Annotated in this window: 49 protein-coding genes and 1 riboswitch (2 of these 50 running past the window's edge); of the genes, 35 read left to right on the forward strand and 14 right to left on the reverse strand. The window is 52.4% G+C overall.

Annotation, left to right across the window (positions count from 1 at the left end):
• Together CF651_RS06070 and CF651_RS06075 are read left to right on the forward strand one after the other, a co-directional pair.
• Positions 1-93, forward strand: the 3' portion of a protein-coding gene (locus CF651_RS06070; protein WP_094013957.1) for a potassium channel family protein. It extends 570 nt beyond the left edge of the window; the window shows 93 of its 663 coding nt (coding positions 571-663); the start codon falls outside the window, past its left edge; it ends in the stop codon at positions 91-93.
• 62 nt (positions 94-155) lie between these two features.
• The gene (locus CF651_RS06075) at positions 156-1,400 is read left to right on the forward strand and encodes a cation:proton antiporter (protein WP_094013958.1); all 1,245 of its coding nucleotides are present in this window, start codon (positions 156-158) and stop codon (positions 1,398-1,400) included.
• Here the strand turns inward: CF651_RS06075 and CF651_RS06080 are convergent.
• Complete coding sequence (locus CF651_RS06080; protein ID WP_094014112.1) at positions 1,397-2,296, reverse strand: LysR family transcriptional regulator; 900 nt, start codon at positions 2,294-2,296, stop codon at positions 1,397-1,399. The genes CF651_RS06075 and CF651_RS06080 overlap by 4 nt on opposite strands.
• A gap of 273 nt (positions 2,297-2,569) precedes the next feature.
• Between CF651_RS06080 and CF651_RS06085 the strand changes: the two genes are divergently transcribed.
• From CF651_RS06085 to CF651_RS06105, 5 genes are all read left to right on the forward strand, one after another.
• On the forward strand, positions 2,570-3,220 hold the full coding sequence (locus CF651_RS06085; RefSeq protein WP_094013959.1) for a succinate dehydrogenase cytochrome b558 subunit: 651 nt from the start codon (positions 2,570-2,572) through the stop codon (positions 3,218-3,220).
• Between the two features lie 16 nt (positions 3,221-3,236).
• The gene (gene sdhA / locus CF651_RS06090; RefSeq protein ID WP_094013960.1) at positions 3,237-4,994 is read left to right on the forward strand and encodes a succinate dehydrogenase flavoprotein subunit; all 1,758 of its coding nucleotides are present in this window, start codon (positions 3,237-3,239) and stop codon (positions 4,992-4,994) included.
• 2 nt (positions 4,995-4,996) lie between these two features.
• Positions 4,997-5,761, forward strand: coding sequence for a succinate dehydrogenase iron-sulfur subunit (gene sdhB, locus CF651_RS06095; RefSeq protein ID WP_094013961.1), 765 nt, complete (start codon positions 4,997-4,999; stop codon positions 5,759-5,761).
• A gap of 159 nt (positions 5,762-5,920) precedes the next feature.
• Positions 5,921-6,979 (forward strand): LacI family DNA-binding transcriptional regulator, encoded by a 1,059-nt coding sequence (locus CF651_RS06100; RefSeq protein WP_094013962.1) that lies wholly within the window; start codon positions 5,921-5,923, stop codon positions 6,977-6,979.
• Positions 6,980-7,033: 54 nt separating this feature from the next.
• A complete protein-coding gene (locus CF651_RS06105) occupies positions 7,034-8,158 on the forward strand; it encodes a glycoside hydrolase family 88 protein (protein WP_094013963.1) in 1,125 nt (374 codons plus the stop codon).
• Positions 8,159-8,249: 91 nt separating this feature from the next.
• Here the strand turns inward: CF651_RS06105 and CF651_RS06110 are convergent, their stop codons facing one another.
• Positions 8,250-9,218: a cation diffusion facilitator family transporter gene (locus CF651_RS06110; protein WP_094013964.1), complete on the reverse strand. Its 969-nt coding sequence runs from the start codon at positions 9,216-9,218 to the stop codon at positions 8,250-8,252.
• A 569-nt stretch (positions 9,219-9,787) separates the two neighbouring features.
• On the opposite strand from CF651_RS06110, the gene CF651_RS06115 reads away from it, so the two are divergent.
• Both CF651_RS06115 and CF651_RS06120 read left to right on the forward strand, forming a co-directional pair.
• Entirely contained in the window at positions 9,788-11,539 is a 1,752-nt protein-coding gene (locus CF651_RS06115) for an S-layer homology domain-containing protein (RefSeq protein WP_094013965.1), read from the forward strand.
• Between the two features lie 116 nt (positions 11,540-11,655).
• Positions 11,656-15,627, forward strand: a complete 3,972-nt coding sequence (locus tag CF651_RS06120; protein ID WP_144029023.1) for a family 43 glycosylhydrolase — start codon at positions 11,656-11,658, stop codon at positions 15,625-15,627.
• 95 nt (positions 15,628-15,722) lie between these two features.
• On the opposite strand, the gene CF651_RS06125 is transcribed toward CF651_RS06120, so the two are convergent.
• Genes CF651_RS06125 through CF651_RS06135 form a run of 3 tightly spaced genes read right to left on the reverse strand, consistent with a single transcriptional unit; the run spans position 15,723 to position 20,124 of the window.
• Positions 15,723-16,670, reverse strand: coding sequence for a sugar ABC transporter substrate-binding protein (locus tag CF651_RS06125; RefSeq protein ID WP_094013967.1), 948 nt, complete (start codon positions 16,668-16,670; stop codon positions 15,723-15,725).
• Positions 16,667-18,313 carry a response regulator gene (locus CF651_RS06130; RefSeq protein WP_094013968.1) on the reverse strand — a complete coding sequence of 549 codons (1,647 nt, stop codon included), beginning with the start codon at positions 18,311-18,313 and terminating at the stop codon, positions 16,667-16,669. The genes CF651_RS06125 and CF651_RS06130 overlap by 4 nt, the downstream gene beginning before the upstream one ends.
• Positions 18,310-20,124: a sensor histidine kinase gene (locus CF651_RS06135; RefSeq protein WP_094013969.1), complete on the reverse strand. Its 1,815-nt coding sequence runs from the start codon at positions 20,122-20,124 to the stop codon at positions 18,310-18,312. Before CF651_RS06135 ends, CF651_RS06130 begins: the two co-directional genes overlap by 4 nt.
• A gap of 272 nt (positions 20,125-20,396) precedes the next feature.
• Here CF651_RS06135 and CF651_RS06140 point away from each other — a divergent pair, with 272 nt between their 5' ends.
• The 6 genes from CF651_RS06140 to CF651_RS06165 all read left to right on the forward strand — a co-directional run bounded on the left by CF651_RS06140 (position 20,397) and on the right by CF651_RS06165 (position 29,963).
• Positions 20,397-21,443 carry an ABC transporter substrate-binding protein gene (locus CF651_RS06140; RefSeq protein ID WP_094013970.1) on the forward strand — a complete coding sequence of 349 codons (1,047 nt, stop codon included), beginning with the start codon at positions 20,397-20,399 and terminating at the stop codon, positions 21,441-21,443.
• Between the two features lie 97 nt (positions 21,444-21,540).
• Positions 21,541-23,061, forward strand: coding sequence for a sugar ABC transporter ATP-binding protein (locus CF651_RS06145; protein ID WP_094013971.1), 1,521 nt, complete (start codon positions 21,541-21,543; stop codon positions 23,059-23,061).
• A 5-nt stretch (positions 23,062-23,066) separates the two neighbouring features.
• Positions 23,067-24,095 (forward strand): ABC transporter permease, encoded by a 1,029-nt coding sequence (locus CF651_RS06150; protein ID WP_094013972.1) that lies wholly within the window; start codon positions 23,067-23,069, stop codon positions 24,093-24,095.
• Positions 24,088-25,050, forward strand: a complete 963-nt coding sequence (gene yjfF, locus CF651_RS06155) for a galactofuranose ABC transporter, permease protein YjfF (protein ID WP_094013973.1) — start codon at positions 24,088-24,090, stop codon at positions 25,048-25,050. Before CF651_RS06150 ends, yjfF begins: the two co-directional genes overlap by 8 nt.
• 147 nt (positions 25,051-25,197) lie before the next feature.
• Complete coding sequence (locus CF651_RS06160; RefSeq protein ID WP_094013974.1) at positions 25,198-26,265, forward strand: ABC transporter substrate-binding protein; 1,068 nt, start codon at positions 25,198-25,200, stop codon at positions 26,263-26,265.
• A gap of 302 nt (positions 26,266-26,567) precedes the next feature.
• Entirely contained in the window at positions 26,568-29,963 is a 3,396-nt protein-coding gene (locus CF651_RS06165; RefSeq protein WP_179232703.1) for an immunoglobulin-like domain-containing protein, read from the forward strand.
• Between the two features lie 73 nt (positions 29,964-30,036).
• Here CF651_RS06165 and CF651_RS06170 read toward each other — a convergent pair whose 3' ends face one another.
• Genes CF651_RS06170 through CF651_RS06180 form a run of 3 tightly spaced genes read right to left on the reverse strand, consistent with a single transcriptional unit; the run spans position 30,037 to position 33,763 of the window.
• Positions 30,037-31,161 carry a Ger(x)C family spore germination protein gene (locus CF651_RS06170; RefSeq protein WP_094013976.1) on the reverse strand — a complete coding sequence of 375 codons (1,125 nt, stop codon included), beginning with the start codon at positions 31,159-31,161 and terminating at the stop codon, positions 30,037-30,039.
• A complete protein-coding gene (locus CF651_RS06175; protein ID WP_094013977.1) occupies positions 31,161-32,261 on the reverse strand; it encodes a GerAB/ArcD/ProY family transporter in 1,101 nt (366 codons plus the stop codon). The genes CF651_RS06170 and CF651_RS06175 overlap by 1 nt, the downstream gene beginning before the upstream one ends.
• A complete protein-coding gene (locus tag CF651_RS06180) occupies positions 32,258-33,763 on the reverse strand; it encodes a spore germination protein (protein WP_094013978.1) in 1,506 nt (501 codons plus the stop codon). The genes CF651_RS06175 and CF651_RS06180 overlap by 4 nt, the downstream gene beginning before the upstream one ends.
• A 207-nt stretch (positions 33,764-33,970) precedes the next feature.
• On the opposite strand from CF651_RS06180, the gene CF651_RS06185 reads away from it, so the two are divergent.
• Positions 33,971-34,753, forward strand: coding sequence for a nucleotidyltransferase domain-containing protein (locus tag CF651_RS06185; protein ID WP_094013979.1), 783 nt, complete (start codon positions 33,971-33,973; stop codon positions 34,751-34,753).
• A 1,028-nt stretch (positions 34,754-35,781) separates the two neighbouring features.
• On the opposite strand, the gene CF651_RS06195 is transcribed toward CF651_RS06185, so the two are convergent.
• On the reverse strand, positions 35,782-36,588 hold the full coding sequence (locus CF651_RS06195; protein ID WP_094013981.1) for a Ppx/GppA phosphatase family protein: 807 nt from the start codon (positions 36,586-36,588) through the stop codon (positions 35,782-35,784).
• Positions 36,570-37,010 (reverse strand): hypothetical protein, encoded by a 441-nt coding sequence (locus CF651_RS06200; protein WP_094013982.1) that lies wholly within the window; start codon positions 37,008-37,010, stop codon positions 36,570-36,572. Before CF651_RS06200 ends, CF651_RS06195 begins: the two co-directional genes overlap by 19 nt.
• A gap of 188 nt (positions 37,011-37,198) precedes the next feature.
• Here CF651_RS06200 and CF651_RS06205 point away from each other — a divergent pair, with 188 nt between their 5' ends.
• Positions 37,199-37,681, forward strand: a complete 483-nt coding sequence (locus CF651_RS06205) for a PCYCGC motif-containing (lipo)protein (protein WP_094014113.1) — start codon at positions 37,199-37,201, stop codon at positions 37,679-37,681.
• A gap of 45 nt (positions 37,682-37,726) precedes the next feature.
• On the opposite strand, the gene cdaS is transcribed toward CF651_RS06205, so the two are convergent.
• Entirely contained in the window at positions 37,727-38,335 is a 609-nt protein-coding gene (gene cdaS / locus CF651_RS06210; protein WP_094013983.1) for a sporulation-specific diadenylate cyclase CdaS, read from the reverse strand.
• A 121-nt stretch (positions 38,336-38,456) separates the two neighbouring features.
• On the opposite strand from cdaS, the gene CF651_RS06215 reads away from it, so the two are divergent.
• Both CF651_RS06215 and CF651_RS06220 read left to right on the forward strand, forming a co-directional pair.
• Positions 38,457-38,918 (forward strand): DUF6884 domain-containing protein, encoded by a 462-nt coding sequence (locus CF651_RS06215; protein ID WP_094013984.1) that lies wholly within the window; start codon positions 38,457-38,459, stop codon positions 38,916-38,918.
• A 221-nt stretch (positions 38,919-39,139) separates the two neighbouring features.
• A complete protein-coding gene (locus tag CF651_RS06220; protein WP_094013985.1) occupies positions 39,140-40,054 on the forward strand; it encodes a nucleoside hydrolase in 915 nt (304 codons plus the stop codon).
• Between the two features lie 77 nt (positions 40,055-40,131).
• On the opposite strand, the gene CF651_RS06225 is transcribed toward CF651_RS06220, so the two are convergent.
• Positions 40,132-40,626, reverse strand: coding sequence for a hypothetical protein (locus tag CF651_RS06225; protein WP_094013986.1), 495 nt, complete (start codon positions 40,624-40,626; stop codon positions 40,132-40,134).
• Between the two features lie 136 nt (positions 40,627-40,762).
• Between CF651_RS06225 and CF651_RS06230 the strand changes: the two genes are divergently transcribed.
• The 7 genes from CF651_RS06230 (at position 40,763) to CF651_RS06260 (ending at position 46,906) form a co-directional block, all read left to right on the forward strand.
• Positions 40,763-41,176: a BlaI/MecI/CopY family transcriptional regulator gene (locus CF651_RS06230; RefSeq protein ID WP_094013987.1), complete on the forward strand. Its 414-nt coding sequence runs from the start codon at positions 40,763-40,765 to the stop codon at positions 41,174-41,176.
• 3 nt (positions 41,177-41,179) lie between these two features.
• Entirely contained in the window at positions 41,180-42,028 is an 849-nt protein-coding gene (locus tag CF651_RS06235) for a M56 family metallopeptidase (RefSeq protein WP_094013988.1), read from the forward strand.
• A gap of 75 nt (positions 42,029-42,103) precedes the next feature.
• On the forward strand, positions 42,104-42,808 hold the full coding sequence (locus CF651_RS06240) for a DsbA family protein (RefSeq protein ID WP_094013989.1): 705 nt from the start codon (positions 42,104-42,106) through the stop codon (positions 42,806-42,808).
• A gap of 6 nt (positions 42,809-42,814) precedes the next feature.
• Complete coding sequence (locus tag CF651_RS06245; protein WP_094013990.1) at positions 42,815-43,267, forward strand: disulfide oxidoreductase; 453 nt, start codon at positions 42,815-42,817, stop codon at positions 43,265-43,267.
• Positions 43,268-43,403: 136 nt separating this feature from the next.
• On the forward strand, positions 43,404-43,805 hold the full coding sequence (locus tag CF651_RS32195) for a hypothetical protein (RefSeq protein ID WP_179232704.1): 402 nt from the start codon (positions 43,404-43,406) through the stop codon (positions 43,803-43,805).
• A gap of 112 nt (positions 43,806-43,917) precedes the next feature.
• Positions 43,918-46,161: a heavy metal translocating P-type ATPase gene (locus tag CF651_RS06255; protein WP_094013991.1), complete on the forward strand. Its 2,244-nt coding sequence runs from the start codon at positions 43,918-43,920 to the stop codon at positions 46,159-46,161.
• A gap of 64 nt (positions 46,162-46,225) precedes the next feature.
• The gene (locus tag CF651_RS06260) at positions 46,226-46,906 is read left to right on the forward strand and encodes a sulfite exporter TauE/SafE family protein (RefSeq protein WP_094013992.1); all 681 of its coding nucleotides are present in this window, start codon (positions 46,226-46,228) and stop codon (positions 46,904-46,906) included.
• Between the two features lie 34 nt (positions 46,907-46,940).
• Here CF651_RS06260 and CF651_RS06265 read toward each other — a convergent pair whose 3' ends face one another.
• A complete protein-coding gene (locus tag CF651_RS06265; RefSeq protein WP_179232705.1) occupies positions 46,941-47,366 on the reverse strand; it encodes a FixH family protein in 426 nt (141 codons plus the stop codon).
• Between the two features lie 241 nt (positions 47,367-47,607).
• On the opposite strand from CF651_RS06265, the gene CF651_RS06270 reads away from it, so the two are divergent.
• The 5 genes from CF651_RS06270 to pfkB all read left to right on the forward strand — a co-directional run bounded on the left by CF651_RS06270 (position 47,608) and on the right by pfkB (position 52,686).
• Positions 47,608-47,850 carry a DUF1294 domain-containing protein gene (locus CF651_RS06270; protein ID WP_179232706.1) on the forward strand — a complete coding sequence of 81 codons (243 nt, stop codon included), beginning with the start codon at positions 47,608-47,610 and terminating at the stop codon, positions 47,848-47,850.
• Positions 47,851-48,016: 166 nt separating this feature from the next.
• A riboswitch (purine riboswitch) is annotated at positions 48,017-48,115 on the forward strand.
• A gap of 172 nt (positions 48,116-48,287) precedes the next feature.
• Positions 48,288-49,613 carry a 5'-deoxyadenosine deaminase gene (locus CF651_RS06275; RefSeq protein ID WP_094013994.1) on the forward strand — a complete coding sequence of 442 codons (1,326 nt, stop codon included), beginning with the start codon at positions 48,288-48,290 and terminating at the stop codon, positions 49,611-49,613.
• A 159-nt stretch (positions 49,614-49,772) separates the two neighbouring features.
• Positions 49,773-50,828, forward strand: coding sequence for an SIS domain-containing protein (locus CF651_RS06280; protein ID WP_094013995.1), 1,056 nt, complete (start codon positions 49,773-49,775; stop codon positions 50,826-50,828).
• Positions 50,829-50,877: 49 nt separating this feature from the next.
• Positions 50,878-51,744 (forward strand): class II fructose-1,6-bisphosphate aldolase, encoded by an 867-nt coding sequence (gene fba, locus CF651_RS06285; protein ID WP_094013996.1) that lies wholly within the window; start codon positions 50,878-50,880, stop codon positions 51,742-51,744.
• 9 nt (positions 51,745-51,753) lie between these two features.
• Positions 51,754-52,686 (forward strand): 1-phosphofructokinase, encoded by a 933-nt coding sequence (gene pfkB / locus CF651_RS06290; RefSeq protein WP_094013997.1) that lies wholly within the window; start codon positions 51,754-51,756, stop codon positions 52,684-52,686.
• 80 nt (positions 52,687-52,766) lie between these two features.
• Here pfkB and CF651_RS06295 read toward each other — a convergent pair whose 3' ends face one another.
• Positions 52,767-53,780, reverse strand: a complete 1,014-nt coding sequence (locus CF651_RS06295) for a LacI family DNA-binding transcriptional regulator (protein ID WP_094014115.1) — start codon at positions 53,778-53,780, stop codon at positions 52,767-52,769.
• Between the two features lie 309 nt (positions 53,781-54,089).
• Here CF651_RS06295 and CF651_RS06300 point away from each other — a divergent pair, with 309 nt between their 5' ends.
• From CF651_RS06300 to argH, 4 genes are all read left to right on the forward strand, one after another.
• Positions 54,090-55,031 (forward strand): aldo/keto reductase, encoded by a 942-nt coding sequence (locus CF651_RS06300; RefSeq protein WP_094013998.1) that lies wholly within the window; start codon positions 54,090-54,092, stop codon positions 55,029-55,031.
• Between the two features lie 75 nt (positions 55,032-55,106).
• Positions 55,107-56,120 (forward strand): zinc-binding alcohol dehydrogenase family protein, encoded by a 1,014-nt coding sequence (locus CF651_RS06305; RefSeq protein WP_094013999.1) that lies wholly within the window; start codon positions 55,107-55,109, stop codon positions 56,118-56,120.
• Positions 56,121-56,254: 134 nt separating this feature from the next.
• Positions 56,255-57,151, forward strand: a complete 897-nt coding sequence (locus CF651_RS06310; RefSeq protein ID WP_245855731.1) for an alpha/beta hydrolase family protein — start codon at positions 56,255-56,257, stop codon at positions 57,149-57,151.
• A 363-nt stretch (positions 57,152-57,514) separates the two neighbouring features.
• Positions 57,515-57,671: the 5' portion of an argininosuccinate lyase gene (gene argH / locus CF651_RS06315; protein WP_094014117.1), read on the forward strand. The gene runs 1,370 nt beyond the window's last position; only the first 157 of its 1,527 coding nucleotides appear in the window; the start codon lies at positions 57,515-57,517; its stop codon lies beyond the right edge, outside the window.

Below are 57,671 nucleotides of genomic sequence, written 5' to 3' on the forward strand. Positions count from 1 at the left end.
ACAGCAACGGATACCGTAGATGAGCAGGACGTGATGGTCATCATCGGGACGAATGATCAGATTGAGTCCTTCGAAAGCGAAGTCATCGGATAATAAATGAACGTGAAACGTGTAATCGGTACGACGATTTGCATGAGGGAACGGAGCTCAATGGCATGAACAATGAAATCAATGAAATGATCCATCATGTTCTTTTCCTGCTTATTCTTATCCTGGCGTTAGGTATGCTGTTCGGCAGGGCAGCCAGCTGGCTGAAGCTTCCCGATGTTGCGCTCTTTCTGGTTGCGGGCATGATCGTTGGACAAGGCCTGCATCTGGTCACGGAAACGAGCAGCTCCTTTACGAACCAGTTCATTCTGACGATCGGTTCGGCACTTATCTTATTCGACGGCGGGCGGAACATCCGATTATCCGGGTTGAAAAAGGTTTGGCTGACGCTGACATTGCTTAGTATCCCCGGTGTGCTGATCACCTGCGCTGTGGTAGCGGCGGCTGCGCATTGGCTTCTCGGTCTGCCTGTCCTTTACGCCATCCTGCTCGGTGCCATCATCTCCTCTACGGATCCGGCTACCCTAATACCGGTGTTCAAGCAGATCAAAATCCGTACGAAGGTCAGAGAAACGGTGGAGAGTGAATCGGCTTTTAATGATGCCACAGGCTCGATTCTGACCTTTACGGTACTGGCCTTGGTAACGGGAGGACAAGCCTTCTCGCTATCGTCCAGCATTATGAGGTTTGTGGAGACTGCGGCAGGGGGGATTGCGGTAGGCGCGGGAATCGGCTTCGTGCTGGCGTATATTTCAGGGCATCTGAAGCTGGGCTGGCTCCGGGATTATGCGACAATCGCGCTTGTGGTTACGGCGTTGGCCGCCTATTGGCTAGGGGAATCGTTGCATGTCAGCGGCTTCATGGCGACCTTTACCGCGGGGCTTATTTGGGGCAATGCGGACTTGTTCAAGCTGGACTTGAATGACAAGCATCAGGAGATGACCCATTTCAGCGAAAATATAACGGTCATTATGCGGATGCTGATTTTCATTCTGCTGGGAAGCCAGGTTAATTTTCAGGTCATTTATGCAAACCTGTGGCCGTCTCTTGCAGTCATCGTTATTTTCATGCTGGTCGCAAGACCTTTGACCGTGTTGGCCTCGACCCTACCTGACCGGAAGGCGGGCTGGACCCGCAACGAAATTGTGTTCATGTTCTGGGTAAGGGAAACCGGGGTTATTCCGGCCGCCTTGTCCGGTATGGTCGCGGGGATGGGAGTAAAATATGCCGATGTGATCGCATCGGTCACATTTCTGGCGGTACTGCTCACGATCCTGCTTCAAGCCGGGACGACGGCCTACGCCGCCCGCAGGCTCGGCATCGAAGAGAAGGACGCGGCAGAGCACGTCTAGCTTTCCATCCGATTGAAATGCTGTCTTGCCTTCTCAATAAACCGCTGCGCGGACGGATGATGAACGGCCTCTTCTGTGAATAACAGGGAGGTCGTTCTTGTTGTTTGCTCCAGCTCGGGGATTAGACGGATGAACAGCTCGTTATCCTTCATTAAACTGCGGCGCAAATATGATTCCGGCAGCAGGGTGGCCGTCTGGCACGTAGACACGAGCCGGATGATCGCTTCGAACGAATCGATCTCCATTTTGACATCGGGGTGGATGTTATACCGGTGAAATAGCTCATCCATCAGGATGCGGTACCATGTTCCCCGCGAGAACAGGATCATCGGGAGCTCCTGGAGATCGTCAATCTGCACCGACGATTTATCTATTAAGGGGTGTCCGAACGGCAGCACAAGGCACAGATGGTCATCGAACAGCGGGACGCATTGAAGCCCGGGATGCTCGATCTTCGAAGCGACCAGTCCAATGTCGACCTTGCGGTCCTTGACCATAGGAACGATCTCGTGCGTTTTGCCTGTAATGGCCTTAATGTCAATCTTCGGATAATCGCGTGTATAAATAGTAATTAAATCGGGAAGGGTGGACTGTAGTGTCGTCAAGCTGGCGCCGATGGTTATGCTTGCCGGCTTGCTGGTCGTTTTGAACTCCTCCAGCTGGCGGAACAGCTTGCGCTCGGTGTGGCGCTGCTCCAGGGCATACTCGTACAATATTTGGCCGGCTCTTGTAATTTCGAGTCGTTTGCCCTTGCGAAGGAACAGGTCAACGCCGAGCTCTTCTTCCAGGCGCATGATTTTGCGGGAAAGGGCGGGCTGTGAGATATTGAGGGATTGGGAAGCTTTATTCAGGCTTTCCAGTTCAACGACGGTGGCGAAAACATCCATATGCTCCAGCAATGGGATCCCTGCTTTCTTATTGTTTATGCAAATAACGAATAAGCGATTATAAAAAAACAGCACTTCCATTATAAGCGATAAAGGGGTAGTATGTATATGTCACCTAGCGTTCACATTTTTAGTCGTTGTCTGCATAAAAATATGTCGATTCATGGAAAATAGGCGTAGCGAATCCTGTTGACGCTTGTTTCCTGCGGGAGTACAATGAAAAATGGTTTTGACCCATGTGTGAACAAAAGCTACATATTGCTGAGGGGGGAAAGGATTTCAATGTTTCGTAATTCGTATTTTTCACGCAAGCTGCATTCATTGCTTGGTGTCATTCCGGTCGGCTTCTTTCTGATCGAGCACCTGCTGACGAACTACTCGGCTACGAAAGGCCCTGAGAAGTTCATGGAACATGTGAATTGGCTGCATGATCTGCCGTTAATGCTGCTATTGGAGATTGTAGGCATCTGGCTGCCACTGCTGTACCACGCCGTTTATGGCTTGTACGTTGCTTATACGGCGCGCAATAACGTATCCAACTATGGATATTTCCGCAACCAAATGTTTTTCTTGCAACGGGTAACCGGCGTCATTACTTTCTTGTTCGTCGCGTTCCACTTTTTCCAAACTAGGCTCCAAATTACGTTTGGCTTGCCGCAAGAGGAAATCGGCATTCAAATGCACAACATTGCTTCAAACGGACTGTTCTTCGTGCTGTACTGTATCGGGATTGTGTCCGCTGTATTCCATTTCAGCAACGGTATGTGGTCTTTCCTCGTGAGCTGGGGAATTACGATCGGTCCGCGGGCACAACGTGTTTCCACAGTTATCTGGATGGCCGTATTTGTAGTCATGTCCATCATGTTTATCATGTCTTTGAGCGCGTTTGTCGATCCGACGTTCCAGAACGTGCCAATGAACGCTAAAGGTTAAGGAGGAGTGAACAACAATGGCGAATTCTAAAGTAATCGTAGTCGGCGGTGGTTTGGCCGGATTAATGGCTACAATCAAAGCCGCAGAAGCCGGGGTTCACGTTAACCTGTTCTCTTTGGTTCCTGTGAAACGTTCCCACTCGGTATGTGCCCAAGGGGGGATTAACGGAGCGGTCAATACAAAAGGTGAAGGCGACTCCACCTGGGAGCACTTTGACGATACCGTGTACGGCGGCGACTTCTTGGCTAACCAACCGCCGGTAAAAGCGATGTGCGATGCGGCACCCGGCATTATCCACTTGATGGACCGGATGGGCGTTATGTTTAACCGTACACCGGAAGGCTTGCTGGACTTCCGTCGTTTCGGCGGAACGCAATATCACCGTACGGCTTTTGCAGGGGCAACGACAGGCCAGCAATTGCTGTATGCATTGGATGAGCAAGTTCGCCGCTGGGAAACAGCCGGCTTGGTCACGAAATATGAGCACTATGAATTTATGGGCGCAGTGATCGACGACGATGGCGTATGCCGTGGTGTCTCTGCACAAGATCTGCGCAGCATGGAGGTTCAAACGTTTGCTGCTGACGCTGTTATTTTGGCGACGGGCGGTCCTGGCATTATCTTCGGTAAAACGACGAACTCCGTTATCAACACAGGGACGGCGGCTTCGGCGGTTTATCAGCAAGGCGTTTATTATGCGAACGGCGAGATGATTCAAATTCACCCGACAGCGATTCCGGGCGATGACAAGCTCCGCTTGATGTCCGAGTCTGCACGCGGTGAAGGCGGTCGGATCTGGACTTATAAAGACGGTAAGCCTTGGTACTTCCTAGAAGAAAAATATCCTGCCTACGGAAACCTGGTTCCGCGTGACATTGCGACTCGTGAAATTTTCTCCGTATGCGTAGACCAGAAGCTGGGGATTAACGGCGAGAACATGGTATACCTCGACCTGTCCCACAAGGATCCGAAGGAATTGGACGTTAAATTGGGCGGGATTATCGAAATCTATGAGAAATTCATGGGCGACGATCCGCGTAAAATTCCAATGAAAATTTTCCCTGCCGTTCACTATTCGATGGGCGGTATGTGGGTTGACTTTAATCAAATGACGAACATCCCGGGCTTGTTTGCCTGTGGAGAGTGCGAATACCAATACCACGGTGCGAACCGTCTGGGAGCCAACTCCTTGCTGTCCGCTATCTACGGCGGTATGGTGACCGGTCCGAAAGCGATCGAGTACATCAAAGGCTTGAACAAGCATGCGGATGACATTTCCTCTACGGTATTCGACCGCGAGAAAAAGAAGCAAACGGACAAATACGAAGGCCTTCTCAAAATGGACGGCAAAGAAAATGCGTACGTGCTTCATAAAGAGCTTGGCGAGTGGATGACCAACAACATGACGGTCGTTCGGTACAACAAGAAGCTCGAAGAGACTTTGGCCAAAATCAATGAGCTGAAGCAGCGTTACCGCAATATCAACATGACGGATACGGCTCGTTGGAACAACCAAGGCGTAGCCTTCACCCGCCAGCTGTGGAACATGCTGGAGCTATCTCATGTGATGACGCTGGGTGCCCTGCAGCGGAATGAAAGCCGCGGCGCGCACTACAAGCCGGAATTCCCTGAACGCGATGATGAGAACTTCCTGAAAACGACCAAAGCCAAATGGACGCCAGACGGTCCTACAATCGAATGGGAAGAAGTAGACACATCGCTGATTACCCCGCGTAAACGCGACTACTCGACGGATAAGAAGGGAGGACATTAATCATGGCTGAAACGACTACTGCTGGCAAAAAAGTGAAGTTTATCGTTACGCGTCAGGATTCGCCCGAAAGCAAACCGTATACGGAGGAGTTCGAAGTTCCGTACCGCCCGAACATGAACGTCATTAGTGCGCTCATGGAAGTACAGCGGAATCCGGTGAATGCTCAAGGTGGGGCAACGACACCGGTATGCTGGGAGTCGAACTGCCTTGAGGAAGTATGCGGAGCCTGTTCGATGGTCATTAACGGCAAGCCGCGCCAGGCTTGCTCGGCGCTTGTCGACAAGCTGGAGCAGCCGGTTCGCATTGCTCCAATGAGCACCTTCCCGGTGGTACGTGACCTCGTCATTAACCGTGAGCGTATGTTCAGCGCCTTGAAGCGTGTGAAAGCCTGGATTCCCATCGATGGAACGTATGACCTGGGTCCAGGACCACGGATGGCCGAGTCCAAGCGTCAATGGGCTTACGAGCTGTCCAAATGTATGACCTGCGGCGTGTGCCTGGAATCGTGCCCGAACGTAAACGACAAAACGACGTTTATTGGACCTGCTGCTTTATCACAAGTACGTTTGTTCAACGCTCACCCTACAGGTGAAATGAATGCGGAAGAGCGTCTGGAAGCTTTGATGGAGGATGGCGGTATCGAAGGCTGCGGCAACTCGCAGAACTGTGTACGCTCTTGTCCGAAAGGAATTCCATTGACGACTTCGATCGCGGCAATGAACAAAGACACGACGAAGCACTTGTTCAAAAAATGGTTGGGCATGTAAGCTGATGTGATAAGAACCTCTTGCGAAGGAAGCTTCGCAGGAGGTTTTTTTGCGAGGTTGCAAAATATAGTTGACGCCGAGACCTATACCTTATAAAATAAACTTAAACGTTTTAATTTAAACGTTTCAATTACTAGAGAATGGAAAGTGATCTCCGCCATGAACAAAAATCGTTCCGTCACCATTGTTGATATTGCCGAAGCTGCCGGGGTTTCGATTGCTACGGTTTCAAACGTACTAAACCGCCGCAAGGTCCCGATGGCAGAGGAAACGATTCGCAAGGTGGAAAAGGCCGCCGAGGAGCTTGGCTACCGCCGCAACGTGATGGCCGCTAGTCTGAGCCGTAGAAAGTCGTATGAGCTCGGTCTGATCGTTCCCTCGTTTACCGGGTACTACGGGCGGTTTGCGGAGGAAATGGAGCGCAAAGCTCATGAGTACGGGTACCACATGTCGGTTTTCTCCGCAGGCGGATATGATCCGGACATGGAGAAGCGGCACTTGGACGTGCTGCTGCAGCGTCGGGTGGAAGGATTGTTCTGCCACGGCTTGGCGATGTCTCCGGACTCGACAAGACAAATTGTTGGTGTAGGCACACCGCTAGTGCTCTTCAATGCGTGGAACTGGCCGGAGGATCTGGCCGTCGGTGCGGTCAACCTGGACGTAGGGACAGCCTGTATCGACGGGCTGAAGCATTTGGCGGCGCAAGGCTGCCGTACGATGTTTTATTTGGGCAGGAGCCAATCCTACGCCACGAATGTGGAAAGGAAGCGGGGGTTCCGTCAGGGATTGTCCGAGCTGTCCGATGAGGTGCTGTATGCTTCGCAGCTGGACGTCGACGTGACGAGCTACGCCGAGTGCGTAGCGATAACACAGGAGCATAAGGCGGATGACGGACCGATCGGGATTATGAGCTTCGACGATATGGTCGCGTTGAAGTTCATGTCTGCCGTCTTGGAGAAGGGATACCGGGTACCGCAGGATTACAAAATTATGGGGATCAACAATGATACGATTTCATCCTCCTGCTACCCTCAAATATCTACCTTCGATATTCCGTACGGCCAGCAGGCACAAATAGCTATCGGTTTGATGCTGCGTGAGCTGGGGGAAGAATCGAAGCTGAACGACGAACAGGAGCCGACTTTACTTCCGGAGCCGGGTGTGCATGAGGTTCGGATTCCGCTGACGATGGTTCCGCGTTTGTCGACGCAGCTGTAAGGAGCAATTCGCTGTAACCAACCAAATCACTGTGAAAATGGGAGAGAAGAACACATGTGGAAACAAGCGATTGAAGATGCAGTTCAGAAAACAAGAGCCAATATCGAGAGATTCGGCAGTCAATTTCCTCACGTAAGCGAGAACGGGCATTATTTGCTTAACGACAACGACGAATGGACAGACGGCTTCTGGTCGGGCATTTTGTGGCTTTGCTACGAGTACACGGGCGATGAGGTATTCAAAGCGGCTGCCGAGAGGACTGTAGACAGCTTCCGTAAGCGCATGGATGCGAAGGTGAAGCTCGATCATCACGATATCGGCTTCCTGTATTCTCTCTCCTCCAAGGCACAGTGGATCATTGAGCGTGACGAGAAGGCGAAAGAACTGACGCTTCAGGCGGCAGATGTGCTGCTGGCCCGCTGGAGACCGAAAGGCCAATATATTCAAGCCTGGGGTCCTGAAGGCGATCCGCAGAATGGCGGACGCATCATTATTGACTGCATGCTCAACCTGCCTCTCTTGTATTGGGCTTATGAGCAAACAGGCGATGCGAAATATAAGGAAGTCGCAATTCTTCATGCGGATAAATCGAGAAGGTTCCTTGTGCGCGGTGATGATTCCTCTTATCATACATTTTATTTTGATCCTGAAACAGGCGGCGCGATCCGCGGCGGCACACATCAAGGCTACCAAGACGGCTCGACATGGACTCGCGGACAAGCATGGGGGATTTACGGCTTCGCCTTGTCCTATCACTACACCAAGAACCCGCTCTATCTTGAAACGTCCAAGCGTCTTGCACGTTTCTTCATCGAACGTCTGCCGGAAGACAATGTAGTCTACTGGGACTTCGATGTTCCCGTGAACGCGGATACGAAGCGCGACAGTTCAGGCTCTGCCATTGCCGCTGCGGGAATCCTTGAGCTGCTTACGCATCTGGAAGCGAACGATCCGGACCGCGCATTCCTCGAGGACGGCCTGCAGCGCTCCATGAAGGGGCTCGTAGAGGGCTACGCAACGATTGGACAACCGGATGCGGAAGGGCTGCTGGAGCACGGCTCTTACAGCGTGCGTGTAGATCTTTCGCCGGATGATTATATGATCTGGGGCGATTACTACTATCTGGAAGCGCTCGTTCGGTTGGAGAAAGGCATTAAAGGCTACTGGTACGAAAGATAGATAAAACCAGGAACGCCCTCGTCATCTGAAGCTGGAACCGTCTGACGGCCTTCACTTTAGATCCGAGGGCGTTTGATTTTGACTCCAAAATCTATTCCAATCGCGCTTTCTCTTCTTCACGGTGCTTCAAAAATTCTTTGCCGTATTCGCCGTGAGGATGAATGTTGGCATGCTCCATCTGGATCGTCGAATGCTCGATACCGTATTTATCCTTCAACGTTTCATTAATCGCCAGAATGATGCAGAAGGGCTGAATTTGCTCATTGATGAATACATGGGCGGTCAGCGAATAATGATCGGAGGAAATGGCCCACAGGTGCATCTCGTGCACATCCTCTACGCCTTCGACCTTCGCAATATCATTACGAATTTCATCGAGATTGAACCGCTCGGGAACGGATTCCATCAGAATCATGAACGATTCCTTAATAATTTTGGATCCCCCGATAAAAATGATGCTCCCGACAACGATACTGATCAAAGGGTCGAACCAGAGCATGCCGGTGAAGTAAATAAGAATCGCCGAGGTAATAACACCGACCGAGCTGAGTAAATCGCCGATGAAATGCCACAAGGCACTCTGTACGTTCAAATTCTCTTCTTCCTTCATACTGCGGCTCAACACGACCGTCAGTACGACATTGACAATCAGCCCGATCGACGAGATAACGAGCATGAGCTTGAAATCGATCGCCTCCGGATGAATGAACCGGCGAATCCCTTCGATAAAGATACCAATGGCAATAATGGCCAAAGCGAGTCCATTCAAGAACGAAGCGATAATCTCGAATCTTAGAAAGCCGAACGTAAACCGGGCATTGGGAGGCCGTGTAGCCATATAGATGGCGACCATGCTTAAGCCGAGAGCCAGCACGTCGGAGATCATATGTGCGGAATCGGATAGAAGTGCTAAGGAATTGGACAGCAGTCCGCCGATAATTTCAACAATGGTAAAAAATAAGGTTAGCAATAAGGTAATCCAAAGTGTTTTCTTCGATTTGGACTGTTCTTTCACATGGTGTAGATGATGAAAATCGTATTCATGTTCATAAGCACTCATGTTGATTCACCTGCCTTTTGACGATAGTAGTTTCTATGTTACGGATTATACGTCAAGGTCTGAATTTTGGCAAATAGTTTAATTGATAGCGTTTATCAGCGTTTTGAGACCATTTATCATTGATTTGATAAGTTTTATCAAGTATTTGATAGCTTTTCTCAATGAGAGGCTGCCGGTTCTTGTTGTATATACTATTCGAATGAAAAAAGAGTGCGACTATTATCCTCATTATAATCCTTCCGTGGATCTCCTGCTATGTGAGCAAAGGGACAAAGCCTCAAAATAACGCTTTCAAATTTGTTACACAATTGAAATAATTCTGTTACGGTTTTAACATGTAAGGGGTGTATTATAGTTAGCAAGACCCCCTTTTTAATATATAAACACTTAAAGACCTGCAGCCCGTTGCTGCGGGTCTCTTTTTTTGTCTAATGAAGAAAAGGATGGAATCTCTTATAAAATCGAACCTTTGGAACCAATTATTCCATTGAGGTTTAAAGGGATCCTTTCTACAATGAATACTGAAAACGGTTACTTTCAGGTAGCTCAGGGAAAGGAATGAACAAACAATGCACCGAAGGTCGTGGTTTCCTGCACTTCTCATGGTTATGGTTTTCGCATTCGTTATTCTACCGGGCGCTTCTCAAGTGAGGGCGGAGGACGCTCCTGCATTCTCGCTAACGGTTTCCAACGCTTCGCCCGTCGCAGGCACGGAGGTTACCGTGGAGGCAAACGTGCGAAACGTAACAGATTTGTACGGATACGAAGTGAATGTGACGTATGATGCAGCGGTTCTTCAATTTCTCAAAGAGGAGCCTGCCGCCAATAAGTTTATGATTGCCCCTATTGTACGCAGCAATACTGTGCAGCTTGCACGCACCTCTATAGGGAAGACGGAAGGCCTGAGCGGCAATGTGAGCTTGACCAGGCTGACCTTCAAAGTACTGAAGCCCGGCTCCACGGAGCTGAAGCTGACGACGGTCAAGCTGGTGGACTCCAATCAGAACGCTTCGGAACTAACCAGCGGAGCGACTGTGCGCCTCCAAGCGGTGGACGGTGCAACGAATCCGGGCCATGGTCATGGAGGAGGCTCCAGGGGAGGGAATTCCGGCCAAGCCTCGCCGATAACGGAAGGGAACGGGCAGAATGGAATCGAGGCAGGTGGAAGGTATGACGATGCCTCCCGGACGGCACATATGGCGATTGATGGGGAAACATGGGCGAAGGCTATACAGCAAGCCCAATCGGTACCAGGGTCCAAGGGGATCTTGAAGGTGATTGTCAAGGAAATGGCTGACGCGGAACTGTACGCTTTAGAGGTGCCTGCCGAAGTATTATCCGGTCAAAAGAGCAGCCTGCACATCGAAATTGCAACACCGTACGGCACCCTGCTCCTACAGGGGGATATGTTGAAGCAAAACAGTTCCATGCTGAAGGATAAGGTGGAATTATACATAGGCAGGGCGGATGTCAGCAAGCTGGATGCGAACGTGAAGAAGCTGATAGGAGATAGGCCCGCCATTACATTACAGCTTCGTTCGGGGGATCAGGTGATAGCTTGGAATCAACCCGATACGCCGGTTACCGTGGGGATTCCCTATGTTCCTACGGCGGAGGAGCTTCAGGCCCCCGAGCATATCGCAATCCGCTACATCGATGGGCTGGGAACCGTACATGCAGTGCCGAACGGAAAGTATGATCCGCTCAAGGGGCAGGTTGTGTTTACGACGACGCATTTCAGCATGTATGCCGTTACTTTCGCCGAAGGAGGTTCGTACAGGGACCTTGCCGGCTACCCTTGGGCACAGAAGCCCATTGAGGTGTTGACGGCCAAAGGCATTATCAGCGGCGTATCCGACAGTGAATACAACCCCGGGGCGAAAGTGACCCGCGCTGATTTTCTCGTGCTGCTGACAAGAACGCTTGAGCTGAAAGGCGAGCTTGGAGAACGGTTCTCGGATGTGCGGGAAGAGGATTATTTCGATGAAGCGCTGCGAATCGCCAGAGGCCTGGGCATTGCGCAGGGGGAGGGAGGCAACAGGTTTCAGCCGAACGCGCCGATTACCCGAGAAGAGATGATGGTACTGACCGAACGCGCATTGAAGACTGTGAAGAAGCAGCTGGTCGAGGGGAACCGTTCCGAGCTAGCTTCGTTCCAGGACGGGGCGCAGGTCGCTGACTACGCAGTGACCAGTGTTGCAGCTCTGCTGAAGGCAGGCTTGGTGCAGGGAGACGATCACGGCATTCATCCTAAGGAGACGACAACTAGAGCGGAGGCTGCTGTACTGATGTATAACGTTTATAACTTTTTATCGCTTTGATCGGGTGAAGCTTTCCATCATGCCGGAGCGTTCTGCCAAGCTTCATTTGTCCAAGTCATATGAGGAAAACAATTGTAAATGGCAGGCTTGTCAAACTGCAATAGGAGGAAACCTCATTGAACAGAAAGGGACTTCTACTCATGACGATCATTGCAATGCTGGCGCAGATGGTTACAGGACTGGGTCAGACGGAACGGAGGGCTGAAGCGGAAAGCAAACAAGCTTATATTGCCGCTTATCATACGACAGGTACGTCAGGAACCGGCATGACTTATATGGACGACAGCCTCCATCTGGCTTACAGCTACGATCGGCTTCATTGGACTGCGCTTCATGACAACAACGGCATTTTGTTCAAGAAGAATCCTGGCTATAGAGCAAGTACCGCTAACGGGTTGCAATACCGAGACCCTTATCTGTTCCGCAAGCAGGACGGCCGATTTGTGCTGTTGGCTACACTGGTTACAAGCACAGGGGCGATGACGAATTCGGCTCTGCTGGCATGGGACAGCGATGATCTGCTTACCTACAGCAACGACCGGCAGCTTCAAATGAACAGCACAAACACTGCGGCGCTCAAGCCTCAGGTGGAATATGATGCAGCCAACGACAACTACGTCATTTATTGGACGGACGGATCGACCGTTTATGCAAATACGACCCAGGATTTTGTTACGGTATCGGCCCCAACGGTTTATTCGGGAACCGGCTATCCTGCTGCCAAGCCGGATTTCTCCAGGCAGGGACCCCCGGGTGCAACGCCAAGCAGCGTCATCGCCGTGTCACAAGCGGAGCTCGATAAGCTTATCGCAAGTCTGGGCACCCCTGTTATCCCGACAGGCACAGAGCCTGTCCAAGTGATGACGGCAATCGGGACGCCGCCGGTGCTGCCGGATACAGGAAAGGTTGTCTACAGCGATGGAAGTGCTGTGCCAAAAGGCGTAACATGGGAGCCAATCGACCCGAGCCGCTATGCGAAGCCGGGGACATTTCAAGTCAAAGGCAAGGTGAACGGCTCCCCGGATTATGTGAACCCGCTGATTAAGAACGGAGCGGACCCGAATATTTATAAAGGGGCCGACGGCTATTATTATTACACAATGTCCTATATGAATTATGCAAATAACGGTGTAGCGGCTTATCAATACGACCGGATTACCCTCCGGCGGGCCTCGACCATTCAAGGCTTGGCTTCCGCGGAGGAAAAGCAAATTTGGACGAAGCATGCCTCAGGGGAGATGTCCTATCATATCTGGGCCCCGGAGATTCATTATGTGAACGGCAAATGGTACATTTACTTCGCCGCAGGCAGGACAAACGCCAATTTTGATCTCCGGGTCTACGTGCTGGAATGCTCTACGCAAGACCCGATGACAGGCGATTGGAAAGAGCTGGGGAAAGTCGCGATGAACGATGAGGCATTCGATTTGGATGCTACGACGTTCGAGCATAACGGCGAGCTTTATATGATTTATGCTTTCGCTAACGGGGGATTGAAGATCAATTCCAGTCTTCGGATTGCCAAAATGACCAGTCCGACAACGCTGGACAGTGTACAGGTGAACATTTCGACACCGGAGTACACGTGGGAGCAGCGTTATGACAATGTCAATGAAGGGTCGGCCGTCATCAAGAAGAACGGCAAAATCTTCGTTGCCTATTCCGCCGGTTCGACCGATACGACGTATGCCGTCGGACTGCTGTCCGCACCGGATTCGCCGGATGCGAACCTGCTGGACCCGGCGAACTGGACGAAGACGCCTTATCCGATCATGGCGACCAGCAGGGCGAACGGCCAATTTGGGCCGGGACACGGCACCTTCACGGTAGCCGAGGATGGGCTGCAGGATGTCTTCTTGTACCATGCGCGCAAGAATGAAGCCTACTCGGCGACCGGCTACGCGCCATTGTACGATGCCACAAGATGGGCGCGTGTGCAAAATGTTTATTGGCATGGGGATGGGACCCCATATTTGGGCGTTCCGGTACCCGACGGACCTTTACCAGGGGCTTCCATTGAGGCAGCTGTAACCGTCGTAGCGCCGGAAGGAGCGGTGTATCCCGATGAGAGCAGCTTTACTCTCGAAGCGGGAGCGGTTCGTCCTATCGAGCTGCGCAAGTCCAACGGAGACGGAACGACCCGGAATGTGACGGCCGCCGCGGTTTTTGATTCTTCGGCACCGTCCGTAGTCAAGGTCAGCCAAAGCGGCGCTGTCAAAGCACTGAGCGAAGGAAGCAGCGTGATCACGGCTCAATATGAGGGCCATAGCTACCCAATTCAGGTTACGGTACCGAAGCCTGTTACGAATGCGGATCTTCAGCTGTGGTACAAATTTGACGAGACGTCCGGCACCAACGCAGCGGACGCGTCGGGAAGGGGGAATGACGGCACCTATGTAAGAACGCCTGCATTCGGCACCGGCGTGAACGGCGGTTCGTTCAAAATGTCCGGAGGGCCATCCTCTTCCACCACGGCTCCTTATGTGCAAATACCGAACGGCATCCTTAAAGGTGTGGACGACATTACGATCTCCACCTATGTTAAATTTACGAGCACAACAACCAGGAATCAGTTTCTGTATGGGTTAGGGCAGGATTCGAACAAGTACATTTTTACGTCGCCTTACAACGGCTCCAGTGTACTTCATTCGGCGATTACGACAGGTACCTACACAGGAGAGCAGAAATGGCCCGCCACATCGGCTTTGCCTGGGAACGTCTGGAAGCAGCTGACGGTCGTGCTGAATGGTGAGGAGCATACAGGGGTAATGTATCTCGACGGGGTGGAGGTGGGGCGAAATACGAACGTAACCATCAAGCCTTCCGATCTGTATGACGCGTCGAGAGCCTATTCGGGCTATATCGGCAAATCGTTTTATGCAGCGGACCCTTATTTCGGGGGTGAAGTCGATGACTTCCGCATTTTCAATAAGGCAATGACGCCGTGGGAGGTTAAGCAATCCTTCGAGTCCGCGAACGTCGCTGCAGTGGCCGGGGATCTTGAAGCTTTGCTGCTGGGGGATACGAGTGCCGTGACCGATGATCGGATGACCCTGCCTTCGACAGGAGCTAACGGTTCGAGCATCATGTGGCAGTCGAGCCGTCCTTCCATTGTGGAGGCGGATGGGACCGTGCACCGGCCGATGGCAAGCGAAGGCAGCCAGCAGGTTACGCTGACGGCCACGATTCGGAAGGGCAGTATCGAGGATACGAAGGATTTTGTCGTGACGGTTGTCCCGTTACTTCCAGCTTCGTCGGCTGTCCTTCATGGGGCGGCAAGCGTGGACAGCGGCGGGTTGCTGGAGCTGACGTACGGGGTGGCGGGCGTCACAAGCGCGGTGTACGCTAACGATTTGACGGTTCATTTTGACCCGTCCAGGCTGCAGTACCAGTCGGTTGAAGCGCTGCGAAGCGGCATTTCTGTTACGGCCTCCACGTATGCCGCAGCTTCAGGGCAGGTGCGCATCGTTTGGGCAAGCAACGGGCCGCAGCATGCGGTATCGGGGACGGCGGAGCTGTTGAAGCTGAGCTTCAAGGCGGGTTCTTTGCCGCAAACGGTTACAAGCTCGGTGTACCTTAGCGACGTCATTGCAGCCGATCAGCTGGGAGTCGAGAGCCGCTTGAGCATCGGAGAGCCCTATCAGGTGCGGATCAACGCGCAGGCGAATAAATCAGCGCTGCGGGCGGCCATCGCGCATGCCCAATCGATTTACACCGGTGCCGTTGAAGGGACGGCTGCCAGCCAGTATCCGGCAGGCTCCAAAGCCGTGCTGAACGGCGCGATCCAGGCGGCCCGGGCGATAGCGGACAACAGCACCGCAGCCCAGCAGGAGATAGATCGCGCGGTGGGGCAGCTGGGAGTGGCGGTTGCGGCGTTCGCCAGCTCGGTTATCACTGCGGCAGCAGGAGATCTGAACGGGGACGGACGATTCAGCATCGGGGATTTGTCGAAGGCGGCCTCTTGTTATGGCCAGACGTCCGCGTCGGCAGAGTGGAGCACGGTGTATGTTCAGGCGGATATGAACCACGATGGCAAAATCGACATTGCCGACCTTTCCGCGATCAGCGAGCTTATTATGAGTGAATAAGTAAAAGGAAGACGTTCCGTGCGCAAGCACAGGGCGTCTTCCTTTCTTTTTCTACCGCTCATAAAATGGGCTGCCAAAGTCCGGGGAATCGATGACTATTTCGTAACCTCTACAACGTCGGTATAGATGGCGGCCGGGATCGTCTCACCATGGGAAGCTCGAAGCAGCTGAGCAATGATTTGCTTTCCCCAAGCCTGTTCGTTCTGGGAAATGGTGGACGTCATCTGGCCGTTATAAAGCGCTTCCTTCACTTCGGGCATCATGCCGAAGGAAATCAGATTGCGGTTGAGTCCCTTGGCTTTCCATACCAGGATGGAAGTTGAGCTGGATATAATATCCAGTGTAATCAGAGCGTCGAAATGCGGATGGTTATCGATCATTTGCTCCATGTTGAATAAGGCGCGTTCCGAGCTTCCTTCGTTATAACGAACCTCCAGGACTTGAATTCGGGTTTCGCGCTTCAAATACTGCAGCATCCCGTCTAACCGCTCCTTATGCGTGCCGGAGCTCTTTAAACCGGATTCAACAAGCACCATTCCCTGGCCCTTTAACAGCCGGTCAACCACCTTACCCATCAGGGCACCGCCTTGAAAATGATTCGGACCGATATAGGCCAACCTGTGGCTTGCCGGGGCATCCGATTCGAAGCAGACGACCGGGATGCCCGCTTGAATCGCTTTATTGATGCTGGGGGTAAGAGCATCCGGATCGATGGGATCGATGGCGATGCCGTCCACCCTTTGTTTGATCATGGTCTCCATCATTTGAATTTGCTGCTCCAGATTGGCCTCCTCCGGGGCTTTGACGATCAACCGGATGCCGTGCGGCTTGGCGGCCTCTTCGGTCAGCTTCGTGATCATCTCATAGAACGGATGAGCCATCGGATAAATAATGCCGAAGCTGTATGCGGGCGGCGCCTCTTTTTCCGGCAGGGGGGAAGCAGGCGGGGACAACGCGAAACCGGAAGAATCGGAGCTTTTACAGCCGCCGGCCGCCAGCAGCACCAGAATCGTGAGGGCAAGCAGGCATCTTCTGGCTATCATGGGTGAGCACCTGACATTTCCTGCCCCGGCAGCGTTTTGCTTATTTGCCCGTTTTTTCGAAATTGCTTGGTCGTCATCCCCGTAACCCGTTTGAACAGATTGGAAAAATAATGCGCATCGTTGTACCCGACGAGGTTCGCAATCTCATACGATTTTGCTTGTGTCGTCAGCAGCAGCTCCATGGCTCTGCGAATGCGGGTTTGCGTCAAATATTCGATAAACGTCTGGCCTGTTTCCTGACTGAATACTTTGCTGAGATGGCCCTGACTCAAATGTACATGCTCTGCGGCATCCTGGAGGGAAATGGTATCCTTATCGTAATTTTTGTGGATATACTGCTTGACCTTGTCCAGCATGTCGCTATATTTATCCGAGGCGCTTGAGCGCCAGGTCCAATATTCTTCAGCCAGCCGGACCAAGTAGGAGCACGCTTCGTCCCAGGAACGGATGGCGCCGATGCCTTCCCTCAAACGATCCAGCGTATGCTCGGCGTTCATCATATTGGGATAGGTCTCCTTGGCCGAACGGAACACCTCGAGTGTCAGATCGGTGAGTATGTAGTACCCGATCAGATTCGAATGCCAATCCGTCGGTTTAAGCGCTTGGGCGAAGGAGGAGACATAGGATTGAGCTTGACCAGGGGAGCCCACCTTCAAAAATTCAACGAACTGAATCCGGTCGAGGAACAGCGAAGGGTCAAGCGTTCCCTGAGTCGTTTCCCATAAAGCGCGCCGGTTTTGCCTAAGCAGCCGCTGCAAATGCATTTCCTCCTCCGCTTCAAGAAAAGAGGTATGGATCCCTTGCAGCCGGTCCTGAATGGAGCCGATGCCGACCGTCACTTCGCTGCCTGGCTCTTCCGGTTGCCCCTGACGGTCCGTTAGCAGCCGGCTGAACGCATCCACCTCCTGCTGCAGCCCTTCGAACGAATCTCCCATGAAGATCCAAACGGTATTCGTCCGGCTTCGTTTAAAAAGAAGGGGATCGGAGGACGACGGTCTGCGTTCTCTATGCCGCAGAAGGACATGTTCCGTATAAGGCCATCCGGCCCCCTCGGCAGAGGCAGGGGCGGCGCTGCTGCGCAGATCCGTAATGGCCACCGCGTAATATTTGGCAATGAGATTCAGGTTCAGCGAAGCGCTCCAATGAATGGCTTCCGAGGTAGTAATAAAACCGCTGCATAAATCGTTCAGCAGCTTGCTCTGCGAGAGCGTCGCCTTCTCCTCCTCGCGCTGCTTCAGTTTGGCGAGCTGCTCCTTCTCCTGCTGCTGCTTCTCGATTTTTTCCCTTACCTTATGAAGGCGGCTGATCAGATCGGTGGAGCTGACAGGCTTCAGACAATATTCATCGACTCCGATCCTGAGCGCGGATTGGGCATATTCGAACTCCCCGTGCCCGCTTAATATGACGATCTTCACATCCGGCATCCGTTTGCGGACGATTGCGCTCAGCTCCAGCCCATCCATAAAGGGCATTTTAATATCCGTAATCAGAATATCCGGCTGAAGCTCCTCGATCATCGGCAGGGCAACCTCGCCGTCGGACGCGTCCCCACAGTAAATAAAGCCCTCTTTTTCCCATGGAATACAATCCCGGATGGTTTCACGTATAAGAATCTCGTCATCGACGAGCATCACTTTGGTCATCCGGCATTCCCCCCTGTTATCGGTATACGAATGGTAACGGTGGTTCCTTCCTTTTCTACGCTGTCGATGTGAACCCCGTAGCCTTCGCCATAAAATAATTTGATTCGCTGCTGCACATTATGAAGGCCGAAGCCCCCCGACACTTCGTTGCCTGTTTCTTCAGGCAGCTGCCGTCTGGATAAAGAGCGCCGGATTTGGCCCAGCTTGTCGGGGGACATGCCGATCCCGTTATCTTCTACCAGAAGAATGATATCGGTTCCATTCTCCATTCGCCCGCTGATGCGGATCAGGCCCTTACCCCGCTTGTTCTTAATCCCATGGTACAGCGCATTCTCGACGATAGGCTGCAGCGTCATTTTGAGAATCGGATACGGGTTGAGAGCAGGATTCAAGTCAATTTCATAACCGAGAATGTCGCGATAGCGCATTTGCTGAATGATCAAGTAGCTGTGCACGTGCTCAAGCTCCCTCTCGATCATGATCAGGTCGCGGCCTTTGCTCAGGCTGATCCGGAACAGCCGGGACAACGATTGGACCAGCTCGATGACTTGACTGTTCTTGCCCGCTTCCGCCATCCACACAATAGAATCCAGCGTATTGTACAAAAAGTGCGGGTTGATCTGCGCCTGCAGTGCGCGCAGCTCCGCCTTCTTGATCTCTTCCTGCTCCCGGATGCTTTGCTCCAGCAGCGCCCGGATTTTTTTGAGCATAATGTTAAAGCTGTTGCCCAGCTCGGCAATCTCATCCCTTCCTTCAGGAATGACCTTGGCCTCCAAGTCACCGGATGCGGCGAGCTGCATCTTGGTTTTCAGAAATTTGACGGGACGCGTCAGCCGGTTGGATACGTAGTAATACAACCCGATTGTGAACACAATGCATAGGACGACACTAATAATAATGAGCTGGCGAATGGCATTCGCTTCTTCGACGATTTCCTGCAAGGGCACATGCCCGACGATGTTCCATCCGGTTTGCTGCGACGGGGCGGTGAAGATGAATTTGGGCTTCCCTTCAGTCGCGTCCGTGTAGCTGGAGCTATGACTGTTCAAGTAAGGTGAAAGCTCCGCCGGTTTCGGTAATTTGACGGCTGACTTGTCTAAGGAGGATGGGGTAAAGATCGGGCTGCCGGATGCATTTACCACGTAGAAGAAGCCGGATTTGCCGATTGCGAAGTTGTCACAAAATTGCTTCACGGAAGCGTCGTCCAAATCAATGACGATAAACCCGATGACTTCATGCGTGATTCGCTGCCTCACGGTTGTCATAATCGAGATGACGCGGGAATGGTCATAAGGAAAGCCATCCAGCCGGTCCAGCGGAGAAGCCTCGGAGGGGGGAATGTTCAGAACGGCCTCCGGATTGTTGAACAGGTAAGCGAAATGAGGGTTGCGAAGCGGGTTTCGATCCAATTGAAACACGCCTTTCCTTTCGCTGATCCCTCTGCCGTACAAGCTGATCATAGAGATATTGAGAACGCTGTCATATTTGTATATTTGCCGGTATGAATCCATCGTTTTCAAGATTTCCTTGGCATCCTCGTAGGAATCGCTCTGGGAGAACAGAAAATGAAGCACCTGAGGATTGTTCCCCAAGTCAAGCAGCTTGCCCGTATCTTTAAACAGGTTATCCAGGTCCCGGGCCAGCTGCACCGCAACAAGCATAGCGGCTGCTTTGCTGTTGCCGAAGACGGTGTCGTAAGATTTTTGGTAGGAAATGAGACCGATAACGATCAATGGAATACAGGTTAACAGGACGAACATCGTCAGAAGTTTGGTCCGCAGGCTGGAGGAAATCCATTGAAACAGATTCATAAGGGATTCTGCTGCCTTTCCATTGGATTCATTAGGTAAGCTGAACTTTGATATTACTATAACAAATAATAACCGGGACGGCTATGGAGGGAGAGCTGCATCACCAAAAAGAGCAATTCAGGAATAAAAAAACGAACTTTTTCAGTTCAGGTACCTGGTTGTATGAAAAATTTACAAGGAATCCGACATGAACCTCCGTATAAAAGCGGTCTGTAAGCGTTTTATAATGAGAGCACACCCGCACAAGCGGTGAACTAAGGGGAGGAATGAACTTGAAAGCGACAAAAAAAATGGGGTTCGTATTGGCAGCATCCTTCATGATGCTATTCTCGGCGGCTTGTGGAAACAGCGGGGGCGGCAGCCCGTCAGGGGGAGGCACGGCAGCGCCGGCAGCCGGCAATACGACAGCTCCCAAAACCCAAGCGACAGCACCGGCCGATAAGAAAATTACACTCGGCTTTGCACAGGTCGGCGCAGAGAGCGGCTGGAGAACAGCGAACACGAAATCGATCCAGGATTCGGCGAAGGAAGCGGGCTTTGACCTGAAATTTTCAGATGCCCAGCAAAAGCAGGAAAATCAAATTAAAGCCATCCGCACGTACATTCAGCAAAAGGTGGATGTCATTTCCTTCTCGCCGGTCGTAGAATCCGGTTGGGATACGGTGCTGAAGGAAGCGAAGGACGCCGGTATTCCGGTCATCCTGACTGACCGCTCGGTCGATTCCAAGGATACTTCGCTGTACGCCACCTTCATAGGCTCAGATTTCGTAGAGGAAGGCAAAAGAGCCGGCAAATGGGTTGCCGACAAGTACAAGGATGCCAAGGAGGATGTGAACATTGTCGAGCTGCAGGGGACAACGGGCTCGGCTCCGGCCAACGATCGCAAAGCGGGCTTCGCGGAAACGATCAAGGGCAATGCGCATCTCAAAATCATCGCCTCCCAAACCGGCGACTTTACCCGGGCTAAGGGCAAAGAGGTTATGCAAGCATTCCTGAAGGCGAACAAAAAAATCGATGTCCTGTATGCGCATAACGACGACATGGCGCTGGGCGCGATTCAAGCGATTGAAGCGGCAGGCTTAAAGCCGGGGAAAGACATTGTTATTGTGTCCGTTGACGGCGTCAAGGACGGCTTCGTGGCTGCCAGCGAAGGCAAAATCAATTTCATCGTCGAGTGTAACCCGCTGCTCGGGCCCCAATTGATGCAGGCGGTTCGCGACGTCGTTGCCGGTAAGCAAATTCCGAAGCGGATTGTAACCGAAGAAGGCGTCTTTACTTCCGAGGATGCGAAGAAGGCGCTGCCTAACCGTCAATACTAGAGCAGAAAAAAGAGAAGGAGAACAGCCACTTCAAGCGTCGTTAAGCTTGCTGCGCCGAAGTGGCTGTTTATTCCATAGCCTGGAGAGGAGCCAGCAGATGAGTGAACCGAGAGAACAACAGCCGATTTTGCAAATGACGGATATTCATAAACGGTTTCCCGGCGTCAAAGCGCTCACAGGGGTCAGCTTCCGCTTATTTCCCGGGGAAGTGCATGCCTTGATGGGCGAGAATGGCGCGGGTAAATCCACCTTGATCAAAGTGTTGACGGGAGTGTATTCCATCGATCAAGGGCAAGTAAAGATGAATCAACAACCCATTACCGTAAGCAGCCCGCAGGATGCACAGCAGGCCGGAATCAGCACGGTGTACCAGGAAGTGAATTTATGTCCGAACCTTTCCGTGGCGGAAAATATTTTTATCGGTCGGGAGCCGAGACGGTTCGGCCGTATTTTATGGAAAGAAATGAGCGCAAGGGCCGAAAGGCTGCTGAAGGAAAGACTGAATTTGTCGATTGACGTGACGCAGCCGCTTCAGACGTATCCGCTTGCCATTCAGCAATTAATAGCGATCGCCAGATCCTTGAACATATCAGCGAAGGTGCTCATCCTCGATGAACCGACCTCCAGTTTGGATCGCAATGAGGTGCAGCAGCTGTTCGCCGTCATCCGTAAATTGAAAGCGGAAGGCTTGGCCATATTGTTCGTCACTCATTTTTTGGATCAAGTCTATGAAGTGTCCGATCGAATAACCATTCTCCGCAACGGAGAGTTTGTAGGGGAGTACATGGCGCAGGAGCTCCCCAGAATAGAGCTGGTTTCCAAGATGATCGGCAAAGAGCTGCACCTGCTCGAAGAGCTGCCGAAATCATCGAATGTCGAATGGCTGAAATCCAAGGAAGTCATGCTGGAGGCCAAAGCGCTGGGCCGCCGGGGAGCGATCGAGCCGTTTGATCTGCACATCCGCAAAGGGGAAATATTGGGGCTCGCCGGGCTTCTGGGTTCGGGTAGAACGGAGCTGGTACGGTTGTTCTTTGGCGCCGACCGTGCAGATCAAGGCAAGCTCCATATAGCCGATAAGGATGGCGTGATTCACTCTCCCCGGCAAGCAATCGATCAGGGCATCGCTTTCTGCTCGGAAAACCGGAAAACGGAAGGGATCATTGACGATCTGACCATTCGTGAAAATATCGTGCTGGCGCTTCAGGCGACACGAGGCTGGTTCCGCACCATCTCGAGAAAGCGGCAGGATGAAATAGCGGATGAATACATTCGTAAGCTGAACATCTATCCTCCGAATCCTGAGCAGTTGATTAAAAACTTGAGCGGAGGCAACCAGCAGAAGGTGCTGCTGGCGCGTTGGCTGCTGACGGAGCCGAGGCTGCTTATCCTGGATGAACCGACACGGGGCATCGATATCGGTGCCAAGGCCGAGATTCAGAAGCTCGTTATGACTTTAGCGCAGCAGGGCATGTCGGTGCTGTTTATTTCCTCGGAGCTGGAAGAGGTGCTGAGGGTCAGCGAGCGCATTGCCGTCCTTCGCGACCGCAAGAAGGTGATGGAGATGTCAGGCGATGACATGAGCCAGCACAATGTAATGAAGGCTATCGCAGGAGGGTGACTTGAATGGTAAAGCATCATTTATTTTGGCCGGTAACCGTGTTGGCGGTGCTGCTGCTGTTTAATCTGATTTATTCGCCGGACTTTTTCTCGATTCACTTACGGGACGGGCATTTGTATGGGAGCCTGATCGATATTTTGAATTTCGGCTCGCCGTTGATTCTGGTTGCAATTGGCATGACGCTGGTGATTGCGACGAAAGGCATTGATTTATCTGTAGGCTCTGTCGTGGCCATTACCGGAGCGTTGACCTGCCTGACGATCAGTGAGGGCAGCGATCAGAATGCAGCGGTCCTCGTTTTCCTGGCAATGGCTATTTCCTTGCTGCTGTCCGTCGTACTCGGACTGTGGAACGGCTTTCTGGTGACAGCCATTGGCATTCAGCCGATCATCGCCACGCTGATCCTGATGGTGGCCGGCCGGGGCATAGCCCAGCTCATTACGAATGGACAAATTATTACGGTGACGAGCAGCAATTATAAATATATCGGTGCGGGCTCTCTGCTCACCCTGCCGTTCTCGATATTTATCGTCGGCGCGGTATTCGCGGTTGCGGCGCTGCTTACACGGAAAACGGCGCTTGGGCTGTTCATCGAATCCGTCGGCTGCAAGCCTACGGCTAGCCGTCTGGCAGGCATCCGTTCGCGTACGGTCATTCTGGCCGTCTATATGTTCTGTGGCGTATGCGCAGGTATCGCCGGTTTGATTCTCAGCTCGAACGTATCCAGTGCCGACGGGAACAATGCAGGGCTCTGGTATGAGCTCGACGCGATTCTGGCTGTAGTAATCGGCGGAACGTCGCTGAACGGGGGACGGTTTTATTTGACGGGGACGCTAATCGGCGCGCTGATTATTCAGACGCTGACGACGACGATTTATATGATCGGCGTGCCGCCGGAAATTACCTTAGTCGTCAAAGCCTTTGTCGTGCTGATGGTTTGCCTGATTCAATCGGAGACGTTCCGCAGCCGGCTTCTGCACCGGTGGAAAACAAGGAACTATCCGGCTGAACGGGAGGTGACACGGCATGCTTAAGCGTCAATATATTCCAATCTTCGTCACGATTGGGCTGTTCGCTCTCATGTTTGCGGCGGGATCGTTCCGTTATACCGGATTTTTCTCCCTGCAGGTGCTGTTGAATTTATTAATCGATAATGCCTTCCTGCTTATTACGGCAGTGGGGATGACTTTTGTTATCGTCTCGGGAGGCATTGACCTGTCAGTCGGCTCTGTCATTGCTCTGACCACAATGATCTCCGCTTCTCTTGTGCAGGCAGGCTGGTCACCGGCCGTCGTCATCCCGCTCGTGCTCGTGCTCGGAGCGGCATTCGGCTGGGGCATGGGCGCCATGATCCATTATTTCAAAATCCAGCCCTTTATCGTCACCTTGGCGGGCATGTTTCTGGCCAGAGGGCTTTGCTACATGATCAATATCAATACGATTACGATTGATAATCCTTTTTACGTCGCCGTGGCCCAAACCAAAATCCCGCTCCCCGGAGGCAGCTTTATTACGATTAGCGTTCTCATTGCGCTCGTTGTCGTGCTCCTGGGCGTCTATATTGCCCATTACACGCGATTCGGCCGCAATACGTATGCCATCGGAGGCAGCGAGCCTTCCGCCATACTGATGGGTCTGCCTGTCGGGCTGACGAAGATGGGAGTCTATGCGATGAGCGGCTTCTGTTCCGCGCTCGCCGGGGTGGTATTCACCTTCTACATGCTGTCCGGCTACGGTCTGCATGCGATGGGAATGGAGCTCGACGCCATTGCCGCGGTCGTAATAGGAGGCACGCTGTTGACCGGCGGTGTCGGATATATTGTGGGTACCTTCTTCGGCGTCCTGATGCAGGGCGGGATTCAAACCATAATCAGCTTTGAGGGGACGCTGAGCTCCTGGTGGACCAAGATCGTCATCGGTCTCCTGCTGTGCCTGTTTATTTTACTGCAAAAATGGTTAAGCGAGAGGCGCTGGGCTGCCAAAACGTAAATGGCTTTTGACTTGTAAGCAGCCATGAATTGCAACACGTAAATCAGATTTGGCAGTTGTTTCCTTTCCGGTCGGCATTTTATAATACGAGTACGATGTGTAACCGTATTCACAATGAAAGTTGATCGAAGAAGGAGAGGAAACGCCATGAAGCAAAAGTCGGTAGCGATAAGGGGGAAGGTTCGCTTGATTCCGGTCGTCGGCGCACTGCTGATGATGCTTGGTTTGCTGGTGTCCGGCTGCAATCCGGCATCTGCCCCCTCGCCGAACCTTCCGGCCGCGGACAAGGAGCTGGCCGTGCAGGGGAGCAATGGAGCCGGGCAGCCGAATGCGCGCCCGATTGTACTAGGCTTCTCGCAGCTGGGCTCGGAGAGCGATTGGCGCAAAGCCAACACGTCCTCTATCGTGGAGGCGGCTAAGGAAGCCGGCATTCAGCTTCGGCTGGAGAATGCGGAGCAATCGCAGCAAAGGCAGTTCGAGGCCGTCCGTTCTTTTATACAGCAGCAGGTAGATGTGATTGCTATTGCACCGGTCATTGAATCCGGGTGGGACCCGATTCTTCGGGAAGTGAGGCAGGCGGGGATTCCCCTCATTATTCTCGACCGGCTGGTGGAGGTAAGCGATCCATCGTTGTACATAACGTTTATAGGCTCTGATTTCTATGAGGAAGGCACGAAGGCCGGCAAATATTTACTGGATAAGATGAGTGATGCTGCCGGTCCTGTAGGGATTGTTGAGCTGCGGGGGACCGAGGGCTCGACCCCTTCCATCGCCAGAGGAAAAGGATTTCGCGATGCACTGAAGGAGCGCGATCTGTTGAGGGTCATCCAGAGCGAAGCCGCCGATTTCACTTATAAGCAGGGGAAAGAGGTGATGCGGTCCTTTTTAAAAGCCAAAGGGAAAGAAATCCGCGTGCTGTACTCGCATAACGATGATATGGCTCTAGGGGCTGTGGAAGCGATTGAGGAATACGGACTGAAGCCGGGTAAAGATATTATTATTATATCGGTAGACGGCACCAGGAAGGCGTTCGAGAAAATGATGGAAGGCAAAATCAACAGCGTCGTCGAATGCAACCCGCTGCTCGGGCCGAATCTGATGCAGGCCGTTAATGAGCTGATGCAGGGCCGGACCTTGCCGAAAAAAATTATTACGCCGGAAAGTATTTTTACCGAAGCGATGGCGGAGAAGGAAGTCAAGAACCGGAAATATTGAAGCGCGAAAGTGTACTGAAGGCTTGACAAGGCAATCATGAGATATGCAGCATGTATGCAGAATCCGCGTGATGTCCGGTCAAGCTTCTTGCATGTAAGAAACCCTTTTGCACATAAGAAAGCCGTTGGAGACATAAGGGAGTTGTATGCGCTTTCATTCATTATGGAGAGGGACAATCATTTGAACCTAATTAAATATTGAACATCAAGTAGGGTGAGGTCTTTGAGGTCATGGGAGTTGGATACTCGACAGGGTATCCTGCTCCGTTAAAAAGTTATGATTCGAACCTTGAGGAGGTACATATGAACAGGTCTTCCAGCAAGCTGACTTTACATTGGTTCGTCATCTTCAGCCTTGTATTCGGCTGTTTGACAACCTTGGCTATTCCCGCACCCGCCGCTTCGGCCGCTGTGGCCGATACCGACCTGCTGCTGCATTATGACATGATGCATATGGAGGGAACCAGGGTGAAGGATCAGACGGGACGCTTCGACGGTACATGGGTGAATCCTCAGAATGCAGAATGGATTCAAGGCTCGGAGGCCGGAGCGATCGGTTTTACAGGGGACAAGTCGGCTACCTCCTACATTCAACTGCCTGAGGGGATATTAAACGGACTAACCGATATTACCGTTTCGGCTATGGTGAATTGGAAGGGCACCAGCGCTGCGGAGTGGCTGTATGCTTTGGGCCAGAGCGATACGAAATATATGTACTTCACACCGAAGTACAATGCCGATAGCTCGGCGCGCTTCGGTATCGCGACGAATGGCTGGCGGAATGAAGTGTCCGCCAAAGCTTCTACGCTGGCATCGAACAACTGGAAGCTGATCACGACGGTCCTTTCAGGAACGGATGGGACGTTGACGCTTTATATCGATGGAGCGGTTGCGGCTACCGGCTCGACCAATGGCTTCACTCTGGACCAAATCCGCAATACAAGCGGTCCGAGCGGCTACATCGGGAAATCGATGTATACCGCAGACCCTTACTTCGGCGGGATGGTCGGCGATTTTAAAATATATAAGCGCGCTTTGTCTGCTTCTGAAATCAGCGGCCTGCAATCAGAGCTTGCCCAGCGCAACTGGAAAGGACTTATGGTCGATTACTCAGCGAATGCACTGGATTACTCAGATTTCATCGGAAGCAACCCTGGCAAGGAGAAGATAAGCACGAACCTGCAGCTGCCGTCGAGCGGAAAATACGGAACAACGATTACATGGGAATCGCAAAACCAGCAGGTCCTAACAAACGATGGCGTTGTGAATCGGCCGCCTGCGGACAGCGGGAACCAGGATGTGATCCTTATCGCCTCCATCACAGACGGAACGACGGTTGTGAAAAAAAGCTTTACGGTCACTGTGCTTCGCAAGCTCAGCGCGATGGAAAGCGTCACCGCGGATGCCCAGGCGCTGAAGGTGAACAATATCGGAGATGTCCGGGGGAATTTGACCTTGCCGGTGAAGGGAGAGAACGGCTCGACCATCACCTGGCTGTCGGATAATGCCTCTGTTGTCAGCCCGAGCGGCGAGGTTCATCGTCCGGCACACGGCAGCGGGGATACGACGGTGAAGCTGACAGCCAAGCTGAGCAGCGATGGGGGTGTCTTAACCAAAGGCTTCTTGGCCCAGGTAAAAGAGCTGCCGGCTCCGCAGGATTACGCAGGGTATGTATTCAGCTATTTTACCGGCGAAGGTACTTCAACGGGAGAGCAAATTTATTTTGCGCTGAGTCAGGGGAACGACCCGCTGCATTGGCAGGAATTAAACGGCGGGAAGCCGGCTTTGACCTCCCATATGGGGGAAAAGGGACTGAGGGACCCGTTCATCATCCGATCGCCGGAGGGAGACCGCTTCTATCTTATCGCAACGGACTTGAAGATGTACGGCAGCGGCAATTGGGATGCGGCACAAAGAACCGGCAGCCGGTCCATTATGGTATGGGAATCGAAGGATTTGATCCATTGGTCCGATCAGCGGATGGTACAGATTTCTCCGTCCTCTGCAGGCAATACATGGGCTCCGGAAGCTTACTATGACAAGACGACCGGTGAGTACGTGGTGTTCTGGGCGTCCAAAATTTATGATAACGAGGCCCACACCGGCAGCACGTATCAAAAAATGATGTATACGAAGACAAGGGACTTTTACACCTTTACCGAGCCGGCCGTGTATATAGACCGGGGCTACTCGATTATCGATACGACGATGACCGGGTACGGGGGACAAATTTTCAGAATCACGAAGGATGAGAGGAGCAATACGACGTCTACGCCTAACGGCAAGTTTGTTTTTGAGGAAAAGGGCGCTTCCATCTTCGATCCGAACTTTACGATGGTTAAGGAAGGGATCGGCAAAGGCTCGATCAGCCAAGGCGAGGGACCGACGATCTTCAAGTCCAATACGGAAAACAAATGGTATCTGTTCATCGATGAATTCGGGGGCAGAGGCTATGTCCCGTTCGAAACGACGGATCTAAGCGCAGGCAATTGGACCTTGTCCTCCAATTACAGCCTGCCTTCCCGTCCGCGTCACGGAACGGTGCTTCCGGTTACGCAGGCCGAGTATGACGAGCTGCTGGTTCAGGTGCCGGCAGTTCAGCAGCCAAGCACGGATGTTCGCGTAACAGGCATTGCGCTTGAGAGCCCTGCACAAGCTCTGCAGCCGGGAATGCAAGCCCAGCTTCAGGCTGCCGTCTCTCCTGCGGATGCAGCCAACAAGGCTGTCGTGTGGAGCAGCAGCAGGGAAGATGTCGCGAAGGTGGATGAGACAGGAAAAGTTACGGCCTTGAACGAAGGGACGTCTTACGTTACCGCGGCAACGGTAGACGGGGGCTACCTGGCTGTCGCCGAAGTGAAGGTGTCTGCTTCCGGTGAAACGGGCCATGCGTCCGCATCCTTCAGCGGAGACAGCTTGGTTACTGCAGGGCAGCCATTCGATGTGATCTACAGCTTGAGCGGCTTAAGCGCGAATACGCTTGCTCAGGATGTGACGTTTACTTACGATCCGTCTCATTTGGAATGGATCTCCGCAGGCTCGGCGCGGGACGGCGTCCAGATTGTTCATCAGAAGGCTGCCGCAGGCGAAGTCCGCTTGCTTGCCGTTTACTTGGGCACGGCATCGAACGGCCCGTCGTTCAAGCTTTCGTTCCGGGCCAAGGAACGGCTCGAGACGGTGCCATCCGCCATTGCAGCCGTGAATATCACCGTTGCCGATGCCTCCGGCAAGGAGACGGGAGTACAGCGCGCGGAGCACAGCTTTGCCATCCACGGAAGCGGACGTGAAGCGCTGGAGTCGCTTATTGCGGGTGCCCAGGCAAAGCATGACGCAGCGGTGGAGGGGATCCGCACAGGACAATATCCGAAGGGCTCCAAGGCCGTGCTGCAGTCGGCGATCAACAGCGCCAAATCGGTTGCAGCCAGCCCGGCGGCAACGGCAGAGCAGATCGCGCAGGCGATTCAGCAGCTGAATGCCGCCGTCCAAACGTTTGCCGACTCCGTCAATAAACATCTTCAGGGAGACCTGAACAACGACGATAAATTAAGCGTCGGCGATCTGGCCGTGATTGCCCAAAATTACGGCAAAACCCGGCAGGATGCGGACTGGGCGTCGGCTCAAGCCTGCGACCTGAACCGTGACGGGAAGGTCGACATCGAGGATCTGGTTGCTATTGCCAACCATATTCTGGAGCCGGAATAAGCAGCATGGGTCTCAAAAAGCTAGAAGGAGCGCCATGGACGCGAAGGTCCATGGCGCTTTTTTTCTTGCAAGCTTATTTTACAGGCCCCATGGAACTGATCTGCACAACTGCGGTCACATGAATGTCGGAACGGGACAGTTCTTCGCTCCAATGGTCCTTTACCTGCTCGAATGCTTTAAATTCATAGGCTCTGGCATACATGCCCAGGCCGATCGGATCGATTCGGTGCTTCTGGAATTCACGGATCAACTCCTGAAATTGATGCTGCGTCTGCTTTGAAACTGTCTTTTCCAGCTCCTTCGTGTGACGCATCATATCATAAGGAAACAAACGCTCCGACAGTGCGGCGGTTATTTTGATTCGAATATCGAAGTGGAATTTGCTGTTTTTAAACGATGGTTTAATTTTCGTATCGATTTTCTCGGCAGAAAAGCTGACCGTATCGGTGTCGAAAGGGCCGGTTTTAGGTTGGTTGGGAACGGGGAACGTCAAGCTGACCCCTGCTTTGGCTTTCCCTTTCAATATATTCAGAAGCACTGAGTCCTGCTGCCCCAATGTGTGGGCATATCTCCCCCTTTTGTCCAGCAGCACGGTGCCCTGCATTTTGATTTTTGTCTTATGCAGCTGGACCTCCGCGATAGAGGGAGTGATCCCTTTATCGTACATTTGCCGGTGCAGCTCCTGTATCGTTGTACTGACCGTTTCGCCTCTGCCGCTGTTTGTGTTGACCATCGTCCGCAGCAGGATAGGAATGAGCGGTTCATCCGGAGGAGGCGAATGAATCAGCTCGGCTACCGGGCCGTCTACAGCAATCATGCGGTCCGTTGTCGTATTCCGGGAATCGCGGAAAATGACGTCCATAATCTTAAACCAGTCCGGCTGCTGCAAAATCCTTTTTCCAACCAGGATGACCTGAAAGTTCCTTCCTGATACAGCCCCGCCTGTTTGGGCATCCTGCTCTGCTCTTGATTGGCGAAGGGAACGGGCGATTCCGCTGTTCTCTATGCTTTTTTTCGGGATCGATTTACTGAACACCGGAGAAATGGAATAAAAGTGAAATTTGTTGTTCGGGTCCAGATCGATACCTAATGCGAGCGGCGTTGCAGCACTTTCCAAATCCAGCCGGTCGCTGCAGCCTGCAGATGACAAGAGCGCCAGCGTGAGTGTAAGCATGACGCATAGAAAGCGAAAGGACATTAGACACCGCTCCTTTTCTGGAAAAATTGGATTCCCGATAAGTAAAGCAGCAGACAGGCCGGGAGTACATATTCCATTCCGAATCCGACATACGCCAAAATGAGCTCCAGCCTGTCACTCTGGTTGAACGTGAGTTTATGAAAGTAATACACCATAATCAGAACCAGGCAAACCAACCGTAAATGCATCCGATTGTCCTGTTTCCCGAGGAGCCAGCTGGTGCAGAAGGTGGTCAGGTACATAGCGGGAATCCAGACCAGCGAGAAAATAAATAAATAAAATGAAATGAACAAAATTTCAATCCGCTCTATAAATTTGAACTCGATCGATTTCAGCACGCTGATGACGGGATCGTTGTAAGTATTGATTTCATCGGGGCTGAAGAACAGGAAGCATATGATTGTTATAAACAGGTAAAGCAGCGACGTTAATGTATTAGCGATCAGCATCCCAGTGAAGGCTTTTTCTTTTTTGCGCAGATTGGGGTACAAGAAAAACGCGGATACCATGCCCAGGCTTGGATAAATGGTGGCCGGGATTGCCGAGAACACAGGCCCCCATCCTTTTTTCAGCAGCGGCATCAGATGGAGCCAGTGAGCGTTCTTTAGCGTAAGCATGTAGACAAGCGGGATCCATATCGAAAGAAACACGACAAGCTCGGCATACCTTCCCAATACGCTGGGATGATAACGGGCGATGCTGTAAGTCGGAATGAGCAGTAAAATCATAATGACGTAAGCCGCGGTATTCGGGAGCAGCCATATTTTTACCAGTAGAATGGATCGGGTCAAACCGTCGAAGCCAAGACTTAAAAAATAAAAGGCGAACACAATGGCAGCCATACGGCCCGCCCAGCGGCCCATATACCGGGTTACGAGATCCAGCAGCGTCCCCTCCGGGTGCTTTTTCATGACTTGAATGATAAGGAAGCTGGCGGTTACATTGATCGCCCACCCCAGGAGGAGCGCAATCCAGCCGTCCGTCCCTGCGAATTCAGCTAATTTGCGGGGTAAAGACAAGACGGCCACGCTGACCTGGATGCCGGAAATGATAAAAATAAACTGCATGAGGGAAATGGGGGTTGCTGTATAGCGGTTCATTTGTCCTTCTCTCCCGTACGGCTGGTATCCTGTCGTTTCAATTGAGTCGGAGCTGTGCTAAGCGGTCTGTTCTTCATGAGCCACAGCGGTACGCGGACGATGGTATCCTTCAAATCTTTGAGGCGCATCGGTGCCAGAGGGCTGTTATACGGCATCCCGAGCGTTTTCAATGCAATCAGATGCCCCATCATCACCATCAAGCCAATCGTTAACCCTACGAGTCCGAACATGGAAGCCGCGAACATCAGCATAAACCGGATGAGGCGGACGGCTGCGACCAGATCGTAATTCGGCAGAATAAAGGAAGCGATAGCGGTGAAAGCGACCACAATCACCATAATATTGCTGACAAGACCCGCTTGAACTACGGCTTGACCAATGACAATACCTCCAACGATTCCGACGGTTTGTCCGACGGGAGCGGGAAGTCTGACTCCTGCTTCACGCAGCATCTCCAGCGTTATCTCCATAATGATGGCTTCGATAAACGGCGGAAAGGGAACCTGTCCTCTGGATATGCCAAGTGTGAGCAGCAGCTTCAGCGGGATGATCTCAAAGTTATAGGAAATGATGGCGATGTAGAAGGCCGGCAAGAAGGATGCAACGAAAAATGCAAACATCCGCAGCATTCTTAAAAAAGTCGCAATGTACCATCGCGTACTGTAATCATCCACGGTCTGGAAAAAGGACATGAACGTAGCGGGAGCGACGAACACGCTGGGGGATCGGTCGACGATGACGGCACAGCGCCCCTGTAAAATTTGCGAAGCCGCGGTATCCGGGCGTTCCGTCGTAATGAGCTGAGGAAACAAGGAAAAGGGGCTGTCTTCGATAAACTCGGCCAATTCTCCCGTATTGATGATCACGTCGACGTTGATCTTTTGAATCCGGTTTTCCAGCTTGGACAGGAAGTCAGGATTGACGACATCGGCCAAGTAAAGGATAGAGACCTCCGTTTGGCCGCGCTGTCCGACCAGATACCGCTTCATTTTCAGCTCGCGGTTAGGAATATATCTGCGAATGAGTGCGATGTTGTGCCCTGCGGTTTCAACAAAGCCTTGATGTGCACCCTTTAATGAGGGCTCCTGCTGAGGATCCTCGATCGCTCGCTGCGGCCAGCCTGCCGTATCCAGTGCGTACGCTTCCTGTCTTCCGACGACAAATAAGACGCTGCTTCCATTTAATATAGCCGCTTCGATTTGTTTCATGTCGGTTTGCGGTACGATGTGAGCAATCGTCAGAACAAGCTCGTCACCCGGAATACCGCTCCCGGATTCAAACTGAAGCGGGCGCAGCACATCGTGATTGACAGCGTTTTTATCCGTAAGCCCGTCCAAATAGGCAAGGACAGCCAGCTCGCCGGTTTGTTTAATCTTGAATTGACGGAGGATCAGATCGGGTGTGTCGGTGAACAGATTTTGCAGATCTGACTTGATTCTGGACGGATCGGTGCACAGCTCGCCGATTTCTGTAGTATGCTTTCCGCTCTGATGCTGGACCATCACACCTTACCTCCTTACCCGCCGTGTCCCTCCTCCGCCATTCATGATCTGTTCGGTCGTGTACTCTAATTCCAGAGGAAGCTGTGCCTATTTTACCCAATTGTGGGCCAGCTATTCAGAATTTGGATAAAGTACAGCATCCGGATTGACAAGGATTGGAAACCCGTATACTATTTCTTTCAATCGATAAGGAATGGGGAGATAAGGATGACCGACTATCATGCCAGGATTATGGAAGAGCTTCGTCGAATTGAGCAGGAGGAGCAGGTAAAAATCGTCTACGCCTGTGAATCCGGCAGCCGCGCCTGGGGCTTCCCGTCGCAGGACAGCGATTACGATGTCCGCTTCCTGTATGTCAGGCCCGTGAATTGGTACTTGTCCATATTTGATAAGAGGGATGTTATTGAAAGGCCGATCAGTGATATGCTCGACATCAACGGCTGGGATGTGAAGAAGGCGTTGAACTTGTTCCGCAAGTCGAACCCGCCGCTGCTGGAATGGCTTCAGTCCCCCATGAAATACTATGAGAGCTTTACCGTAGCTGAGCGCATTCGTCGCATTTCACCCCTGACGTTCTCGCCGAAGTCTTGCATGTACCACTATCTCAACATGGCCAAAGGCAATTACCGGGAATATTTGCAGGGGGAGCAGGTGAAGATCAAAAAGTATTTCTACGTACTGCGTCCGATACTTGCTTGTGCGTGGATCGAACAGTTTAACTCGATGCCACCGATGGCATTCGATGAGCTGGTCGAATGGCTTCTTCCCGCTGACAGTGATCTGAGAAAGGCTGTGGAACGGCTGCTTGCAAGAAAAAAGGCCGGAGACGAGCTGGACTTCGAGCCGAGGATCAATCCGATCAATAGCTACCTGGAGGAACAAATCAGGACCTTCGAGCACAAGGCTGTTCTGATGAAGGCCGGAGAGGGGGCGCAGGACGAGGAGCTGGATGAGCTGTTCCGCGCCGCGTTAAGTGAGGTTTGGGGATAAAGACCCGCTATCCGCGCGAGTCCTTTATCCGATTTATTTAAATGAAGATAAACCGAGCAAGAGTAAGGCTTGAACCACTTTCGCCCATCCGCCCAAAAAGAAGTTAATGGTAGCAACGGGACCGGAAGAATCGAGTGCACCGAGCACCTTATTCCTGGACAAGACCCCGATGGCTCCCCTGGCTAATAGTCCGATACCTATGGCCAGCCAGATGCCGTAACTCCAACCGGACAATCCGAATACAGGGTATAGAAGAATGCTGCTTAGCGCAAGACCAATCCATATTTTTTGAATATTCGCTTTGATTAATGATCCCGTGAGGGAGAGTACGGAGCCGGCGATTTGAAGAAAAGAAAATAAATACAAGGAATGGGTGTATTTACTGCTTTCCGCTTGCAGGAACCAGGATGAGATCGCAACGCTACCCATAAGAAAACCATAGATGAAGATAGACTTCCAGCTCCCAGTTAATTTAAAGCTATGTGACTGCATGGAGTAACGGGCAGAGCCGCTACGCGGTGCTGCATCCTCCAGCTTCAGGCAGAGAAACGCTCCAATCATATATAGAAGTGCATTAAAAATACAAAGAAAAACAGGGAAATGCAGCAGCAAGCATCCCAACACTGCACTAACTAATTGCGATACCCAAAATATATTTTGATTGAGCTTCTCCCGGTTGTTGTCGGAGGGAGCCAGCATTTTAAGCCATTTGGAATCCGCACCGTAAATAGCCGGAAACGACAGCCCCATCAAAATTTCAAATAGGATGAGTAGTTCATAGGTTGAGCAGACGCTCAACAGCAGGATGGTTAAGGCTTGAATAAAGGATGCAGCAATGACCGGCCGCTTGGGTCCAAATTTATCGACGAAATAACTCGTCATCCCATCACCGGCTATCATGACTATCGTACCGATGGAAATAGCGGACAAAATTTCCGATGAGCTAAGGCCATTTGCCTGCAGCATAGGGAAAAATACAATCAGATAAGGATTAGCGCAAAGGAAAAGCTTAACAAGCAGCAGCTTTCTCATACTTGCTTTAGAAATCCGTGGGCGATATTCAAGTCGGAAGGCAGAAACTGATCTTTCCTGGACCTTTTTAGAGCGGCTATGACAATGCAGTTCGATGCAACGGCTCCACGCATCCATTTCGAATCGAAAGGCGATCTGCTTTCAAGCTCATCCAACTGCAGAGAGGCCAGCTCACGGGATAGCTTATAAAAGTCAACAGCGGAGCAATATCCATGGTTTAATTGAATGCCGAAGCTTTCGATATACGTTTTCTCTCCTCCGGTGTACGCAAAGCTTTGCAAGGATTCGGGAAGCTGGCGGAATACCCATTCCGTGCAGTCCTCTACCTTTCTTTGATCCGGCGTATCCAACAGATGAAATGTTTGGTTCAAGTCGGAGATGCCGAAGGGCAGCAGCACAGGAAGCTCGGCTTCCGGTTGAATGATTTGAATGCTGCCTCCCCCGACATTCATCACATCCAGCAGCTGCGGAATATGGGATTCCCGGACGGCTTTGCGGAGCAGCTCCGCTTCTTCTTTTTGTGAGATGGTCCTGTAGGTGATGCCCAAGCTTTTGCACGCATTTGAGATTTCGGTGGAGATTGCTGCAGACCTCCTCATCGCGGCGGTTCCGATGGCTTCGATGATCGCATTTTCTTTCCAAGGAGCGATGAAGCTGCCCAGCATTTCTTCCAGGAGGGGGGCATTTCTTCCTTCCTCCAGAAGCTCCCACGTCAGCACGTCAAGCTGTTGAATCTGATCCTGCCGCTCATACAATTTGGCGCTGTGACTGCCTAGATCCAAAATTAGTTGACTTTTAAGCATAAACGATCACCCGCCATAGCTTCTTTGTTGTTTTTCCACCTAGGGAACACATCCTCCATGAGCCTGCAGTAGCCTGCGAGATTGGGGTCGCTTACTTTTTCAACACTTAAGATTTGGAGTCCCATGGCTGCGGCATATCCCATCTCCAATACAGCGGCCTTGCCGATGTAATCATCTATATTAGCTATAACCAAAAAAGAAGAGGCTCTGATTTTTGCGAAAATAGAGTCCTGCAAGGTGCGTGGATCTTCAATCGGATCCTCATCGAGAATAATAAATTCTTCTCCCGGATTCACAATTCCATGACTTACAGGAGCGAGCACGTGTATTCCCTCTTGTTCCAAAAAAGTCTTCACTTCCAGCATTTGATTAAAATGCTTGCGGTACGAGCCGCTAATTACGGTTTTCAATGTGTCCTTCATGCAGGTTAAATCCCCCTTTGGAAAATGTTAATTTTATGTAAATGTCTTACATAGGCTTTGATTCTACACCTCAATAATTTACATTGTCAAGAAAAATTGTTATATTTTTACTTTAATTCGGCGCGTGAATTCATAGATACAGGGTGAGGATTGCTTTATGATACAATGAAGAATGAGGTGAATTTATGATGCGACAATGGACAAAGTATTTGGTTATTCCATGTCTTCTCTTGACAATCACGGCATGCGGCAGCAAGCCGGCGAGCCACGAGCATGAAGCGCATCAGCTGGCGAACGGGGATATTCAGGAGACGACGAAATCGGTTCAGGTGCTGCCTTCCTTTTTGGACAAGAAGGACCCGCAGATGAAGCAGATTTATCAGTTGGCAGCGAGCCATGCCGATTTGCTCCAGTGGATTCCTTGTTACTGCGGCTGCGGCGAGAGTGCCGGGCATCAGAGCAACCAGAACTGCTTTGTTAAGGAAATCCGCCAAGACGGGTCTGTCGTCTGGGACGATCATGGCACCCGATGCAACGTATGCCTGGAAATCGCGGTATACTCGGTGAAAATGAAGCAGGAGGGCAAGACGGATAAGGAAATCCGTTCCTTCATCGACAGCAAATATCAAAAAGGCTACGCTTCGCCTACGAAAACCCCGATGCCCGCCTAAGCGCAAAAAAAAGCCTTTGCGGTGTCAGGCTGATTTCATCCGAAATCAGCGGACAGCAAAGGCGAATAAATTTCCGTTGAGGCTGAACGATGCTCTTCCGGTTTCCTCGGAAACGACAATAACCAGCGCATCACATCGCTCGCTCAAGCCCAACGCCGCACGGTGACGGGTTCCGAGCTTTTTTTCGGTGACAACGGTTGTCGTCAGCGGCAGCACATTGGCTGCCGATACAATCTCGTCGCCCTCAATCAGGACAGCCCCGTCATGCAGCGGACCGCCTGGAACGAAGACGGATTCGAGCAGCGAGTGCGATAAATTCGCCCGGATAGGGACGCCGGGAGTAATAAACGGCTCCAGCGGATCCTCGCGCCGCACGACGATTAATGCTCCGTGCCGGCGTTGGGATAAATTCCGCACACAGTGGGAAATGTCGTTATATTTGTCGGTATACGAGGACAGATAGCATTTTAAATAAAAGGAAGCGGCTAACGATTCGGCCCGGCTGACCTCCTCGCTGAGCTGCTCAAATTCGTTTAATAAGCATTGGTCATCCTGCTCCAGCTCCTGGAGCGATTGCTGCATTCGCTGAATGATCCGCTGAAGCTGGCTTTTCAATTCTTCCTTTAACGGATTGAAATCGCATTGGGAATCCATAGATGTACCCATCCTTCGGTAAGCTATTAGGCGAAGACGCGGATGCTCGAAGCTTTGATCTTATACCCGCTTATAGCGTGTCCAATGGGGTGGAATATTATGTCGGAAGGAGACCAGGTACTTGAACAGGCTATGTATAATTCCGTGCGGCTCCCGGAAAATATGGGACACCTCCTTGTCTGCGGAAGGAAGCTATCCGGCGAGACAGACGTATACCGGAGCCTTGCACCGCAAATGCCAGGCGTATGCCGCGCGGTTTTTCGAAGAGTGGAGTATCTTGTCGGCCAAGCACGGCTTCCTGCTTCCGGATGATGAAGTTCCGGGCAATTATAATGTTGCCTTCGGATCGAAGCACCCGAATATCCTCTCTGTAGAGGAGCTCTCGCGCCAAGCGAGAATGCGCCAGTGGGAGCGAATGGATGAGATTGTCGTGCTCGGCGGCAAAAAATTTACGGCGCTGATCCCCTTGGTATTTCCGGAGGCCGGGCGAATCGTATACCCGCTGGTCGGAAGCAAGGGGATCGGGTACATGCTGCAGAGCCTGGATCGGGCTTTGGCAAGCGATAAGGAATTTCCGGCGTGAGCTTTTGTGCGTGGATAAGAATGTAGGAGGAAGCCCGCACCTGACTCCCTCCCACGCACACAAACGTATAGGATTTACCGAAGGCCCCCGTAAGGCGTTTTTCTCAAAATGCAGGGGAGTAGAGGTGCAGGGAGCCCCGCTTACTTTTTGTGGTATAATACACTTGGCATTTAAGGAGTTTGCCTCATTCTACATAAAGCCAATACTGAAGGAGCTTATTTATGAAAGCAATTATATTGGATGTCGATACGGGAATTGATGACGCGCTGGCCATTTCCTATGCCGTGCGTTCCCCGGAGCTGAACGTTCTTGGCATTACAACCTGCTTCGGCAACGTAACAGTGGAGGAAGCAACGCGTAACACGTTGGTCGTTCTGGAGCACCTGGATAGTGAGGTGCCAGTCATCCCGGGTGCGGGCAAGCCGTTTTTACGTCAGCCGACCAAGGGCAGCACGCCGCATATTCATGGGGAGGACGGCATCGGCAACACGCTCAAGGAGCTGCCGAAGCGCAGCGCTGAGCAGGGACATGCAGCTCCGTTTATGATTGATCGGATTCAATCCCAGCCGAATCAAGTGACGGTCATTACCGTCGGGACGCTGACGAATCTGGCTCTGGCCATTCAGCAGGCGCCGGACATTGTCCGGCAGGTGGAGCGCGTGGTGGTGATGGGCGGGGCGGTGACGGTCCCCGGGAATGTTACGGCGTACGCCGAAGCTAATGTCTTTGCCGATCCCGATGCGGCGGACTATGTATTCCGTTCAGGGATTCCGGTAACGCTGGTGGGCCTGGATGTGACGATGAAGACGCTACTCTCCATTGAGGAAATGACGAATTGGCGGAACAAGACTTCCAAGCTGGGACCATTTCTTGCCGACATGACCGAATTCTACATGGGGGCGTACGAACGGTTTTATCCGGGGATCGGAGGATGTGCCCTTCATGATCCGTTGGCCGTCGGTGCCGTCATCGAACCTGGCTTTGTGAAATCCGTACCGATGCGCCTGCAGGTAGGGCTCGAAGGAGAAACGCTGGGACGTACAACAGGTACGCCGGATGCGGATGCGAATGTCGCCGTATGCATAGAGGTGGATGCGGACAGGTTCCTTGCCCACTTCCTGAGCCGGGTTTGTTAATCCGATCCATAGTAATGAAAAGCAAAGCAAGACTCCGAGGCGGAGCCGGCTTTGCTTTTTCTTTTGCCGGGAAGGATTTATTTGCACTTTTTTTTCAGCATCAGCGTGCAAGGCTGGTACCTGAAATCGCCGGCGGTTTTGGTGCGTCGAATAATGGTCAGACGGTTGTTGGATTTTTTGAGAATCGTATAGTCGACCGTTTGCCGGGTCTCAATACCGTCTGTAAGGACCGCGCGGACATAGATGTGCTGGCTCGTCTCACGGACGATGCGGAGAGTAACGACTCGAAAGGGGACGATAGGGGGATCGCCGGCTACAACGAGAAGTCTGCCTTTGTAAATGATGGGCCGCATGTTGCACAGCATAATCCGGCTGAAACGCAAGCTCCAGAAGCGGCGGAAGTAATTGATGACCTTACTCACGGTGCTGAATCTCAAGGGCAGCTTGAAGTAAATCCCTCCGTTAACCGTGATTTCCTTGTCCAGATGAGAATCATAGACGGTGAACCAGGCGGACTCGGCTTGGTTGATGAAGCGGCGAAGTCTTGTTAAAGTAACAGCTGTGTTCGGCATCTGATATCACCTCCCTTGCTTTCATTCTATGAATGCCTCTATGAAAAGGAGCGGGTGGGAGCCTTGTCCGTCCTCCGCTGCAGCTTGACTTTTGGAAAATACGACACTACAATTTGTAGTGAGAGGTGTGTTCAAGTTGAAAATACAACATTTTAAAACGAACGAGAGCGGATTGAACCGTTTCTTTGGAACGCTCGAGGCCAAAATTATGGACATCCTTTGGGCTGGGCCGGAAATGGCGATTAAAGACGTTCAGCACAGGCTCGAGCGGGAAAAGCAAGTCAATTTCAATACAGTCATGACGGTCATGAACCGGCTGGTAGAGAAGGGGATTTTGGAGAAAAGAATCGAGGGAAGGTCGTTTCTGTACCGCCCCGTCGTTTCCAAAGACCAGTTCCTGGACAACCAGTCCAAGGAGCTGACGCATGAGCTGATTGAGGAATTCGGCCCCCTGGTTGTGAATCACATGCTGGATGCATTGGAGGAAGCGGATCCGGTGCTGATGGAGAAATTGGAACAAAAAATAAAGCAGCTCAAAAAGGAAACCTGATCCATGTGGGAAAAACGGTCCAGATTGATTTTTTTATCGAGTATGGTGTTGTCCGGAGCGTTGTTCATCCAAATGGGATTGTATCTGCTGCATGTGGTATCCGGCTGGGACGTAAAATACAATGTCATCGAGCTGTGCAGCTCGGTCGTTGTCCATTTCGGCTTTAAAGGGATGGGCTACCTGCTGAACGTTCTTGTATTTCACGCCTTCTTGTACTCCATCTGGTACTGCGGCAGACAGCTTGTTTTATCGAACCAATTTTATAAAAAGCTGCTCCACCTCCGTGACGAAGCCCTGGCGGAGGAGCTGAACCGGAGTTATTGCGGGGGCAAGCCGCTGATCGTTGTGATCCGCACCACAGTGCCGATGGCTTTTGCAATGGGGCTGGTCAAATCCCGCATTGTGCTGTCCACCGGTCTGATGGAATTGCTCGATCCGCAGGAGCTTCAAGCCGTCGTTTATCACGAGCGGTACCATCAGAAGCACGGTGATCCATTAAAAACGTTCCTGCTGTCGCTCCTGTCGTCCGTCATGTGGTATATCCCGATCTTAAAGTCGTTTCAGCATAACTATAAGATCATCAGGGAAGTGCTGGCCGACCATTATGCGATTGAGCAGCAGGGGGATTCGGTTCATCTGGGCAGTGCTTTATTGAAGCTGTTGAAAAAGAACGCGCCTGCGCCGATGCCGTTCGCCCATGTTTCCTTCACCGATACCTCCGTCAACTTGCGGATTCGGCGTATTCTCGAGCCTCAAACGGATATTCCGTTGAAATGGCCGTTTACCCCCGCTGTCATTTCCGTCAAGGTGTTGTTCGTGCTTTGTGCGATGTTTGTCGTCGTGCTGCACTAGTTTAACGTTAGATTATGCTATAATGAAGCAGTTGCTATTATTTGTGCATTTTTAGTAGAAAAGGAAGAGATTTCATTGGCCAATCCATCCAAAAAGTCGAATTACAAAGAGCAGAAGAAGCTGCAAAAGCAAAAAGAGCAGGCCGGCATGAGACGCCTCATGTGGATCACGGCTGCAGTCATCGTGCTGGTTATTGCCGCCGTCGTTGTTTTCCAGCCGAAGTCGGAGCCGGCAGCCATTCCTTATGAGACGATGCCATCCCTCGGAGATGCGAATGCACCGGTCAAAATCGTCGAGCTGGGCGATTACAAATGCCCGTCCTGCCAATTTTTCAGTCAGCAGATCGAACCGAAGCTGAAGGCGGATTTTATCGACAAAGGAATCGCCTCCTTGCATTTCATGAACTTTACGATTATCGGTCCGGACTCCACGACAGCTGCGTTGGCAGCCCAATCGATTTTTCATCAAAATAACGAAGCGTATTGGAAGTTTTATAACGCAATCTATAAAAATCAGCCGGATGAGAAGCTGACCTGGGCAACGCCGCAATATTTGGTAGACCTCGCCCGCAAAGAAGCGCTGCCTATCGACTTTGATAAGCTGCAGCAGGATATTACATCCAAAACGTATCAAAAAGAAGTGGATCAGCATAATGCTTTCGCGAACAAAAACAGGGTGAACAGCACGCCGACCCTGTTTATCAACGGCAAGAAATTCGAAGATGCCAATGACTACGCCAAACTAAAGGCAGCGATCGAAAAGGCGCAAAAGGGTGAGTAAAGCCGCATGTTAAAGCGATACGGAATGTATATGGCTTGGGTGGTCTCCTTGGTTGCCGTGGGGGGCAGCCTGTTCTTTAGCGAGGTATTACGGTTCGAGCCCTGCAAGCTGTGCTGGTTTCAGCGCATTTTTATGTACCCTCAGGTGATTCTGCTGGGTATGGCCTGCTACAAAAATGACCGGAGGCTCATTCCTTACGTGCTGCCTCTAAGTATCATCGGCGGACTTATTTCGGCATATCATTATGCCGAGCAGAAAATTCCGGGCTTGGCCAAGCTGCTGCCGTGTACGGTCGGTGTGCCTTGCGATCAAGATTATATCGATTGGTTCGGATTTGTTACGATTCCGTTTCTGGCGCTGATCGCTTTTATATTAATTACGGTTTGCTTGTCTTTTGCTCTCAAGGGTCAATCCGGTGACGACGAAGAGCAAGATGCCGAGCAAGAACGTTCCATTTAAAGCAGGTCGCGTTTGAAATAGGATGAAGCGGTCCTGAGGTCTGATGACTTCGGGACCGCTTTTTTTTGTGCGCAGATAAGAAAGTATAAGGTTCTCAGCCTTCGCCTACTTTAACCAAAGCACGCCGCCTGGAAAGATGGCAATGCCGGTTATCCTCGCACGCAAAACCGGCATTTTAGCGTCTGGATCTGGCTTGGGAGATGTGGGCTCTGCCAGGGCTTTTTCTGTAGCCTGCCGTATTCACGTTGCAGAACTCATCTCTTTCGGAGTAAGCCACGACGTGTTTATATACCGGTACGCAATGGTGGCGATTGACGACTTCGACCTGATGAACGACTTCTACGAGTTGAGGATGATAGAAATCACGGATCACCTGTCTTGGCGGGTCACAAATAATTTTCGCTGGAGGACAACAAAATTGGTGATGTCCATGGGACATGTTAAATCAACTCCTTTCTTTGATGATGTAGTATACGAGACCTCTGATTACTTCGATTGTTCATTTGTCATGGGAGTACATATATTTATTTTTGCATAAAATAGGCAGTTGAATTAGAACGGGGATGGCATGATTGGGCTGGCCAGTCCATATATTGGAACATGGGTTGTAAGAACCGGATCCTATTCTCACAATGATGGAGTGAAGCCAAATGAGCGGGCCAACGCCTACGGCAGTGCGGCAAGTGGTGATGAGCATTTCGGGAATGACCTGTGCGGCATGTGCTGCACGAATCGAGAAGGCGGTAGGGAGGATGGAGGGCGTTCAGGATGTCAGCGTGAATCTGGCATTGAACAGTGCATCCTTAAGGCTCCAGCCCCATCAAATTACAACTGAACAAATTGAACATAAAATTGGTCAGCTCGGCTATTCAGCGCAAGTGCGCAACGATTCGGGAGAATCGGATAAGTCGACGGATCGGCTCGGGACCGGGACAACCGGCTGGATGGCATTCCTCTCCCTGCTGCTTACGCTGCCTTTCCTTTGGGCCATGATGGCGCATCATTCGCTTACCTCCGGCTGGTGGGTGCCCGGCTTGCTGTCGAATCCCTGGTTCCAGCTGACCCTTGCGACCCTTGCACAATTCGCCATCGGACAGCCGTTCTACCGGGGCGCTTATTATGCCGTTAAAAATGGCGGGGCCAATATGGATGTCCTCGTCGTGATGGGGACCTCGGCCGCTTATTTTTACAGCCATTATTTGATGTTTCACGGCTCGGTACAGCCGGGGCACACCCAGGGCCATCATGGATCGGGGCCGCTTTATTTTGACGCGAGCGTCATGATTTTCACCATCGTATGGCTGGGCAAATGGCTTGAGGCGATCTCAAAGAAGCGCACGCTGTCCAGCTTGAAGCAGCTGCAGAAGCTGCGGCCTGAAACAGCTCATGTGCTGCGGGGCGAAAAGGAGGCTCGCGTTCCTTTTGCAGAGGTGCGTGAAGGGGACGTTCTAGTGATCCGTCCGGGAGACCAGGTTGCGGCCGACGGGTTCATTATGGAAGGCTGTGCAGCCGTGGATGAATCGATGATCAGCGGCGAGAGCGTACCTGTTGACAAGCAGCCCGGAGACGGGGTGATCAGCGGAACGATCAATCTGAACGGCGTGCTGATGGTGCGGGCAAGCCGGGTGGGGCAGCAGTCGACGATTGCCCGAATGATTCGCATGATGGAAGAGGCACAGGCTGCCAAGCCGCCCATTCAGCGGATGGCCGACAAAATATCGGCTGTTTTCGTCCCGATCATTATCGCTGTCGCCGCGGTAACTTTCGCAGTGTGGTACATCGCCCTGGAGCCGGGAGAGGCAGGAGGCGCACTGGAGAAGGCCATTGCTGTCCTGCTGATTGCCTGCCCCTGCGCCTTGGGGCTGGCGACCCCGACCTCGATCCTGGTTGGCTCGGGCAGAGCGGCGCAATCCGGTATTTTGTTCAAGGAAGGCAAGCAGCTGGAGGTGCTTCCTCACACGGATGTCATCCTGCTGGACAAAACAGGCACATTGACCGCGGGCAAGCCGCGATGGGTTGACGCCATTGCGTCCCGGGGGCAGGTGACGACACTGCTGCGCATCGTGTCCGGAGCGGAGCAGCATGCGGAGCATCCGCTCGGCCGGGCTATCGTGCAGGAGGCGCTGCACCGCGGCATACTGCTGCCGGAGGCCGAGCAATTCGAGGCATCGCCCGGCAAGGGAATCCGCGCGGTTGTTGAAGGGCGGAGCGTGCTGACCGGCAGCCGGCAATGGCTGCTCGAAAGCGGTGTGGCGGGTGTGCCGGCCGTTACGGGAATCAGCATGCTGGAGCGGTGGGAGCAGGAAGGCTGCAATGTGGTGCACGCAGCGGTTGACGGCCAATGGGCCGGTGCCTTCGCGCTGCGAGACATGCTGAAGCCGGCAGCGCGCAAAGCGGTGCGGCAGCTGAAGGCATTGGGGCTGGATGTCAGGATGGTCACCGGCGACCATACCCGGACGGCAAGAGCCATTGCCAAGCAGGTTGGACTCGACCGCGTCGCCGCTGAGGTGCTCCCCGAGGGCAAGGTTGATTTGGTGCGTCAGCTGCAGCGGGAGGGGAAGAAGGTGACGATGGTCGGGGATGGCATCAACGATGCACCGGCACTTGCCGCTGCGGATGTCGGCATTTCCTTCGCACGGGGGACGGACATCGCCAAATCGGCGGCGGATGTGATCCTGCTGCAGGGCGACCTTACAGCTATCGTAAGGGCGATCCGGATCAGCCGAGGTACGATGCGGGTCATCAGGCAAAATCTGATGTTCTCCCTGTTTTACAATGCGCTGGCGATACCGCTGGCCGTCATAGGCTACCTGGCTCCATGGATGGCTTGTACGGCGATGGCGCTCAGCTCCGTGACAGTTATTTGCAACGCTTTGCGGCTGCAAAGGGCGTAATGCGAAGCGGCAGCTGGAAGGATGAGCTTGAGACGATGTTTCTGGGGAGGGGGAAAGGAATGCGATGAATGCTGATGCGCTCTTTATGGCTGCCCTGACGGGGATTATGGGCGCTCCGCATTGTATCGGCATGTGCGGTGGTACGGTTAGCGGCTTTGCACTTCATGCCGATACAAGTGCGCTGCGTGCCGTGACGGCCTACAATTTGGGCAGGGTAACCACCTACACAGGGCTCGGGGTACTGATGGGCACCGTCGGTTCGTTCGTCGATGTGGCGGGGAAGCTTGCCGGGATTCAAGGAGTGGCGAGCATTGCCGGAGGCGTGCTCATTCTGCTGTGGGCCTTCCGCAGGTACGCGCTGCCGCTCGCGCGGTGGGGACCGCTTCGGCTCGCACCGCTGAGCCGTTATATGGAGCAGCTCCGTGCGCGCAAGGACAGCGCCGCTATTTACATGAGCGGCATTCTGCTCGGGTTCATCCCGTGCGGCATGACTTATGCCATGCAGATGAACGCCGCAGCGAGCGGTCACGCCTGGAGCGGCGCGCTGCTGATGGCCGTGTTCGGGTTGTCGACACTGCCCGCTCTGTATTTCGCCGGGCTGTTCGCAGGCGCAATCAAGAAAACGCTGCGCAGGCATGTGCTGCGCATAGGGCAGATGGTCGCCGTCTGGATCGGCGTTATCTCGATTTTACGCGGGCTGGCGGCAAACGGCTGGATTCCCAGCGTTCATCCCTGGCTTTGGTAGCTGTGCATTCCAGCGCAACGCTCCTTAAAGAGACTTACCTTACGGAAAGAAAAGGGTGCTCGATCGTATACTTGTGTCCGTTCAGCGCGACGGAGACTTCGGCGGAGGAGCGGCCGGCCATCAGAGGAATGCCTTCGCCGCGATAAATCCCGGGCTCAACTTCCTCGGCTTGAGCCGTACTGACACCGCAGAACATATCAGGCATCGAGATGGCGATGGAGACGGAGGCACCGCGGACCGGTGTGTTGTTAGCCTCCCGTACGCTAACCGTAAACGTGTTCGGCTTTAACACCTTGGCCTCCGCGGAAGCCATTTGAACTTGGAGCGTATACGGACCGGAGGTGGCGACGGATGTAGGGGAATAGTGCTGTGACGAGGCTTTGCGCGAGACGATCAAGGCGGCGCACAGCACCACACAAACGATAACCAGGGTATACAGGAACAGGCTGCTTCGGGTCATGCTCGATCGACCTTCTTTCGTGTGCATGAATCTGGGTTCCCTAATAATATGTCGATTTATACTGGATTAAGAACTGCGACAACCGTAAATCATGCACCAAGGATGCCGCGAGGCATTTTTCTCAAGATGCGCCTTTTGTCCAAAAAAGGTACAATGGTGTATACGAAGAAATTCGTGTATCATTGGACTTTTGCTGCGGGAGGCGGAGAAGCTGCGTATTTTTATCGCTTATCTAGTAATCATGAACATCATTAGTTTCTGTTTGATGGCTTACGACAAATCACAGGCGGGTCAACGGAAGAGAAGAGTGCCCGAGAAGCGATTGTTTGGCTATGCCGCATTCGGTGGGGCACTGGGCGCATGGGCCGGGATGTATACCTGGCGCCACAAAACGAAGCATACTTCCTTCGTTCTTGGCATCCCCGCGCTGCTTGCCGTCAATGCGGTTCTGGTTTATTTTATTGCTCGAGGCCTGAATTCGTAAAGTAAATTCTTTCCCTTAAATCCGAATATTTACGAATGTTATTATATATTATGTTCGTATATGTACCTATTAAGAGATGATAGAAGGACAATTTTCGCAAAACAGCGATCCTTTTCGTTGACTCGCCTTTGGTCATCGGGTAGAATAAAAGCCATAAGCAAGAGGTCATCACCATCGCATTCCAATTCGTATATCCTCAATAATCGGATTGAGGCTCTCTAGAAGGAACCGTGAATTCCTAACTACGAATGACAGAGCTTTTATGTCATGTTCGTTGTTAGGATTTTTTGCGTAGATTAAGAAAGTAGAAGTTTCCCAGCTTTCGTCTACCTTGACAAACGCATGCCGTCATAAAGATGGCGAAGCCGTTTATCCTTGGTTCGCGGTTGACTGTTTTACACAAGGAATGAATTGAATCCGGGAAGGGAAGTGGAGTCATGGCGACAACTTTGATAAAGAACGCCTGCATTGTGACCATGAATGCAGCGAATGACGTATTGAACGGTGAAGTGCTGATTGAGGATGACCGCATTGTCCAGGTAGGAGCGAAGCTTGATGAAGCGGCAGCGGATACGGTGCTGGATGCAGGCGGAAAGGTGCTGCTGCCCGGCTTCGTGCAGACGCATATTCATCTGTGCCAAACCTTGTTCCGCGGCAGAGCCGACGATTTGGAGCTGCTGGACTGGCTGCGCAAAAAAATATGGCCCCTCGAAGCGGCTCATGACGAGGAATCGATCTATTACTCCGCTCTGCTGGGCATCGGGGAGCTGATCCGCAGCGGTACAACGACCATTCTGGATATGGAGACGGTTCGCCATACGGATTATGCTTTTCAAGCCATGGCACAGAGCGGTATCCGGGCCATCTCCGGGAAGGTTATGATGGATCACGGGGCGAATGTGCCGGCTATTTTGCTGGAGGATACGGACGCTTCTTTGAAGGAAAGCGAGGCCTTGCTGAACAAATGGCACGGACATGACAACGGCCGGCTGCAGTACGCCTTTTGCCCGAGATTTGTAGTGTCCTGCACGGAACAACTGTTGACGGGGGTACGCGATTTATCGAAGCAGCACAATGTGCTGGTGCATACTCATGCCTCCGAGAACCGGGGGGAAATCGAGCTTGTCGAATCGGAAAGAGGCATGCGTAACGTAACCTACCTCGATCATATCGGGCTAGCCTCACCTCAGCTGGTGCTGGCCCACTGTGTATGGCTGGATGAGCAGGAGAAGGAAATCATTCGCAGCCGCGGTGTGAAGGTAACGCACTGCCCGGGCTCCAATATGAAGCTGGCGTCGGGGCTCGCTGAAATACCGGACCTGCTGGGCCGCCACATTCACGTTGGCATAGGCGCGGACGGAGCCCCTTGCAACAACAATCTGGATATGTTCCAGGAAATGCGGCTCACCGCCTACATCCAGAAGGTTCAGCATGGGCCGACGGTCATGAACGCCCGTTCCGTTCTGCGCCTGGCCACGATGGGCGGGGCCGAGGTGCTGGGGCTTGAGCATGAAATTGGCAGTATCGAACCGGGGAAAAAGGCGGATTTGCAGCTGCTTGATTTGTATGACTTCCACTCCTTCCCCTCCTATGATGTCGATTTATTTTCGCGTATCGTCTATTCCGCAACCCGGGGGGATGTCGATACGGTATTTATTGACGGAAAGATCGTGATGGAGAACAAGCTGGTCAAAACGATCGACAAAGATCTTGTGCTTAAGGAATCCGATCAAGCGATAAAAAGATTGCTGACCCGAATCTGATGAATTGATCAATAAAACCGCATCCATAGGAAACATACTGAAAAAGACCATCCGATCGATGAACTCGAACGGATGGTTTCTTTTTGTGTTGAATAAAATGATTGAAAAAATCAAAAAAATGACGTAATATTTCATTATAAACAGGAGAGGGGCAATCCAATGACAATATTCGGTCAATTTACGTATCCTGAAATTTCCTCGCAAGCGGAGGCGCTGCAGGCGGCTTGGGGTCAGCTGGAGCAGCAGCAGGCATGGATTCAGTCCTATTTACTGCATCCGGAAGCGGATGAAATTATTTTTATCGGCTCGGGCTCTTCTTATTATCAGGCGCTATCGATGGCTTCAACCTGCCGTACATGGCTTGGCAAAAGCGCAGCGGCTTATCCTTCATCCGAGCTGTTTTTATTTGGCAGGCAGGCTATGCCGGGGCACCGCCATTATTTGGTCATCGGCGTATCCCGTTCCGGGGAGTCAACGGAGGTTATTTTGGCTCTGGAAGCCGTGCGTGAGCTGTCGAATGTTACCGTGGCGGGCATTACTTGTTATGAGAACAGCAAGCTGGCACAGATTGCGGACTGCCTTCTCTCTCCGCTCGGGAAAGAAACAAGCACGGTGATGACAAAATCGTTCAGCAGCATGACGTTTATGATGCAAACGGCGATCGCCAAGGCGTCGGGACATGAACCATGGGTGCGGGAGATGGAGCAAGTGCTGCAGGCGGATGCGGGCGTAACGGCCGGCTCGGATAGTTTCATCCGAAATCTCGTGGCTCAAAACGATTTCCAGAAATATATATACCTGGGCATGGGGACCGCTTACGGCATCTCGCTCGAAGCTTGCCTGAAGATCAAAGAAATGTCCTACGTGTGGACGGAAGCCTACGGCACGCTGGAATTCCGCCATGGACCCAAATCGGTGGTAGAGCCGGGGACGCTGGTCTGCCTGCTGCTATCCGAGCAAGCCCGTCCGTACGAGTTGAAGGTTGCACAGGAAATGCAGGCATACGGTGCCTTCGTTCTGCTGCTGACCGCGAAGCAAGGGGACGATACCTCTTTTGCGGATGCCGTACTGGAGGTTGGAGGCGAGGCTTTGTCCGATGAAGCGCGCAGTGTGTTGTATTTGCCCGCTCTGCAGTATTTAGGCTATTACACCGCAATGAAGCGGGGAGTCAACCCTGATACGCCTCGGAATTTGACGCAAGTGGTCATTATTTAATCCCTGGCTCCAGGCTAATCCAATTATCGAAAATCGGAGGTACAGCAATATGCCATTAGTGTCGTCGACCCCTTTATTGGAAGCGGCAAGAGCGCAGGGCTATGGAATCGGGGCCTTTAACGTCCATACGCTCGAGATGCTGCAGGCAGTAGTCGAGGCGGCGGAGGAGACGCAGTCGCCGCTCATTCTTCAGTCCACCGTCGGGACCGTCAAGCATTTGGGTGCCGACTATATTGCTGCGGCCGCACAGACGGCAGCCGCCCGCGCCCATGTTCCCATCGCGCTGCATCTGGATCATTGCACGGATTTCGATACGATCATTCAATGTATTCGCGCAGGCTATACATCCGTTATGATCGACGCGTCCATGCACAGCTTTGAGGAAAATGTAATCCAAACCCGCCGTGTCGTGGACATTGCCAGAGCCGCGGGTGTCAATGTCGAAGCCGAGCTGGGCAAGGTCGGCGGTGTCGAGGACGACATCGTCGTCGCGGAGCACGAAGCGCTGATGGCGGACCCGGACGAATGCGTCCGCTTCGTCGAGCTGACGGGCGTGCCGACGCTGGCGCCGGCCATCGGAACGGCACATGGCATCTACAAGGGAGAGCCGAATATTGACTTCGGCCGGATCGAACGGATCGCGGGCAAGGTTCCGCTGCCCTTAGTGCTGCATGGCGGATCCGGCATTCCGGAGGAGCAGGTGAAACGCTGCATTTCACTTGGCATGGCCAAGATGAACATTGCTACGGAGATCCGCATTATTTTCTCTAATGCCATCAAAAAGGTATTTGCCGAGCATCCGTCGGAGAACGATCCGCGTAAATATATGATTCCTGCCAAACAAGCCGTGAAGGAAGCGGCGATGGATAAAATGCGGATGGTCGGCAGCATAGGTAAAGCCAAGGAATGGAAGTGATCCTAGCCCATGATTACTACAGTTACATTGAATGCGGCTATCGATAAAACATATTATATGCCCCGGTTTTCCTTGGGCCGGGTATCCCGTGTGCACAACGTGTACGCAGAGCCGGGAGGCAAAGGGATTAATGTAGCCCGGGTCATACATTTGTTGGGATATCCGGTTGTAGCCACCGGTTTTCTGGGTGGAAGCAACGGGGAATGGATTCGCAGAGGCTTGGAACGCCAAGAGCTTGCTCATGATTTCGTAAATGTGGATGGTGAATCCCGGTTATGCTTGAATCTGATCGATGAATCGGCGGGCGAGTCTACCGAGGTGCTGGAGCCGGGGCCTGAGATTTCGGAGAAGGCGATGGAGCAATTGGCCGAAACCGTGCAGCGGCTGGCGAGGCAATCCTCAATCGTCTGCTTCAGCGGCAGTTTGCCCCGGGGGGTGCCGAGCGACTATTATGCGAGGCTCGTTACCGTGACCAAGCAAGCCGGGGCCAAGGCTTTTCTCGATGCAAGCGGCCCGGCGCTGCAAAGCGGCATCAAAGCGGCCCCCTGTTTCATTAAACCGAATCAGGAGGAGATGGCCCAGTTGCTCGGTTCGGCTTGGAACGAAAAGCAGGACACATTGCTGGAGCAGCTGGACACCCTGCACCAATCCGGCCTGGAGACCATCAGCGTCTCCTTGGGTGCGGAGGGGGCGTATACGTCTCATTCCATGAAGCGGTACCGGGTCCGGGCTCCACATCTACGGGCCGTGAATACGGTAGGCTGTGGGGACGCCTATGTCGCCGGAATGGCGGTGGCGGTTCATCGGGGGCTGCCGATAAAGGGCTGCCTCGCCTATGCCGCCGCAGCCGGCTCCGCCAATGCGTTAACGGCCCGTGCGGGATATGTGGACCCGCTGGATGTAGAGGAACTGCTGGGTCAGGTGACTGTCGAGGGTGAATAAGGAACGCTAGCCAGCCGGCGAGTATGTTTATCAAAATGAGAAAAGCAGCCTCGGCGGAAGTGGAAGCCGAGGCTGCTTCATTACAGCTTTCGATCGGTAGATTTTCGTATAATCAGCTCCGAGGGCAGGACAACCTTCCGGGTGGAGGGAGGGGCCGTGCCTTCAATTCGCTCGATCAGCATTTGCATCCCCATATATCCCATATCATAGGCAGGCTGGGCGGCAACGGTTAAGAACGGGTTATAGTCGGGAATCGGCTCGGGATCGTCGAAGCAGGCAACGGCAACATCGCCGGGAACGTCTATCTGCATCTGGCGCAGTGCGCGGATCGTATTGACTCCGATAAAATTGTTGGCTGCGAGAATCGCAGTCGGGCGCTCATCCGGCGTAAGTCTGATGAGTGTATTGACAATATCCGAAAGGTTATCCTGACGGAAATGCGTCTCAATAAACAGCTGGGGATTCAGCTCCAAACCGTTCAAGAGCAACGCCTCCTGAAAAGCCTGCTTTCTTTCCCTGGCGTTGGAAACGCTGGAAGGGCCGTTGATCAAAGCAATTTTGCGGTGCCCTTGTTCCACAAGATGGGCAACAAGCTTACGGGTAGTTTCCGGGTTGTCTCCAAGGACGAGGTCGCTTGTCATCCCGTCGACATGCCGGTCGATGAGCACGAAGGGCACTTTGCGCTTCACTAGCTTCCGCAGGTTGGCAAGCGAGCCGTCCCCTGCAGGAGCTATGAGTACCCCATCCACCTTGCTTGACAGCAGCAGATCGATGTACCTGGATTCCTTCATCGTCTGCTCGTCCGTGTTGCCAAGTAAAAGCTGATATCCTGACTGCATCGCCTTATCCTCGGCTCCTCGGGCAATCGTCGTGAAGAAAGGATTCGAAATGTCCGATATCACAAGGGAAACGAGCTTCGTTTCCTTGGAGATGAGACTTCGGGCTTGTTTATTCGGAATATAATCCAGCTCCTCGATCACGGCCTCGACCTTTAACCGCGTCTTCTCACTGATGAGAGGAGATCGGTTGATTACCCGGGACACCGTCATGGGGGAGACATTCGCTTTCTTGGCGACATCATATATGGTAACCATAAGGGTGAACGTTCCTTTCGGAGTAATGACTTGGGGTTGCAGGTGCAAGCCCGTCAATGAAATGGGCATGGCTCCTATTTTGGAACAATTAGCGCTATTTATCAAGTCGGGAGAACGAACTATTTGGAGAAGCAAACCTATGGATTGACGTTAGTTTCATTTGCTGGTAAGGTTATGTTATCGGTAACATAAAAATATCATAAGCTGCAGGAACAAGCAACGAGATTATAATCTATGTCCTTTCACAGAAAGGGAAACCGCTTTCAAATGCAGAATAAGTAAAATGAAGCAAGGGGGATATGAGCATTTATGAAGTACAGAAAGCTGGGCAAGACGGAACTGGATGTGTCTGTATTGAGCTTCGGGGCCTCTTCTCTTGGAAGCGTGTTCCGCGAAATCGATGATCATGAGGGCATTCGCACCGTTCATGAAGCGGTGGAGCTGGGGATCAACCTGATTGACGTGTCACCCTACTACGGACTGACTAAAGCCGAGAGCGTCCTTGGGCAGGCCATCCGGGAAATGGATCGAAGCCGGTTTTATTTAACGACGAAGGCTGGCCGTTACGGCGGCGATGCATTTGATTTCTCGGCGGACCGTATTCAACGCAGCGTGGAGGAGAGCCTGGCTCGGCTGCATACGGACTACATCGATATATTATATTTGCATGATATTGAATTCGGCTCCATGCGCCAAATCATTGAGGAGAGCCTGCCCTCGCTTCAGAAGCTGAAGCAGGAAGGGAAGATCCGGTTTGCGGGCATATCGGGCTTGCCTCTCCAAATATTCCGGTCCGTACTGAACGCGCCGGAGGCGGACGGATTTGTTGATAGCGTGTTATCCTACTGCCACTATTCCTTGAATGACACCTCGCTGCTTGAGCTGCTGCCCCAGTTGGATGCCAAAGGAATCGGATTGGTGAATGCGTCCCCGTTATCGATGGGCTTGCTGAGCGGCAAAGAGCCCCCGGACTGGCATCCGGCAGGTGCAAAGGTCAAGGAAGTGTGCCGTCAAACAGCTGAAGCTTGCGCTGCCGAGGGAATTAACCTGCCTAAGCTGGCGATTCAATTCGCTGTAGCTCATGAAGGCATTCCGACGACGCTGGTCAGTACGGCAAGGCCGGAAAACATCGCCACGAACGCAGCGTGGACCGACGAGCCGATAGATCCGCAAGCGCTGCTGCGGGTGCAGGAGCTGCTGGCACCCATCCATAATGAGACTTGGCTGAGCGGCAGACCGGAAAATAACTAGTCGTGCAAGCGGGACTGTTGTGTTGATGCCGGAAGGCAGGGGCATTTCATTATAAATCAAAAGGAGAGCGAACTCATGAGAACAATTGTGTGCGAAGAACCGAACCGCTTTGCAATGAAGGAAACCGGGATGCCGACAGCCTTGGAGGGAGAAGCGCTCATTCGCATCCGCCGGATTGGTATTTGCGGTACCGACCTGCATGCGTATCGCGGTAACCAGCCCTTTTTCGAATATCCCCGTATTTTGGGGCATGAGCTGGCCGGTGAAATCGTAGAGATCGGCAGCAACAGCCGTGGGCTGCAGCCGGGCGACACGGTAACGATTATGCCCTATTTGGAATGCGGACGCTGCATCGCATGCCGTACCGGCAAAACGAACTGCTGCACACAGATGAGGGTATTGGGCGTCCATCAGGATGGGGGCATGCGCGAGTATATGACGGTTCCCGCAGATCATTTGTTGAAGGCGGACGGCTTGAGTCTGGAGCAAACCGCGATTGTAGAATGCCTAAGCATCGGTGCCCATGCGGTACGCAGAGCGGATATTGCTCCGAGCGAATTTGCGCTGGTTATCGGGGCGGGTCCCATTGGTTTAGGCGTCATGAAATTTGCCAAGCTGGCAGGGGCGCAGGTCATTGCGCTGGACATCAATGATGCACGTCTCCAGTATTGCAAGGATTGGGCTCCGGCTGACTATACCGTGAACGTGAAGAACGATCCGGTGAAGGAAATCGAAGCGATTACCGGAGGGGACTTCCCGACGGTCGTTTTCGATGCGACGGGCAATGCGAAGTCGATGGAGAGTGCATTCCAATATGTTTCGCATGGCGGACGGCTCGTGTATGTCGGCCTGGTCAAAGCGGATATTTCGTTCCATGATCCGGAATTCCATAAGCGCGAGCTGACGGTGATGGGAAGCCGGAATGCGACGATTGTTGATTTCGAGCACGTCATTGACAGCTTGCGCAGCGGACAGATTGATACGGATTCGTTTATTACGCACCGCGTCGGCTTTGAAGACATGATCGGTGCCTACGAGTCCTGGCTTAAGCCGGAAACCGGCGTTATCAAGGCGATAGTGGAGCTGTAGAAGCAGGCGGCTCACAGCTTGCCCGGATGGGCATTACTTTATCCTAATAGGTCCATATGCTACAATGAACTCATTCCGATCAAGCTTATAGAAATGATGAGTTTCATGTTATAGAACGAAAGGGAGCGAAAGGGTTGAGCGAATCGTTTTCCAGAATCGCACATAAGCCGTTCATTTTGGCTGCAGGCCAGCTGGCCACAGGGGAACCCCTATTTTTACGCGGAGATGTCAGAGTTGGTGAAGGTTCTGAGACGGTATCTTCTACAAGGCCCAAACCGGTGCTCGTCATCTGCCATGGGTTTAAAGGCTTTAAGGATTGGGGCTTTTTCCCTTATGCAGCAAACCGGTTTGCCGAGGAAGGATTTTATACGATAACGTTTAATTTTTCGTGCAATGGCGTGGCAGAGACGGATTTCGATGAGCTGAACAAGTTTGCGCTTAACACCTATTCCCGCGAGCAGAATGATTTGGCGATTTTATTGGAGGCTGCGCGAAGCAAGCAGCTGCCGTTATCGAGCCATGCGGACACTGGGCGGGTGCTGCTGCTGGGCCACAGCCGTGGAGGAGGCAGCAGCATTTTATATGCAGCGGATCACCCCGACGAAGTGAAGGCGATGGTGACCTGGAACGGGATTGCGAAAGCGGATTTGTTCGATGATGCGTTTAAGGAACAGATAGCCAGCCATGGCGTGGCGTATGTTGCCAATGCGCGGACAAAGCAGGAAATGCCGATACGTTCAACCTTTTACGAGGATTTAGAGCAGCATGGCGAGCGGTATCATATCGTCAAGAGACTCTCGGAGCTTACCTTGCCTGTGCTTCTGGTGCAGGGAGATCAGGATTCTCCCCGTTTGGTGGAAGGGTTCGAGGCGATGCGCTTGGGTGCAACGCAGCATAAAGCGGCCATCATTGCAGGAGGCAACCATACGCTCGGGGCGGTGCATCCGTTTGTTACGACGACCCCTTTTTTGGAAGAGGCCATTCGGTTGACTGTGCAATTTTTCAAGAAAGCGATAGATCCCTCGATATAAGCATGAAGCATAAAAAACTGCGCTTAGGATCGGTTCCCCGGTTCCCGGGCGCAGTTTTTGCTATGTAAGAAAGAACACTGCCATATGGTCATGGAAGCGCTAATGGAGCTTCTGCATTCCAGCACTCATGGCTCTGGCTCTGCCCCTGACCCTGACCCTCTTTATTCAAGTGAACACGATGAACTAAAGCGTATTTTATATCCCGGATAACGATTGACAATAGCTGGAAAACATTTTACTATTTCAGTAAACCAACTACCGGAACACCGGAGACACGTGCAAATCGGGCCTTTCAAAGCCTGAAATCCGTGTCTTTTTTTCGTGATGCCGAAGCGTGCGTTTCCGGTATTCCTGTGCTTACTGATGTTGGAACCGCGAGGGAGAGTGGAAGTGTTGACCAACCATGTTACAAGTGAGGGGGATCGGTTCCCGGGAAAAACGTATGCTGAGGTCGTGCTGCAGCCGGCTTATGACCAAGCAAAGGCGGAACTGCTGGAACCGATGATGGCGGTAAACAAGG

The sequence above is a fragment of the Paenibacillus rigui genome (assembly GCF_002234615.1).
Taxonomy (GTDB): domain Bacteria; phylum Bacillota; class Bacilli; order Paenibacillales; family NBRC-103111; genus Paenibacillus_S; species Paenibacillus_S rigui.

Coding starts and splice junctions, on each gene's coding strand:
- CF651_RS06220 (WP_094013985.1), top strand. CDS start 39,140: ATGAAAGCAATTATATTGGATGTCGATACGGGAATTGATGACGCGCTG.
- CF651_RS06265 (WP_179232705.1), bottom strand. CDS start 47,366: ATGACCCGAAGCAGCCTGTTCCTGTATACCCTGGTTATCGTTTGTGTG.
- CF651_RS06195 (WP_094013981.1), bottom strand. CDS start 36,588: ATGCTTAAAAGTCAACTAATTTTGGATCTAGGCAGTCACAGCGCCAAA.
- CF651_RS06115 (WP_094013965.1), top strand. CDS start 9,788: ATGCACCGAAGGTCGTGGTTTCCTGCACTTCTCATGGTTATGGTTTTC.
- CF651_RS06180 (WP_094013978.1), bottom strand. CDS start 33,763: ATGGTCCAGCATCAGAGCGGAAAGCATACTACAGAAATCGGCGAGCTG.
- CF651_RS06075 (WP_094013958.1), top strand. CDS start 156: ATGAACAATGAAATCAATGAAATGATCCATCATGTTCTTTTCCTGCTT.
- CF651_RS06275 (WP_094013994.1), top strand. CDS start 48,288: ATGGCGACAACTTTGATAAAGAACGCCTGCATTGTGACCATGAATGCA.
- CF651_RS06235 (WP_094013988.1), top strand. CDS start 41,180: ATGTGGGAAAAACGGTCCAGATTGATTTTTTTATCGAGTATGGTGTTG.
- CF651_RS06255 (WP_094013991.1), top strand. CDS start 43,918: ATGAGCGGGCCAACGCCTACGGCAGTGCGGCAAGTGGTGATGAGCATT.
- CF651_RS06145 (WP_094013971.1), top strand. CDS start 21,541: ATGAGTGAACCGAGAGAACAACAGCCGATTTTGCAAATGACGGATATT.
- CF651_RS06270 (WP_179232706.1), top strand. CDS start 47,608: ATGAACATCATTAGTTTCTGTTTGATGGCTTACGACAAATCACAGGCG.
- CF651_RS06125 (WP_094013967.1), bottom strand. CDS start 16,670: ATGATAGCCAGAAGATGCCTGCTTGCCCTCACGATTCTGGTGCTGCTG.
- fba (WP_094013996.1), top strand. CDS start 50,878: ATGCCATTAGTGTCGTCGACCCCTTTATTGGAAGCGGCAAGAGCGCAG.
- CF651_RS06160 (WP_094013974.1), top strand. CDS start 25,198: ATGAAGCAAAAGTCGGTAGCGATAAGGGGGAAGGTTCGCTTGATTCCG.
- CF651_RS06175 (WP_094013977.1), bottom strand. CDS start 32,261: ATGAACCGCTATACAGCAACCCCCATTTCCCTCATGCAGTTTATTTTT.
- CF651_RS06130 (WP_094013968.1), bottom strand. CDS start 18,313: ATGACCAAAGTGATGCTCGTCGATGACGAGATTCTTATACGTGAAACC.
- CF651_RS06185 (WP_094013979.1), top strand. CDS start 33,971: ATGACCGACTATCATGCCAGGATTATGGAAGAGCTTCGTCGAATTGAG.
- sdhA (WP_094013960.1), top strand. CDS start 3,237: ATGGCGAATTCTAAAGTAATCGTAGTCGGCGGTGGTTTGGCCGGATTA.
- CF651_RS32195 (WP_179232704.1), top strand. CDS start 43,404: ATGGCAATGCCGGTTATCCTCGCACGCAAAACCGGCATTTTAGCGTCT.
- yjfF (WP_094013973.1), top strand. CDS start 24,088: ATGCTTAAGCGTCAATATATTCCAATCTTCGTCACGATTGGGCTGTTC.
- CF651_RS06165 (WP_179232703.1), top strand. CDS start 26,568: ATGAACAGGTCTTCCAGCAAGCTGACTTTACATTGGTTCGTCATCTTC.
- CF651_RS06170 (WP_094013976.1), bottom strand. CDS start 31,161: ATGTCCTTTCGCTTTCTATGCGTCATGCTTACACTCACGCTGGCGCTC.
- CF651_RS06110 (WP_094013964.1), bottom strand. CDS start 9,218: ATGAGTGCTTATGAACATGAATACGATTTTCATCATCTACACCATGTG.
- CF651_RS06295 (WP_094014115.1), bottom strand. CDS start 53,780: ATGGTTACCATATATGATGTCGCCAAGAAAGCGAATGTCTCCCCCATG.
- CF651_RS06200 (WP_094013982.1), bottom strand. CDS start 37,010: ATGAAGGACACATTGAAAACCGTAATTAGCGGCTCGTACCGCAAGCAT.
- CF651_RS06280 (WP_094013995.1), top strand. CDS start 49,773: ATGACAATATTCGGTCAATTTACGTATCCTGAAATTTCCTCGCAAGCG.
- CF651_RS06260 (WP_094013992.1), top strand. CDS start 46,226: ATGAATGCTGATGCGCTCTTTATGGCTGCCCTGACGGGGATTATGGGC.
- CF651_RS06300 (WP_094013998.1), top strand. CDS start 54,090: ATGAAGTACAGAAAGCTGGGCAAGACGGAACTGGATGTGTCTGTATTG.
- cdaS (WP_094013983.1), bottom strand. CDS start 38,335: ATGGATTCCCAATGCGATTTCAATCCGTTAAAGGAAGAATTGAAAAGC.
- CF651_RS06305 (WP_094013999.1), top strand. CDS start 55,107: ATGAGAACAATTGTGTGCGAAGAACCGAACCGCTTTGCAATGAAGGAA.
- sdhB (WP_094013961.1), top strand. CDS start 4,997: ATGGCTGAAACGACTACTGCTGGCAAAAAAGTGAAGTTTATCGTTACG.
- pfkB (WP_094013997.1), top strand. CDS start 51,754: ATGATTACTACAGTTACATTGAATGCGGCTATCGATAAAACATATTAT.
- CF651_RS06085 (WP_094013959.1), top strand. CDS start 2,570: ATGTTTCGTAATTCGTATTTTTCACGCAAGCTGCATTCATTGCTTGGT.
- CF651_RS06135 (WP_094013969.1), bottom strand. CDS start 20,124: ATGAATCTGTTTCAATGGATTTCCTCCAGCCTGCGGACCAAACTTCTG.
- CF651_RS06245 (WP_094013990.1), top strand. CDS start 42,815: ATGTTAAAGCGATACGGAATGTATATGGCTTGGGTGGTCTCCTTGGTT.
- CF651_RS06225 (WP_094013986.1), bottom strand. CDS start 40,626: ATGCCGAACACAGCTGTTACTTTAACAAGACTTCGCCGCTTCATCAAC.
- CF651_RS06100 (WP_094013962.1), top strand. CDS start 5,921: ATGAACAAAAATCGTTCCGTCACCATTGTTGATATTGCCGAAGCTGCC.
- CF651_RS06150 (WP_094013972.1), top strand. CDS start 23,067: ATGGTAAAGCATCATTTATTTTGGCCGGTAACCGTGTTGGCGGTGCTG.
- CF651_RS06205 (WP_094014113.1), top strand. CDS start 37,199: ATGCGACAATGGACAAAGTATTTGGTTATTCCATGTCTTCTCTTGACA.
- CF651_RS06105 (WP_094013963.1), top strand. CDS start 7,034: ATGTGGAAACAAGCGATTGAAGATGCAGTTCAGAAAACAAGAGCCAAT.